55 protein-coding genes and 1 other RNA gene (1 of these 56 cut by a window edge) are annotated in these 55749 nt (G+C 67.4%); 25 read left to right on the forward strand and 31 right to left on the reverse strand.

Features of this window, described 5'->3' with window-relative positions; all coding sequences use genetic code 11:
* The first annotated feature begins 29 nt into the window (after positions 1–29).
* Complete coding sequence (locus HWX31_RS15975) at positions 30–728, forward strand: Bax inhibitor-1/YccA family protein (protein ID WP_174960173.1); 699 nt, start codon at positions 30–32, stop codon at positions 726–728.
* Positions 729–795: 67 nt separating this feature from the next.
* Here the strand turns inward: HWX31_RS15975 and rlmD are convergent, their stop codons facing one another.
* On the reverse strand, positions 796–2193 hold the full coding sequence (rlmD, locus tag HWX31_RS15980) for a 23S rRNA (uracil(1939)-C(5))-methyltransferase RlmD (protein ID WP_174960175.1): 1398 nt from the start codon (positions 2191–2193) through the stop codon (positions 796–798).
* A gap of 118 nt (positions 2194–2311) precedes the next feature.
* On the opposite strand from rlmD, the gene HWX31_RS15985 reads away from it, so the two are divergent.
* The gene (locus HWX31_RS15985) at positions 2312–3166 is read left to right on the forward strand and encodes an endonuclease/exonuclease/phosphatase family protein (RefSeq protein ID WP_174960177.1); all 855 of its coding nucleotides are present in this window, start codon (positions 2312–2314) and stop codon (positions 3164–3166) included.
* A gap of 9 nt (positions 3167–3175) precedes the next feature.
* On the opposite strand, the gene HWX31_RS15990 is transcribed toward HWX31_RS15985, so the two are convergent.
* The 10 genes from HWX31_RS15990 to ffs all read right to left on the reverse strand — a co-directional run bounded on the left by HWX31_RS15990 (position 3176) and on the right by ffs (position 12756).
* On the reverse strand, positions 3176–3952 hold the full coding sequence (locus tag HWX31_RS15990; RefSeq protein WP_174960179.1) for a 3'-5' exonuclease: 777 nt from the start codon (positions 3950–3952) through the stop codon (positions 3176–3178).
* Positions 3953–3954: 2 nt separating this feature from the next.
* Positions 3955–5043 (reverse strand): RNA polymerase sigma factor RpoS, encoded by a 1089-nt coding sequence (gene rpoS / locus HWX31_RS15995; RefSeq protein ID WP_174960181.1) that lies wholly within the window; start codon positions 5041–5043, stop codon positions 3955–3957.
* Between the two features lie 11 nt (positions 5044–5054).
* On the reverse strand, positions 5055–5945 hold the full coding sequence (locus HWX31_RS16000) for a peptidoglycan DD-metalloendopeptidase family protein (protein ID WP_175933940.1): 891 nt from the start codon (positions 5943–5945) through the stop codon (positions 5055–5057).
* A 5-nt stretch (positions 5946–5950) separates the two neighbouring features.
* Positions 5951–7003, reverse strand: coding sequence for a protein-L-isoaspartate(D-aspartate) O-methyltransferase (locus HWX31_RS16005; protein WP_174966174.1), 1053 nt, complete (start codon positions 7001–7003; stop codon positions 5951–5953).
* Positions 7000–7761: a 5'/3'-nucleotidase SurE gene (surE, locus tag HWX31_RS16010; RefSeq protein WP_059611480.1), complete on the reverse strand. Its 762-nt coding sequence runs from the start codon at positions 7759–7761 to the stop codon at positions 7000–7002. The genes HWX31_RS16005 and surE overlap by 4 nt, the downstream gene beginning before the upstream one ends.
* A 105-nt stretch (positions 7762–7866) precedes the next feature.
* Positions 7867–9072: a CaiB/BaiF CoA transferase family protein gene (locus tag HWX31_RS16015; RefSeq protein WP_174966173.1), complete on the reverse strand. Its 1206-nt coding sequence runs from the start codon at positions 9070–9072 to the stop codon at positions 7867–7869.
* 52 nt (positions 9073–9124) lie between these two features.
* Complete coding sequence (gene recR, locus HWX31_RS16020) at positions 9125–9721, reverse strand: recombination mediator RecR (protein WP_010092235.1); 597 nt, start codon at positions 9719–9721, stop codon at positions 9125–9127.
* A 31-nt stretch (positions 9722–9752) separates the two neighbouring features.
* Positions 9753–10079: a YbaB/EbfC family nucleoid-associated protein gene (locus tag HWX31_RS16025; protein WP_017332240.1), complete on the reverse strand. Its 327-nt coding sequence runs from the start codon at positions 10077–10079 to the stop codon at positions 9753–9755.
* A 93-nt stretch (positions 10080–10172) separates the two neighbouring features.
* Positions 10173–12524, reverse strand: coding sequence for a DNA polymerase III subunit gamma/tau (locus HWX31_RS16030; protein ID WP_175933941.1), 2352 nt, complete (start codon positions 12522–12524; stop codon positions 10173–10175).
* 133 nt (positions 12525–12657) lie between these two features.
* Positions 12658–12756, reverse strand: an RNA gene (gene ffs, locus HWX31_RS16035) — signal recognition particle sRNA small type.
* 390 nt (positions 12757–13146) lie between these two features.
* On the opposite strand from ffs, the gene trxA reads away from it, so the two are divergent.
* The 8 genes from trxA to HWX31_RS16075 all read left to right on the forward strand — a co-directional run bounded on the left by trxA (position 13147) and on the right by HWX31_RS16075 (position 21760).
* Positions 13147–13473, forward strand: a complete 327-nt coding sequence (gene trxA, locus HWX31_RS16040) for a thioredoxin TrxA (protein WP_006402348.1) — start codon at positions 13147–13149, stop codon at positions 13471–13473.
* A 196-nt stretch (positions 13474–13669) separates the two neighbouring features.
* Positions 13670–14932, forward strand: coding sequence for a transcription termination factor Rho (rho, locus tag HWX31_RS16045; RefSeq protein ID WP_006478662.1), 1263 nt, complete (start codon positions 13670–13672; stop codon positions 14930–14932).
* A gap of 132 nt (positions 14933–15064) precedes the next feature.
* Positions 15065–15565, forward strand: coding sequence for a MerR family transcriptional regulator (locus HWX31_RS16050; RefSeq protein ID WP_174965579.1), 501 nt, complete (start codon positions 15065–15067; stop codon positions 15563–15565).
* Positions 15562–17118, forward strand: a complete 1557-nt coding sequence (locus HWX31_RS16055; RefSeq protein ID WP_174965580.1) for an MFS transporter — start codon at positions 15562–15564, stop codon at positions 17116–17118. Before HWX31_RS16050 ends, HWX31_RS16055 begins: the two co-directional genes overlap by 4 nt.
* Before the next feature lie 37 nt (positions 17119–17155).
* Positions 17156–17989 (forward strand): M90 family metallopeptidase, encoded by an 834-nt coding sequence (locus HWX31_RS16060; protein WP_174965581.1) that lies wholly within the window; start codon positions 17156–17158, stop codon positions 17987–17989.
* A gap of 156 nt (positions 17990–18145) precedes the next feature.
* On the forward strand, positions 18146–18409 hold the full coding sequence (locus HWX31_RS16065; protein ID WP_010092226.1) for a type B 50S ribosomal protein L31: 264 nt from the start codon (positions 18146–18148) through the stop codon (positions 18407–18409).
* A 145-nt stretch (positions 18410–18554) separates the two neighbouring features.
* The gene (locus HWX31_RS16070) at positions 18555–20384 is read left to right on the forward strand and encodes an ArnT family glycosyltransferase (protein WP_415493132.1); all 1830 of its coding nucleotides are present in this window, start codon (positions 18555–18557) and stop codon (positions 20382–20384) included.
* Positions 20385–20386: 2 nt separating this feature from the next.
* The gene (locus tag HWX31_RS16075; protein ID WP_174965583.1) at positions 20387–21760 is read left to right on the forward strand and encodes an MATE family efflux transporter; all 1374 of its coding nucleotides are present in this window, start codon (positions 20387–20389) and stop codon (positions 21758–21760) included.
* A gap of 40 nt (positions 21761–21800) precedes the next feature.
* On the opposite strand, the gene HWX31_RS16080 is transcribed toward HWX31_RS16075, so the two are convergent.
* On the reverse strand, positions 21801–22199 hold the full coding sequence (locus tag HWX31_RS16080; RefSeq protein ID WP_059806806.1) for a carboxymuconolactone decarboxylase family protein: 399 nt from the start codon (positions 22197–22199) through the stop codon (positions 21801–21803).
* Positions 22183–22635, reverse strand: a complete 453-nt coding sequence (locus HWX31_RS16085; RefSeq protein ID WP_174965584.1) for a MerR family transcriptional regulator — start codon at positions 22633–22635, stop codon at positions 22183–22185. Before HWX31_RS16085 ends, HWX31_RS16080 begins: the two co-directional genes overlap by 17 nt.
* Positions 22636–22912: 277 nt before the next feature.
* Between HWX31_RS16085 and HWX31_RS16090 the strand changes: the two genes are divergently transcribed.
* Positions 22913–23530 carry a ComEA family DNA-binding protein gene (locus tag HWX31_RS16090; RefSeq protein ID WP_174965585.1) on the forward strand — a complete coding sequence of 206 codons (618 nt, stop codon included), beginning with the start codon at positions 22913–22915 and terminating at the stop codon, positions 23528–23530.
* An 86-nt stretch (positions 23531–23616) separates the two neighbouring features.
* Positions 23617–24048, forward strand: coding sequence for a YidB family protein (locus HWX31_RS16095; protein WP_174965586.1), 432 nt, complete (start codon positions 23617–23619; stop codon positions 24046–24048).
* A gap of 109 nt (positions 24049–24157) precedes the next feature.
* Here HWX31_RS16095 and clpB read toward each other — a convergent pair whose 3' ends face one another.
* Both clpB and HWX31_RS16105 read right to left on the reverse strand, forming a co-directional pair.
* A complete protein-coding gene (clpB, locus tag HWX31_RS16100; RefSeq protein ID WP_174965587.1) occupies positions 24158–26755 on the reverse strand; it encodes an ATP-dependent chaperone ClpB in 2598 nt (865 codons plus the stop codon).
* 144 nt (positions 26756–26899) lie between these two features.
* The gene (locus HWX31_RS16105; protein WP_174965588.1) at positions 26900–27397 is read right to left on the reverse strand and encodes an Rrf2 family transcriptional regulator; all 498 of its coding nucleotides are present in this window, start codon (positions 27395–27397) and stop codon (positions 26900–26902) included.
* A 180-nt stretch (positions 27398–27577) separates the two neighbouring features.
* Here HWX31_RS16105 and HWX31_RS16110 point away from each other — a divergent pair, with 180 nt between their 5' ends.
* Entirely contained in the window at positions 27578–28126 is a 549-nt protein-coding gene (locus HWX31_RS16110; protein ID WP_174965589.1) for a group III truncated hemoglobin, read from the forward strand.
* Between the two features lie 138 nt (positions 28127–28264).
* On the opposite strand, the gene moaE is transcribed toward HWX31_RS16110, so the two are convergent.
* From moaE to HWX31_RS16140, 6 genes are all read right to left on the reverse strand, one after another.
* On the reverse strand, positions 28265–28741 hold the full coding sequence (gene moaE / locus HWX31_RS16115) for a molybdopterin synthase catalytic subunit MoaE (RefSeq protein WP_174965590.1): 477 nt from the start codon (positions 28739–28741) through the stop codon (positions 28265–28267).
* Between the two features lie 9 nt (positions 28742–28750).
* Entirely contained in the window at positions 28751–29008 is a 258-nt protein-coding gene (gene moaD / locus HWX31_RS16120) for a molybdopterin converting factor subunit 1 (RefSeq protein ID WP_010092214.1), read from the reverse strand.
* A 19-nt stretch (positions 29009–29027) separates the two neighbouring features.
* Complete coding sequence (locus tag HWX31_RS16125; protein ID WP_174965591.1) at positions 29028–30275, reverse strand: molybdopterin molybdotransferase MoeA; 1248 nt, start codon at positions 30273–30275, stop codon at positions 29028–29030.
* Positions 30276–30558: 283 nt separating this feature from the next.
* Positions 30559–32010, reverse strand: a complete 1452-nt coding sequence (gene thrC / locus HWX31_RS16130; protein ID WP_174965592.1) for a threonine synthase — start codon at positions 32008–32010, stop codon at positions 30559–30561.
* Between the two features lie 14 nt (positions 32011–32024).
* Positions 32025–33353, reverse strand: a complete 1329-nt coding sequence (locus tag HWX31_RS16135) for a homoserine dehydrogenase (protein ID WP_174965593.1) — start codon at positions 33351–33353, stop codon at positions 32025–32027.
* 54 nt (positions 33354–33407) lie between these two features.
* Positions 33408–34646, reverse strand: a complete 1239-nt coding sequence (locus tag HWX31_RS16140; protein ID WP_174965594.1) for a pyridoxal phosphate-dependent aminotransferase — start codon at positions 34644–34646, stop codon at positions 33408–33410.
* Between the two features lie 371 nt (positions 34647–35017).
* Here HWX31_RS16140 and HWX31_RS16145 point away from each other — a divergent pair, with 371 nt between their 5' ends.
* The 11 genes from HWX31_RS16145 (at position 35018) to HWX31_RS16195 (ending at position 46855) form a co-directional block, all read left to right on the forward strand.
* Positions 35018–35392: an Mth938-like domain-containing protein gene (locus HWX31_RS16145; RefSeq protein WP_042584182.1), complete on the forward strand. Its 375-nt coding sequence runs from the start codon at positions 35018–35020 to the stop codon at positions 35390–35392.
* A 128-nt stretch (positions 35393–35520) separates the two neighbouring features.
* Positions 35521–37203: a glycosyltransferase family 39 protein gene (locus tag HWX31_RS16150; protein WP_174965595.1), complete on the forward strand. Its 1683-nt coding sequence runs from the start codon at positions 35521–35523 to the stop codon at positions 37201–37203.
* A 12-nt stretch (positions 37204–37215) separates the two neighbouring features.
* Positions 37216–37587 (forward strand): EamA family transporter, encoded by a 372-nt coding sequence (locus tag HWX31_RS16155; protein WP_059611520.1) that lies wholly within the window; start codon positions 37216–37218, stop codon positions 37585–37587.
* Positions 37588–37709: 122 nt separating this feature from the next.
* A complete protein-coding gene (locus HWX31_RS16160) occupies positions 37710–38861 on the forward strand; it encodes a DegT/DnrJ/EryC1/StrS family aminotransferase (RefSeq protein WP_174965596.1) in 1152 nt (383 codons plus the stop codon).
* Positions 38862–38867: 6 nt separating this feature from the next.
* On the forward strand, positions 38868–39905 hold the full coding sequence (locus tag HWX31_RS16165; RefSeq protein WP_174965597.1) for a glycosyltransferase: 1038 nt from the start codon (positions 38868–38870) through the stop codon (positions 39903–39905).
* A complete protein-coding gene (locus HWX31_RS16170; protein ID WP_174965598.1) occupies positions 39902–40849 on the forward strand; it encodes a formyltransferase in 948 nt (315 codons plus the stop codon). The genes HWX31_RS16165 and HWX31_RS16170 overlap by 4 nt, the downstream gene beginning before the upstream one ends.
* Positions 40846–41901, forward strand: coding sequence for a bifunctional UDP-4-keto-pentose/UDP-xylose synthase (locus HWX31_RS16175; protein ID WP_010092202.1), 1056 nt, complete (start codon positions 40846–40848; stop codon positions 41899–41901). Before HWX31_RS16170 ends, HWX31_RS16175 begins: the two co-directional genes overlap by 4 nt.
* 13 nt (positions 41902–41914) lie before the next feature.
* Entirely contained in the window at positions 41915–42811 is an 897-nt protein-coding gene (locus HWX31_RS16180) for a polysaccharide deacetylase family protein (RefSeq protein ID WP_059479058.1), read from the forward strand.
* Between the two features lie 139 nt (positions 42812–42950).
* Entirely contained in the window at positions 42951–43412 is a 462-nt protein-coding gene (locus HWX31_RS16185; protein ID WP_010092200.1) for a peroxiredoxin, read from the forward strand.
* Positions 43413–43746: 334 nt separating this feature from the next.
* On the forward strand, positions 43747–45555 hold the full coding sequence (locus HWX31_RS16190) for a PhoH family protein (RefSeq protein WP_174965599.1): 1809 nt from the start codon (positions 43747–43749) through the stop codon (positions 45553–45555).
* A 241-nt stretch (positions 45556–45796) separates the two neighbouring features.
* Positions 45797–46855 carry a C40 family peptidase gene (locus HWX31_RS16195; protein WP_174965600.1) on the forward strand — a complete coding sequence of 353 codons (1059 nt, stop codon included), beginning with the start codon at positions 45797–45799 and terminating at the stop codon, positions 46853–46855.
* A gap of 271 nt (positions 46856–47126) precedes the next feature.
* Here the strand turns inward: HWX31_RS16195 and HWX31_RS16200 are convergent, their stop codons facing one another.
* From HWX31_RS16200 to HWX31_RS16245, 10 genes are all read right to left on the reverse strand, one after another.
* Positions 47127–48137, reverse strand: coding sequence for an inorganic phosphate transporter (locus HWX31_RS16200; protein WP_029226519.1), 1011 nt, complete (start codon positions 48135–48137; stop codon positions 47127–47129).
* A gap of 10 nt (positions 48138–48147) precedes the next feature.
* Entirely contained in the window at positions 48148–48774 is a 627-nt protein-coding gene (locus tag HWX31_RS16205; protein WP_010092194.1) for a DUF47 domain-containing protein, read from the reverse strand.
* 139 nt (positions 48775–48913) lie between these two features.
* The gene (locus HWX31_RS16210; RefSeq protein ID WP_174965601.1) at positions 48914–50296 is read right to left on the reverse strand and encodes a replicative DNA helicase; all 1383 of its coding nucleotides are present in this window, start codon (positions 50294–50296) and stop codon (positions 48914–48916) included.
* Positions 50297–50437: 141 nt separating this feature from the next.
* A complete protein-coding gene (gene rplI / locus HWX31_RS16215) occupies positions 50438–50890 on the reverse strand; it encodes a 50S ribosomal protein L9 (RefSeq protein WP_059611533.1) in 453 nt (150 codons plus the stop codon).
* Between the two features lie 27 nt (positions 50891–50917).
* Complete coding sequence (gene rpsR / locus HWX31_RS16220) at positions 50918–51193, reverse strand: 30S ribosomal protein S18 (RefSeq protein ID WP_004193360.1); 276 nt, start codon at positions 51191–51193, stop codon at positions 50918–50920.
* 2 nt (positions 51194–51195) lie between these two features.
* Positions 51196–51495 carry a primosomal replication protein N gene (priB, locus tag HWX31_RS16225; protein ID WP_010092191.1) on the reverse strand — a complete coding sequence of 100 codons (300 nt, stop codon included), beginning with the start codon at positions 51493–51495 and terminating at the stop codon, positions 51196–51198.
* A gap of 39 nt (positions 51496–51534) precedes the next feature.
* Positions 51535–51909, reverse strand: a complete 375-nt coding sequence (rpsF, locus tag HWX31_RS16230) for a 30S ribosomal protein S6 (RefSeq protein ID WP_006755436.1) — start codon at positions 51907–51909, stop codon at positions 51535–51537.
* A 205-nt stretch (positions 51910–52114) separates the two neighbouring features.
* The gene (locus HWX31_RS16235) at positions 52115–52960 is read right to left on the reverse strand and encodes an anti-sigma factor family protein (RefSeq protein ID WP_175933942.1); all 846 of its coding nucleotides are present in this window, start codon (positions 52958–52960) and stop codon (positions 52115–52117) included.
* The gene (locus HWX31_RS16240; RefSeq protein ID WP_174966014.1) at positions 52950–53615 is read right to left on the reverse strand and encodes an RNA polymerase sigma factor; all 666 of its coding nucleotides are present in this window, start codon (positions 53613–53615) and stop codon (positions 52950–52952) included. The genes HWX31_RS16235 and HWX31_RS16240 overlap by 11 nt, the downstream gene beginning before the upstream one ends.
* A gap of 356 nt (positions 53616–53971) precedes the next feature.
* Entirely contained in the window at positions 53972–54883 is a 912-nt protein-coding gene (locus HWX31_RS16245; protein ID WP_010092188.1) for a LysR family transcriptional regulator, read from the reverse strand.
* 186 nt (positions 54884–55069) lie between these two features.
* Here HWX31_RS16245 and gcl point away from each other — a divergent pair, with 186 nt between their 5' ends.
* A protein-coding gene (gene gcl / locus HWX31_RS16250) for a glyoxylate carboligase (RefSeq protein ID WP_059618112.1) crosses the window boundary here: on the forward strand, positions 55070–55749 show its 5' end (the start). It continues 1096 nt past the right edge of the window; 680 of the gene's 1776 nt are visible here — the first part of the coding sequence; the start codon lies at positions 55070–55072; its stop codon lies beyond the right edge, outside the window.

Below are 55749 nucleotides of genomic sequence, written 5' to 3' on the forward strand. Positions count from 1 at the left end.
CGCCCACGCGTTCAATGTTAGGAGAAACCATGAACGACTATCCGTACAATTTCGGCCGCGGTGGCTCCGTCAGCACCGTCGAGGTTCGCAACCGCGTGCTGCGGAACACGTACTGGCTGCTCGCGCTGTCGATGGTGCCGACGGTGCTGGGGGCCTGGGTCGGCGTCGCGACCGGCTTCTCGCTGTTCGCGGCCACCAGCCCGACGATGAGCCTCCTCGCATTCTTCGCGATCGCGTTCGGCTTCATGTTCGCGATCGAACGCACGAAGAACAGCGCGGCCGGCGTGTTCGTGCTGCTCGGCTTCACGTTCTTCATGGGCCTGATGCTGTCGCGCCTGCTCAGCTTCATCCTCGGTTTCTCGAACGGCCCGTCGCTGATCATGCTGGCATTCGGCGGCACCGGCATCATCTTCGCGGCGATGGCGACGATCGCCACCGTCAGCAAGCGCGATTTCTCGGGCCTCGGCAAGTGGCTGTTCATGGGCGTCATCGTGATCCTGCTGGCGTCGGTCGCGAACATCTTCCTGCAACTGCCGGCGCTGATGCTGACCGTGTCGGTGCTCGCGATCGTGATCTTCTCCGCGTACATGCTGTTCGACGTCCAGCGCGTCGTGAACGGCGGCGAGACGAACTACATCAGCGCAACGCTCGCGATCTACCTCGACCTGTACAACGTGTTCACGAACCTGCTCGCGCTGCTCGGCATCTTCGGCGGCAACCGCAACTGACGTTCGCCGCACACCAGCAAAAAACCGGCCCGAGGGCCGGTTTTTTTACGTCCGCCTTCCGGCGCACTCAGTCGCGCTCGAACAGCGCGATCGATTCGACGTGCGACGTATGCGGGAACATGTTGACGACGCCCGCGCCCTTCAGCCGGTAGCCGGCCTCGTGCACGAGCAGGCCCGCGTCGCGCGCGAGCGTCGACGGGTTGCACGACACGTAGACGATCCGGCGCGGCAGCGGACCTTCGCCGCTCTGCGCGATGTCCGCGAGCGCCTTCGACACCGCGAGCGCGCCTTCGCGCGGCGGATCGATCAGGAACTTGTCGAACGCGCCCAGCGCGCGGATGTCGTCGGCGGTCACTTCGAACAGGTTGCGGCACGCGAACGTCGTATGGCCGTCGACGCCGTTCTCGCGCGCATTCGCGAGCGCGCGCGTCGTCAGCGTCTCGCTGCCCTCGATGCCCATCACCTCGCGCGCGAGGCGCGCGAGCGGCAGCGTGAAATTGCCGATCCCGCAGAACAGGTCGAGCACGCGATCGTCGCGCGACGGCGCGAGCAGGCGCAGCGCGCGGCCGACCAGCACGCGGTTGATCTGATGGTTGACCTGCGTGAAGTCGGTCGGCTTGAACGGCATGCGGATGCCGAACTCGGGCAGCGTATAGTCGAGCGGCACGTCGAGCGGATAGAACGGCGCCACCGTGTCCGGACCCTTCGGCTGCAGCCAGAACTGCACCTTGTGCTCGTCGGCGAACGCGCGCAGCAGCGCCTCGTCGGCCGCGTTGATCGGCTCCAGCACGCGCAGCACGAGCGCCGTGACCTGAGAGCCGACCGCGAGCTCGATCTGCGGCATGCGATCACGGATCGACAGCCCCTCGACCAGCCGGCGCAGCGGCACGAGCATCGCCGACACGTGCGGCGGCAGCACCTCGCAGCTCGTCATGTCGGCCACATAGCTGCTCTTCTTTTCGTGGAAGCCGACCAGCACGCCGCCCTTCTTCACGACGTTGCGCACGGTCAGGCGCGCGCGGTAGCGGTAGCCCCACGACGGACCGTGGATCGGCGCGAACATCGTCTCCGCGCGCAGCTTCGCGAGATGCAGCAGGTTGTCCTCGAGCACGCGCTGCTTGATCGCCACTTGCGCGCGCATGTCGAGATGCTGCATCGAGCAGCCGCCGCAGGTGCCGAAGAACTTGCATTTCGGTTCCGTGCGCATCACGCTCGGGCGCAGAATATCGACAACCAGCGCCTGCTCGTAGCTCGGCTTGCGGCGGTAGCTCGAATAGGTCACGCGCTCGCCGGGCAGCGCGCCCTCGACGAAGATGACCTTGCCGGGCTTGCCGTCCTCGGTCGTCATGCGGCCGACACCGCGCGCTTCCATGTCGAGCGATTCGATCTCGAGAACCGGGGCGCTATCGGGCGCGGCGGGCACGCTTTTCAATTTGCGCGCAGAAGTGGGGGCGGCTTCAGACACCAGCTTTTCCTGACAAACGTTGAAAGGCGAGATTGTAGACGAAGCACCGCCTCACCGGCTCTGCATGGGACCCAAGTAAGCGCTAAAGCGCAAACTCGGGTCGACAGGAGATTCGACCATGCGACTGATCGACTGGAACATTCAATGGGGTCGGGACGCGGATGGCGTCGTCGACCTCCCCCGCACCGTTGCCGCCGCCCGCGGGCTCGGCGATTTCGACGTGCTGTGCCTGCAGGAAGTCACGCGCGGGTTCGGCGCGCTGGCCGGCCATCCCGGGCCGGACCAGTTCGCGGAGCTCGCCGCGCTGCTGCCCGGATTCACGGTCGTCGAGGCCCTCGGCGCCGACCTGCCGCCCACCGCGCCCGGCGCGCCGCGCCGCCAGTTCGGCAACGCGATCGCCAGCCGCCTGCCGGTCGGGCGCGTGATGCGCCGGCTGCTGCCGTGGCCGGCCGACGATGCCGCGCCGTCGATGCCGCGCGTCGCGCTCGAGGTCGAGCTGGCGACCGCGTCGGGTCCGCTGCGTGTGACCACCACTCATCTCGAATATTATTCCGCCCGACAGCGGCGCGCACAGGTCGATGCGTTGCACGACCGGCATCGGGAAGCATGCGCGCACGCGGACCGCCCCGCGCGCGCCGAGCATGCGGACAGCCCGTTCAGCGCGACCGCTCAGCCGCGCGACGCGATCGTCTGCGGCGACTTCAACAGCGCATACGACAGCGACGCGTATCGGCGCTTTCTCGAACCGGTCAACGGCGCGCCGCGCTTCGTCGATGCGTGGGCGGCGCTGCACCCGGGCGTCGCGCCGCCGCCGACGGCCGGCGTCTACGACACCGTGCAATGGTCGGAGGGGCCGCTTGCGTGCGACTTCGTGTTCGTCACCGACACGCTGCTGCCGCGCGTCGCACGCTGCGAGATCGACGGCGACCTGCGCGCATCCGATCACCAGCCGATCGTACTCGAGCTGAATTGACGGCGTGCGCTACGCGTCGAAGGCGGCGAGGTACTCGGCCCAGTGCGGCGCAAGCTCCTGGGCGAGCGCGTTCTTGACGAGCACGATCTCGTTCGCGTACTCGTCCGGCGTCAGGCCGCCGCGCATCAGCTGGAACCGGCAGTAGAGCAGATAGGTATTGACCACGTCGGTTTCGCAGTAATTGCGAATCTCGTCGATCCGCCCTTCCCGGAACGCGGTCCAGACCTGGCTGCCGTCCATCCCGAGCTTGCCCGGGAAGCCGCACAGCTTCGCGAGCGCGTCGAGCGGCGCGTTCGCGCGCGCCTGATACATCGCGAGCAGGTCCATCAGGTCGGTGTGCCGCGAGTGATAACGCGAGATGTAGTTGTTCCACTTGAAATCGCGGTCGTCCTCGCCGAGATCCCAGTAGCGCGTCGCGGGAATGCCGTGCACGAGCGCGCGGTAATGGAGCACCGGCAGGTCGAAGCCGCCGCCGTTCCACGACACGAGCTGCGGCGTGTATTTCTCGATCACGCGGTAGAACGACTGGATCAGCGTCGCCTCGCCGTCCTGCGGCGTGCCGAGCGAGCGCACGCGAAAGCCGTTGGCGTCGCGGAACACGCACGAGATCGCCGCGACGCGCTGCAGATGGTGCGGCAGGAAATCGCTGCCTGTCTTCTCGCGACGGGCGGCAAACGCATGTTCGGCCACCGCGGCATCGTCGAGCGTCGCGGGCAGATCGTCGAGACGGCGAATGCCGTCGACATCGGGAATCGTCTCGATGTCAAAAACCAGAATCGGAGTCATCTTTACAGAACGGCGTCCTTGCGAACGCCATTGGAGGCGAAGAACCGCTTGAGGCGCACCAGCGCTTCCTGCTGGATCTGCCGCACGCGCTCGCGCGTGAGGCCCATTTCGTCGGCGAGCTCCTCGAGCGTCGCCGGTTCGATGTGGTTCAGGCCGAAGCGGCGCTCGATCACGTGCCGGTGCTTGTCGGACAGCCGCGACAGCCACGCGCGCGTGAGCGTCTCGAGCTCGCGGTGCTGCACTTCGGCGTCCGGCGACTGGCTCTGGTCGTCCGGCAGCAGATCGAGCAGGCTGCTTGCCGGATCGAGATCGAGCGGCGCGTCGAGCGACGCGGTGTGCTCGTTCAGCGCAAGGATGTCGGTGACTTCCTCGGCGGTCTTGCCGGTCAGGTAGGCGATGTCGTCGATGCTGGCTTCGCGGCGCTCGGCCGCCTCGCCCGTCGACATCGAGTTCTTTTCGAGGTGGCGCTTCGCGCGCAGCACCTGGTTGAGTTCGCGGATCACGTGCACCGGCAGGCGCACGGTGCGAGCCTGATTCATGATCGCCCGCTCGATGCTCTGCCGGATCCACCACGTCGCGTAGGTCGAGAAACGGAAGCCGCGCGTCGGGTCGAACTTCTCGATCGCGTGCATCAGGCCGAGATTGCCTTCCTCGATCAGGTCGAGCAACGGCACGCCGCGATTCAGGTAACCCTTCGCGATGCTGACGACGAGCCGCAGATTGCGCTCGATCATCACCTGCCGCGCCTCGAATTCGCCGGCCTTCGCGAGGCGCGAATAGCGCTGCTCTTCCTCGACGGTCAACAGCGGCTTGACGCTGATGCGGTTCAGGTAATGCTGAATCGTGTCGGCGGTCAGCTCCGCCTGCAGCATCGCCCGGAAATCGTCCAGCTCGGGCGACGCTTCCGCGCCGCCTTCGCGCTCGTCGTCGCTGCTTTCCGAGTCGGCTTCGCGCGCCTCGAACTCGCGCTCGTTGTCCGCGGCGTCGTCTTCGTCGTCCGTCGAAGCGCCTGTTCGCTCCACCGATGCTTGCGTGGCGCGACTGAGGTTCTCAGACTCGGCTTGCGGCTCGTGGCGCTTCGATTTCGGCATGGTCGTCTCGGTTATTGAGGCGGCAAATACTTCAGCGGATCGACAGGTTTACCCTGACGGCGAACCTCGAAATGCAGCATCACGCGGTCGGCATCGCTATTACCCATCTCGGCGATCTTCTGCCCCTTCGTCACCGCGTCCCCCTCTTTTACCATCAAAGCGCGATTGTGTGCATATGCCGTGAGGTAAGTTGCGTCGTGCTTGATGATAATGAGGTTGCCGTAGCCGCGCAGGCCGTTGCCCGCGTAGACGACGCGGCCGTCCGCCGCCGCCTTCACGGTCTCGCCGGACGCGCCGCCGATGTTGACGCCCTTGTTCTTCGCGTCGTCGAAATTGTTCAGCACCGGGCCGCGCGCGGGCCATGCGAACGTGACGGGGCCGCTCGGCGCCGCCGACGTGTCGCTCGACGCCGCCGCGGCAGCGGGCGGCGCAGCGGTGGCTGCCGACGCGCCGCGGGCCGGCGTGGCCGGGCCGCTGCTCAGCGGCGCGGTCGCGACGGCGCCGCCCGTGATGGGCGCGGCGCCCGGCGCAACGGCGGCGGTTGCCGCGCCGCCCGGCGGCGCGACGCGCAACAGTTGGTCAACTTCGATCTGATTCGGATTCGCCAGGTTGTTCCACGCGGCGATGTCGCGATAGTTCTGTCCGTTCTCCAATGCAATCCGGTACAGCGTATCGCCCGGCTTCACACGGTAGTAACCCGGAGGAGGCGGACCGAGCGGAACCGCCGGCTGCGCAGCGGCCGCCGTGCCGAGCGAGCCGGAGCGGTCGACGACGGGCGCGTTGTCGAGCCGCGTCGCACAGGCGGCCAGTAGCGTGGTGAACGCGGCCACACAGATCGCGCGCTCGGCGAGCGTGAGCGGTTCCTTGGAACGTTTGTTTTGCATCGCGCGCAACATACTCATCGGTTTCAAATTACTCCGGATTTTAAAGGGACAAAGAAAACGCGATCAAGCCGCGACTCCCGCCACTGTGCGGGCGCGACGCGCTCGACGAGCGTGAGCACCTGGGGCTGCCCGCTCTGCCCGCCGACCGGCGCGACGAGCCGCCCGCCGACCGCCAGCTGCTCGAGCAGCGCCTGCGGCACATCGAGCCCGGCCGCGGCGATCACGATCGCGTCGAACGGCGCCGCGGATGGCAGGCCCACGCGCCCGTCGCCATAGTGGAGACGGATGTTCGGCACGCGCAGCGGCCGCAGGTTCAGCTTCGCGCGCTCGTAGAGCGGCTTGATGCGTTCAATCGAATACACGTCGCGCGCCACATGGCTCAGCACCGCGGCCTGGTAGCCGCAGCCGGTGCCGATTTCCAGCACGCGCTCGAGGGTGCGGCCGGCCATTGCGAGTTCAATCATCCGCGCGACGACCGACGGCTTCGAGATCGTCTGCTGGTGGCCGATCGGCAACGCGGAATCCTCGTAGGCCTGCGTCGCGAGCCCGGGATCCACGAACAGGTGGCGCGGCACCGCGGCCATGGCCTCCAGCACGCGGGCGTCGGCGACGCCGTTTGCGCGTAGCCGTTCGACCATCCGTTCGCGCACGCGTTCCGACGTCAACGCATGCGCGCCGGCAAGCGCGGCATTCTGCATTTGCATCGCGGGCTTGGAGGCAACCTTCGGTGCGGCTGGTGTCGCGGCGGGCTTGCCGGCCGCCGGCCCGGGCGCGGGCGGCTTCGGCGCCGCCGGTTTGCGCGTGACCGCGACGGGCGTCACCAGCTTGGGTGCAATCGGTTTCGGCGCAGCAGCCGGCTTGGGCGCAGGCGCCTTGCCCGGCCTGGACGCGCCAGGCGGATCGGACGCCCGTGGCGTCGCCGCCGCGCCGCCTCGCGCGGACGCGCCGGAAGACAACCGCTGGCGCGTGCCGTCGCCCGTCGCATGGCGCTCGCCCGCCCGGCCCTCGGCCTTGCGCGGCGCCCGCTTGAGGTCTTCGAGCGCGAGCGGGAACCGCTTCGCGCGCTCGCCGCTCATGAAGCGCGCCCCCCGGCGCGCACCCAGTCGTGCGTCGCGGGCAGCATGTGCGTATGCGTGAGATCGAGCTGCAGCGGCGTGATCGACACGAAACCGTTTGCGACCGCATGGAAATCGGTGCCTTCGCTCGCATCCAGCGCCGCCCCCGCCGGCCCGATCCAGTAGATCGGCTCGCCGCGCGGGTTGGTCTGGCGGATCACCGGCTGCGACGGATGACGCTTGCCGAGGCGCGTGACCTTCCAGCCTTTCAGCTCGTCGTAAGGCAGGTTCGGGATGTTGACGTTCAGCAACGGCTGGCCCGGCAGCGGATGCGCGAGATAGTGCTGCACGATCTCGGCAGCGACGCGCGCGGCGTCGGCAAGATGCGCCCAGTCCTTGTCGACCAGCGAGAACGCGATCGCAGGCACGCCGAACATGATGCCTTCGGTCGCCGCCGCAACTGTCCCCGAATAGAGCGTGTCCTCGCCCATGTTCTGGCCGTTGTTGATCCCCGACACGACGAGGTCCGGCTTCGCATCGAGCATGCCGGTCAGCGCGATATGCACCGAATCGGTCGGCGTGCCGTTCACATAGAAGAAACCCGTACTCGCCGAGCGCTGGATCGACAGCGGTCGCGACAAGGTCAGGGAATTCGATGCGCCGCTGCAGTTCTGCTCGGGCGCCGTCACCGTGAGTTCGGCCAGCGGCTGCAGCGCGTCGTGAAGCGCCGCGAGACCGGGGGCGAGATAGCCGTCGTCGTTGCTGAGTAGGATTCGCATGCGGCGATTGTAACCGAGGAAAGATGGCGCGAGAGCGACAGTCCGGCCCGCGCAGACGCGTGCTCGCGCGGCATGCGCCGCCGCGTTGCGCGGCGGCCTTCCCGGTCAGATCGCGCCGGCTTCGCGCAGCGCCTCGATCGCCTGCGCGTCATAGCCGAGACCGCGCAGCACCTCGTCTGTATGCTCGCCGAGCTCGGGCCCGAGCCAGCGCGTTTCGCCCGGCGTGCCGGACAGTTTCGGCGTGACGTTCGGCAGCGGAATGTCGGTGCCGTCGGCGAGCTTGAAGCGCTGGATCATCTGCCGTGCAACGAACTGCGGGTCGGTGAACATGTCGGCGACGCTGTAGATCCGTCCGGCCGGCACGTCCGCCGCGTTGAGCACCGCGAGCGCTTCGTCGATCGTGCGCGGCGCGAGCCACGCGGCGATCGCGTCGTCGATCTCCCGGGTGCGCGGCACGCGCCCGTCATTGCGCGCGAGCGCCGGATCGTCGGCGAGGTCGTCGCGCTCGATCGCCTTCATCAGCCGCTTGAAGATCGGGTCGCTGTTGCCGCCGATCACGATGCTGCCGTCGCGGCACGCGTAGGTGTTCGACGGCACGATGCCCGGCAGCGACGCGCCGGTGCGCTCGCGCACCATCCCGTACACGCCGTATTCCGGCACGACGCTTTCCATCATGTTGAACACTGCTTCGTACAGCGCGACGTCGACCACCTGCCCCGCGCCGCCGTTCATGTTGCGATGATGCAGCGCCATCATCGCGCCGATCACGCCATGCAGCGCGGCGATCGAATCGCCGATCGAGATGCCGATGCGCGGCGGCGGCAAGTCGGGGTAGCCGGTGATGTGGCGCAGCCCGCCCATCGATTCGGCGATCGCGCCGAAGCCGGGCCGGTCGCGATACGGGCCGGTCTGCCCGTAGCCGGACAGGCGCACCATCACGAGGCCGGGGTTTTCGGCCGACAGCACGTCGTAGCCGAGCCCGAGCTTCTCGAGCAGGCCCGGGCGGAAATTCTCGATCACGATGTCCGCGTCGCGCGCGAGCTGACGCGCGATCGTCTTGCCTGCATCCGATTTCAGATTGAGCGTGACCGATTTCTTGTTGCGCGCCTGGACCGACCACCACAGCGACGTGCCGCCCGTCTCCGGATGCAGCTTGCGCCACTTGCGCAGCGGATCGCCGCCGTTCGGATCCTCGATCTTGATGACTTCCGCACCGAATTCGGCAAAGAGCCGCGACGCGAACGGCCCGGCGATCAGCGTACCGAATTCGAGCACTTTGACGCCCGCGAGCGGGCCCTGGCTGGTGCTCATGTGTCTCCCTGGCATGAGGAACGGCGCCGCCAGAACGGCGGCGGCCGTAGCGTTACATCGTGCGGCGGTCGAGCATCGCGCGCGCGATCGTGCCCGCGTCGACGTATTCCAGCTCCCCGCCGACCGGCACGCCGCGCGCGAGACGCGTCACCGCGAGCCCGCGCGCCTTCAGCGTCTGGCCGAGATAGTGGGCGGTGGCCTCGCCTTCGTTCGTGAAGTTGGTCGCGAGCACGACCTCCTTCACGATGCCGTCGGATGCGCGCCGCACCAGCCGGTCGAAATGGATTTCCTTCGGGCCGATGCCGTCGAGCGGGCTCAACCGCCCCATCAGCACGAAATACAGCCCGCGATAGGTCATCGTCTGTTCGAGCATGATCTGGTCGGCCGGCGTCTCGACGACGCACAGCAGCGTCGGATCACGCTCCGTATCGCTGCAGACCTCGCAGATCTGCGCCTCCGTGAACGTATTGCACTTCTCGCAGTGCTGCAGATGCTCGGTCGCGAACAGCAGCGAACGGCCGAGCCGCTCCGCCCCCTCCCGATCGTGCTGCATCAGGTGGTACGCCATGCGTTGCGCGGATTTCGGCCCGACTCCGGGCAGCACGCGCAGCGCTTCGACGAGGGCGGACAAGGCGGACGGCTGTTTCATACGTCGACGGGTGCCTGGACGGAAGCGCCGCTCAGAACGGCAGCTTGAAGCCCGGCGGCAGCGGCAGGCCGGCCGTCATGCCGCTCATCTTTTCCTGCGACGTCGCTTCGGCCTTGCGCACGGCATCGTTGACCGCGGCAGCCACGAGATCCTCGAGCATGTCCTTGTCGTCCGCGAGCAGGCTCGGGTCGATCGACACGCGGCGCACTTCGTTGCGGCAGGTCATCGTCACCTTGACGAGGCCCGCGCCCGACTGCCCTTCGACCTCGATCTGCGCAAGCTGCTCCTGCATCTTCTTCATGTTTTCCTGCATTTGCTGCGCTTGCTTCATCAGTCCGGCGATGTTGCCTTTCAACATGGGAATACTCCTTCTTGATCGTGTGAAAACCGGCACGCGGCGCGTGCCGGCAATGTGCTTGGGCGTGATTGTGCCTGTCGCTGCACGGCCCGTTCAATGCAGCGTCGGCGACGCGCCGTCCGCCGATGCGGCGGCATCCGCGAGCGGACGCACCGAGCCGTCGACGATGCGTGCGTCGAAGTCGCGCACGAGCTGCTGGACGAACGGATCCGCGTGAATCTCCTGCTCCGCTTCGCGCTGGCGCGCCGCGCGCGCGGCCGCGTCGAGCGCCGCCGCGGTGCGCCGCGCGGGCCCGACCTCGACGGCAACGTCGACCGGCTTGCCGAGCGCATCCGCGAGCGCGGCCTTCAGTTTCGCGACCTGCGCCGCATCCGCGTACTGCGGCACGGGCACCGACAGCTTGAGCGTCGTCGCGTCGACCGCCGTCAGCTCGCTGTTGAACGCGAGCTGGTATGCGACGCCCTTCAGCGGCAGCCGCGCGGCCAGCGCCGGCCACTCGCCGTCGAAACCGATCGGATCGAGCGCGATGGCGGGCGGCAGCGGGCGCGTATCGACCGGCGCGGACACGGCCGGCTTCGGCGCGACGCGCACGTCGTCCGGCCCGCTGTCGAACACCGGCACGAAGCCGTCGTCGGGCGGACCGCCGAACATCTCGTCCGCGCTGAGCGGCACGTACTCGTCCGGCGGAATGTCTTCCCAAGGCGGCGGAGCCTGACGCGTATCCGGCTGCGGCGCGCGAGCCGCGGCGCGCGGCGTCGGCACCTGCACCGCGGGACGCGGCGCAGCCGGTTTGGCGGCGGCCGGTGCGGTCGGCGCGGCCGATTTTGCCGCCGCCCCGGCGCGCGAGCGATCGGTCGACACGCGCATGCCGGCGTTGCGCAGCACATCGAGCGCCGCGGCGGCGCCACCTGCGCGTGCAGCCGATCGCGGGGCGGCTTCCGTCGACGCGGCGCGCGGCGCGGATTCGGCCGGCACGGCATCCGCCGCACCGGTACGGAATTCGGATTCCGCCGGCGACGCGGGCGGATCGTTCTTCACGGCTGCGGCGGGCGCTGCCGCGGGCGCATCGGCTGCCGCGACCGGCTGAGCCGCCGCGGTCGGGACGGGCGCCTCGGTTGTCGCGGGAACGGCCGGCGGCTCGCTTGCGCGTTCGCCGGGTTGCGCAGGCACATCGGCAGCCGGTCGCGCGACCGGCGCGGCCGACGCGGCAGACGCCGTGGGCGCCGCGGCTGCCGCCGGCTTGCGCGTCGCCTCGGCGGGCACTGCCGGCGCAGGCTTCGCGGCCGACACGGCCGCACGCGGCCCCGGCACGGCGCGCGGCGCCGAAGGCTGGCCGACCGGCGCACCGCCGGCAGCGCCGGCCGCCGGCTCGAACGCGAGCATCCGCAGCAGCGTCATCGTGAAGCCCGCGTACTCGTCGGGCGCGAGGCCCAGTTCCGCACGCCCGACCGTCGCGATCTGGTAGAACAGCTGCACCTGTTCGGGGCTGAGCGCCTGCGCGAACCGGCGCAGGTCGGCCGCTTCCGGCCACTCTTCGAGCACCGAGCCCGGTGCGAACTGCGCCCACGCGATCCGGTGCAGCAGGCTGGCGAGATCCTGCAAGGCGGTCGAGAACGACAGGCTGCGCAGCGACATTTCGTCGGCGATCGCGAGAATCTCGGTGCCGTCGCCGGCCGCGAGCGCGTCGAGCAGGCGCACCATGTAGGTCTGGTCGAGCGCGCCGAGCATCCCCGACACGGCCGTTTCCGTCACTTCGTTCGCCGAATAGGCGATCGCCTGGTCGGTCAGCGACAGCGCATCGCGCATGCTGCCCTGCGCCGCGCGCGCGAGCAGGCGCAGCGCCTGCGGCTCGAACGTGATCCGCTCTTCGCCGAGGATGCGCTCGAGATGCGACACGATGTGCCCGGCCGGCATCTGCTTGAGGTTGAACTGCAGGCAGCGCGACAGCACCGTGACGGGAATCTTCTGCGGGTCGGTCGTCGCGAGGATGAACTTGACGTGCGGCGGCGGCTCCTCGAGCGTCTTCAGCATCGCGTTGAACGCGTGGTTCGTCAGCATGTGCACTTCGTCGATCATGTAGACCTTGAAGCGCGCATCGACGGGCGCGTACACCGCGCGCTCGAGCAGCGCGGCCATTTCGTCGACGCCGCGGTTGCTCGCGGCATCCATTTCGACGTAGTCGACGAAGCGGCCTTCGTCGATCTCGCGGCACGCGCGGCACACGCCGCACGGCTGCGACGTCACGCCGGTTTCACAGTTGAGCGCCTTCGCGAAGATTCGCGACAGCGTCGTCTTGCCGACGCCGCGGGTGCCCGTAAACAGATAGGCGTGATGCAAACGCCCGCCGTCGAGCGCGTGCGTGAGCGCCCTGACGACGTGCTCCTGGCCGACGAGCGAAGCGAAATCCTTCGGACGCCACTTGCGTGCGAGAACTTGATAGGTCATCAGGAAATTGTATCAGCAACGCTGCGTCGCGCCGACACGCGAAACGGTACGGAACACGGATGCGAAAACGTGGAAAGCGCGTGAAAAGCGAGAGCGGAAATAAAAAACGCCCTGCGAACGGGGCGAGAAGGAAGGTGACGAGCCCGACCCTCGGCACTGGCGGAAAACGGCTGTGGCTGCTTCGTTCCCGACCTGACCAGGTTCACCGGCCCACCATGCGAGGAGGCCCGTCACGCAGCATTCTATCACCGCTTCGCGCCGAATGCGACCGTTATTCGAACGAACATGCGAAAGCAGGCACATGCAATTGCAGGCGCGCGCAGCAGGCGCGCACAGCACGCGCGTGCAACGGCCGCATGCGCCCTCTTGTATTTTGCACGCCGGCCTCCACCTGCGTGACGCAACGGTCTTCGGCGTACGTGCCCCTACTCGCGAAGCGGCTACTATCGCCGTCAACAGCGGATAGCAATTTAGGCTAATATGACGCCCGAATGACCCGCGAGCCGCGGTACGCAGCGCTTACGCCCTTCCTTTCCGGAGTGCGGAGCTACCTGCCGCAGCGGCCGGCGCGCCGAGAAGGCGCCATGCAGGCAGTCCCCGAACTGAAAGAGGTATTGACCAAATGAGCGAACAGATCAAACACATCAGCGACGCATCGTTCGAACAGGACGTCGTCAAATCCGACAAGCCGGTGCTCGTCGATTTCTGGGCCGAATGGTGCGGCCCGTGCAAGATGATTGCCCCGATCCTCGACGAAGTCGCGAAGGACTACGGCGACAAGCTGCAGATCGCGAAGATCAACGTCGACGACAACCAGGCGACGCCGGCGAAGTTCGGCGTGCGCGGCATCCCGACGCTGATCCTCTTCAAGAACGGCGCGGCCGCCGCGCAGAAGGTCGGCGCGCTGTCGAAGTCGCAGCTGACCGCGTTCCTGGACAGCCACCTGTAAATACACCGGCAGGTCCGCGGACGTGTTGTCAACCGGCAACACGTCCGCCGCCAAGCCGCCGATCGGCTGCTCAAGCGCGAATCGGCATATGCTAGAATTAAAAAACGTCTACAAGACGCATTTAAGTCTCTGAGCGATTCCGCTCGCCCTCCTCCCTTTTTCTTTCGTCGCTTCTCTTCCCTGGCGGGATTCCCGTATGCATTTATCCGAGCTCAAGTCTCTGCACGTGTCCGAATTGATCGAGATGGCCAACGGCCTGGAGATCGAAAACGCGAACCGCCTGCGCAAGCAGGAGCTGATGTTCGCCATTCTCAAAAAGCGCGCCAAGACGGGAGAGACGATCTTCGGCGACGGCACGCTCGAAGTGCTGCCGGACGGCTTCGGCTTCCTGCGCTCACCGGAAATGTCGTACCTCGCGAGCACCGACGACATCTACATCAGCCCGTCGCAGATCCGCCGCTTCAACCTGCACACCGGCGACACGATCGAAGGCGAAGTCCGCACGCCGAAGGACGGCGAGCGCTACTTCGCGCTGGTGAAGGTCGACAAAGTCAACGGGCAGCCGCCCGAGGCCTCGAAACACAAGATCATGTTCGAGAACCTCACGCCGCTGCACCCGAACAAGCCGCTGTCGCTCGAGCGCGAGATGCGCGGCGAAGAGAACGTCACGGGCCGAATCATCGACATGATCGCGCCGATCGGCAAGGGCCAGCGCGGCCTGCTCGTCGCGTCGCCGAAGTCGGGCAAGACCGTGATGCTCCAGCACATCGCGCACGCGATCAAGCAGAACCACCCGGACGTGATCCTGTTCGTGCTGCTGATCGACGAGCGCCCTGAAGAAGTGACCGAAATGCAGCGCTCCGTCGCGGGCGAAGTGATCGCGTCGACGTTCGACGAACCGGCCACGCGCCACGTTCAGGTCGCCGAAATGGTGATCGAGAAGGCCAAGCGCCTCGTCGAAATGAAGCACGACGTCGTGATCCTGCTCGACTCGATCACGCGTCTCGCACGCGCGTACAACACCGTGATCCCGGCGTCGGGCAAGGTGCTGACGGGTGGTGTCGATGCGAACGCGCTGCAGCGCCCGAAGCGCTTCTTCGGCGCGGCGCGCAACATCGAGGAAGGCGGCTCGCTGACGATCATCGGCACCGCGCTGATCGAAACCGGCAGCCGCATGGACGACGTGATCTACGAAGAGTTCAAGGGCACCGGCAACATGGAAGTGCACCTCGAGCGCCGCCTCGCGGAAAAGCGCGTCTACCCGTCGATCAACCTGAACAAGTCGGGCACGCGCCGCGAGGAAATGCTGATCAAGCCCGAGATCCTGCAGAAGATCTGGGTGCTGCGCAAATTCATCCACGACATGGACGAAGTCGAGGCAATGGAATTCCTGCTCGACAAGATCCGCCAGACGAAGAGCAACTCCGAGTTCTTCGACCTGATGCGCCGCGGCGGCTGATCGCCCCGGCAGCGGATACGACGGCCGCCCGCGCGCTGCGCCCGGCGGCCGTTTTTTCGTGCCAACCTGAACGTGAACGTACACGTTGATCTATAATCCATCTCGTCGCCCCGACCTACCGACCCCGCCCCGATGACGACCGGCACCCCCACCCTGCTGCTGACCGTGAGCGACGCCGCCGCGCGGCTCGGCGTCACGCCGCGCACGCTGAAGTACTACGAGGAGCGCGGGCTCGTCACGCCATCGCGCAGCGAAGGCCGCTATCGTCTCTACGACGAAGCCGACCTCGAGCGCTTCGCGCGAATCCTGCGCCTGCGCGCGCTCGGCTTCTCGCTGCAGGGCATCACCGAAATGCTCAAGCGTCCGCTGGAAGAAACGGACGACGGCCGGCGCCGCTACTCGGACGCGTCGCTGCGGGACATCCGCACCGGTCTCGCGGAACAGATCGGCACGCTGGACCGGCGCATCGCGGCGGTCCAGCGCGAGCTGAAGGAAGCGATGGCGCTGCGCAAGGAACTGCAGCGCGACATCGACTACGTCGAGCGGCGCCTTGCCGGCGAAAGCGCGGATGCGCTGATCGCGCAGCGGCGGGCCGAGACGAGCGAGCGCCGGTCGCGCAAGAGCCGCGCATGAACGCAACGCCGGGCCGCCCGCCACTGTGGAGCCGCGCGAGCCTGCGCGCCGACCTGTTCCCGTGGGCGCTCGCGCTCGTCACCGGCATCGACTATTTCGACAACGCGACGTTCTCGTTCTTCGCCAGCTACATCGCGGGCGGCATCAACGCGTCGCCGGACGAGCTCGTGTGGTCGTCGAGCGCTTACGCGGTCGCGGCCGTGCTCGGCATCCTCCAGCAGCAATGGTGGATCGACCGCCTCGGGCATCGCCGCTACGTCGCCGGCTGCATGCTGATGTTCTCGTTCGGTGCGATCGCGTCCGCGCTCGCCGATACGTCGCTGCAGCTCGCGTTCGCGCGCGGCTTCCAGGGCTATTTCATCGGGCCGATGATGGGCGCGTGCCGGATCCTGATCCAGATCAGCTTCACGCCGCAGGAACGGCCACCCGCGACGCGCGCGTTCCTGATCATGATCCTGCTCGGCAGTGCGCTCGCGCCGATCGCCGGCGGCCTGCTCGTCGCGCATTCGACGTGGCGCGCACTATTCGCGTGCACTGCGCCCGCAGGCGTCGCATTCGCGATCCTCGCGCTGCTGACGCTGCCCGACACCGGCAACCTGCCCGACGACGAACGCGGCACCGGGCATTTCTGGCCGTACGTCGTGTTCGCGCTCGCGCAGGGCGCGTTGCAGATCGTGATGCAGCAGGTGCGGTACCAGCTCTACAGCGGCTCGCCGATGCTGATCCTGCTGACGGTCGCGGGCCTCGGCGCGCTCGCGTGGTTCGCGCACCACCAGTGGCACCACCCGACGCCGCTCGTGCGCCTGCACGCGTTCCGCCAGCGGACCTTCCAGGTCGGGCTCCTGCTCTACATGTTCTATTACTACGAGTCGACCGGCTTCAGCTACCTGACCTCCCGCCTTCTCGAATCGGGGCTCGGCTATCCGGTCGAGAACGCCGGGCGCCTCGTCGGCACGATGTCGCTGATCTCCGCGACCGCGCTGTTCGCGTACCTGCGCTACGCGAAGCTGATCACGCACAAGAAATGGATCATCGTGCCGGGCTTCGCGGTCGCCGCGTTCGCCGCGCTGTGGATGACCCGCATGACGCCGCAGGTCGGCGAAGCGGCGCTGATCGTGCCGCTGCTTCTGCGCGGCCTGCTGCTGCTGTTCATCGTGCTGCCGGTCGCGAACCTGACGTTCCGGATCTTCGCGATCGACGAATACACGCACGGCTACCGGCTCAAGAACATCGTCCGCCAGCTGACGATCTCGTTCGCAACGGCGTCGGTGATCATCGTCGAGCAGCATCGGCAGGCCATGCACCAGACGCGGCTCGTCGAGCGCGCGAGCGTGTTCGATCCGCTGTTCCAGCAGACGGTCGACGCGCTGGCCCGCAGCTACGCGGCCGCCGGCCATGTGCCGAGCGACGCGCACGCGCTCGCGATCTCGTCGATCGCGCGGATGGTCGCGCAGCAGGCGTCGTTCCTGTCGTCGCTCGACGGGTTCTATTTCCTCGCCGGCGTCGCGATATGCGGCGGGATCTTCGCCGCATGGCAAAAAGACATCGATTGAGTTAAAAGACAGGCTTTGGGATTCCATTGCCGTTTCCATGCTTTCGAAACTCGCCCGCTGGCTCGACCATCGCCGCCGCGACCGCGCGCTGCGCAGTCATCCGATCCCCGACGCGCTGTGGCAGGACACCATCGCGCGGCTGCCGTTCCTCGACTACCTGCCGCCCGACGACCTCGGCCGGCTGCGCGAGCTGACGAGCCTGTTCCTCGCGCGCAAGTCGTTTTCGACCGCGCACGGCCTCGAGCTGACCGACGAGATGATCGTCGGCATCGCCGTGCAGGCCTGCGTGCCGGTGCTGAATCTCGATCTGTCGCTGTACGACGGCTGGGTCGGCGTCGTCGTGTATCCGGGTGAATTCGTGATCCGCAAGACCGTGCAGGACGAGGACGGCGTCGTCCACGAGGTCGAGCAGGACGCGAGCGGCGAAGCCTGGGAAGGCGGACCGGTGATCCTGTCGTGGGAAGACGCGCAGATGACCGACGGCCGCGACGCGTACAACGTGGTGATCCACGAGTTCGCGCACAAGATCGACATGATCAACGGCGCGGCCGACGGCTATCCGCCCCTCTTTCGCCGCTGGCATGCGCCGCATCTCGACGCGCAGGCGTGGGCCGACGTGTTCGAAAACGCGTACGACCAGTTCTGCGCGCGCGTCGATGCGGTGCCGGATCGCGCCTGGGCGCGCTTCGAGCGGGAGTCGCTGATCGATCCCTATGCGGCCGACCACCCGTCGGAATTCTTTGCCGTATGCAGCGAGGCGCTGTTCGTGCGGCCGCGCGCGTTCGAGGCCGAGTTCCCCGAGCTCTACCGGCTGCTCGCCCGCTATTACCGGCAGGATCCGGCCAAAACCGGCGCGCTCGACGCGCGCTGAAAATTAATCGTCAACCGTCTGATTTTCTGGCATAATCACCGTTTTTCGACCTTAGGCAAGTGGCTCGCGCCGGGCTTGACGCCAGCCGACACGCGCAATTCGCGCGGTTCGGAGCGGCAAGCGGCGGGTTGGCTACCGCTCTCACCAAGGAAAATCATGAAACCTGGCATTCACCCGGATTACCGCGAAGTCGTCTTCCAAGACATGTCGAACGGCTTCAAGTTCATCACGCGCTCGACGATCCAGACGCGTGAAACCATCGACTTCGAAGGCAAGACCTACCCGCTCGCCAAGATCGAAGTGTCGTCGGAATCGCACTCGTTCTACACGGGCCAGCAGAAGATCATGGACACGGCCGGCCGCGTCGAGAAGTTCAAGAACAAGTTCGGTTCGCGCGCCAGCGGCAAGGTCGCGAAGTAAGCTTCGCGCCGCATCCGGTGGCCACAACGCACCGGTACCGCACCAAAGGGCAGCCCAGGCTGCCCTTTTTCGTCTCTGCTCGCCCGAGCGCCGTCGGCCGGCGCCCGGGCGCAACCGCTGACGCGCAACGGCCGGCGCGTCTACAATGCCGGATGCTCAAAACCGGCGCGCCGCGCGGCATCGCGCGAGCCGCGCCCAGAACAATTCGTCCATCTGCATGAAGCCTGTCGTTCGTCTCACCGCCTCCGCCACGCGCGCGCTGCCGCGCTGGCTGCTGCTCACGCTCTGCCTCGTCTATGCGGCATTCGGCCTGTTCGGCCGCGACCCGTGGAAAAACGAGGACGCGGCGGGCTTCGGCGTCATGTGGACGATGGCCAAGGGCGGCTGGCACGACTGGCTGCTGCCGAATCTGGTCGGCAAGTTCATCACGACCGACGGACCGCTCGGCTACTGGCTCGGCGCGCTGTCGATCCGCTCGCTTGGGTCCTGGGTCGACGCGAGCAACGCGTCGCGGCTCGACACCGGCATCCTGTTCTGCGTCGCCTGCGCGTTCGTCTGGTACGCCGCGTATCTGCTCGGCCGGCGCGCCGAAGTCCAGCCGTTCAAGTACGCGTTCGGCGGCGAGCCCGAGCCGCGCGACTACGGCCGCACGCTCGCCGACGGCGCGCTGCTGATCCTGCTCGCCTGCTTCGGCCTCGCGGAACGCGGACACGAAACGACGCCGCAGCTCGCGCAGTTCGCGTGGATCGCGATGCTCGTCTACGGGCTCGTGCGCGGCATCGACAAGCCGCTGCAGGGCGCGCTGTGGTGGGGCGCGGCGATCGGCCTCGTGTGCCTGTCCGGCAACCCGGTGCTCGTCGGCGCGCTCGTCGTCGGCACCGCCGTGCTGTGGCTCGTCACGCCCGAGATGCGCAACCTGCACCTGCCCGCGATCGGCGTGCCCCTCGCCGCCGCGATCATCGCGCTGTGGGTGTTCGCCGCGCTCGCCGCGGCGCCGGACGACGCCGCGTGGTTCTTCGATCAATGGGTGCGCGGCAGCCTGATGCGCTTTTCCGGTCCGCCGACCGCCGTGCTGATGTACGCGGCGAAGAACCTGCCGATCTTCGCGTGGCCCGCATGGCCGCTCGCGATCTGGGCGTGGTGGAGCTGGGCCGGCCTGCGCCGGCGCACGCACATCGCGATCCCGCTGTCGGTCGTCGTGCCGCTCGTCGCGCTCGTGATCCTGCAGAGTCAGCAGTCGAACCGCATGTACATGCTGCTGCTGCCGCCGCTCGCGGTGCTCGCGACGTTCGCGCTGCCGACGCTGAAGCGCGGCGCGATCAACGCGATCGACTGGTTCGCGGTGCTGAGCTTCACGATCCTCGGCAGCTTCGTGTGGCTCGTCTGGCTGGCGTCGATGACCGGCTTCCCGCACCCGCTCGCGCGCAACCTCGCGCGGCTCCTGCCCGGCTACGAGCCGCACTTCAAGGTGCTGTCGTTCGTCTGCGCGGTCGCGGTGACGGTCTGCTGGTTCCTGCTCGCGAGGTGGCGCGTGTCGCGTCAGCCGAAGGTGCTGTGGCGCAGCGTCGTGCTGTCAGGCGCCGGCACCACGCTGATGTGGGTGCTGCTGATGACGCTGTGGCTGCCGATCGTCAACTACGGCCGGACCTATCGCGACGTCGCGCAGCAGATCGCCGCGCACCTGCCGTCCGATTACGAATGCATTGCGCCGGTGCGGCTCGGCGACGCGCAGATCGCGACGTTCGCCTATTTCGGCAACATGCACTTCGATTACTCCGGCGACTGCGACGTGATCCTGCGCCAGGACCGTGCCGATTTCGGCGAGCCGAGCTCGATGTCGCAGTACGTGTGGCGTCTCGTCTGGGAAGGCCGCCGCGTCGCCGACCGCGACGAGCGTTTCCGCCTGTACGAGCGCATCGAGCGGCCGAAGACGCCGGTCAAGCGCCGGCCGCCACGCCGCAAGGCGGACGATTGACGATGCTGGCCGATATCCGTCGGATCATCGGCCTCGCGTGGCCGGTGCTCGTCGGCCAGCTCGCGATCATTGCGTTCGGCGTGACCGACACCGCGATGGTCGGCCGCTTCTCCGCCACCGATCTCGCCGCGCTCGGGCTCGGCGCATCGATCTACCTGTCGGTCTTCATCGGCCTGACGGGCATCCTGTCCGCGCTGCAGCCGATCACCGGCCAGCTGTACGGCGCGCGGCGCTACGCCGAGATCGGCGAGGAAGTCCGCCAGGCGCTGTGGCTCGCCGCGCTGCTCGCGGTGCCCGGCTTCCTGCTGCTGCATTTCCCCGAACCGCTGCTGCGTCTCGCGCACGCACCCGCCGCGCTGCACGAGCGCACCGTCGCCTATCTGCGCCTCCTGTCGTTCGGGCTGCCGGCGAGCCTCGTGTTCCGGATCTACGGCGCGCTCACCAACGCGGCCGGCAAGCCGCGCCTCGCGATGATCCTGCAGATCGGCGCGCTCGCGCTCAAGTTTCCGCTGAACGTCTGGTTCATCTTCGGCGGGTTCGGCGTGCCGGCGCTCGGCGGCCCCGGGTGCGGGCTCGCGAGCACGGTGATCAACTGGGCGCTCGCGCTGGTCGGCTTCACACTGCTCGCGAAGCTCGACGTGTTCGCGCCGCTCGCGATCTTCTCGCGCTTCTGCTGGCCGGTCTGGGCGCGCCAGAAGGCGATCCTGAAGCTCGGCGTGCCGATGGGCCTGTCGTACCTGATCGAGGTCACGTCCTTCACCTGCATGGCGCTCTTCATCGCGCAGTTCGGCACGACGACGCTCGCCGGGCATCAAATCGCCGCCAACATCAGCGGCGTGCTGTACATGACGCCGCTGTCGATCGGCGTTGCCACGTCGACGCTCGTCGCCCGCGCGCTCGGCGCCGGGCAGCTCGACGAAGCCCGGCTGCTCGGCCGCCACGGCGTGACGCTCGCGTGCGGGATCGCTGCGCTGTATGGCCTGCTGGTGTTCGCGCTGCGCCCGCTGATCGTCGGCGGCTACACGCCGAACCCGGCAGTCGCCGCGGCCGCGATGCCGCTCGTCGCGATCGTCACCTGCTATCACTTCTTCGACGCGCTGCAGGTCACGTCCGCATTCGCACTGCGCGCGTACAAGGTCGCGGCCGTGCCGACCGTCATCTACGCGGTCGCGCTGTGGGGCGTCGGGCTCGGCGGCGGCTACCTGCTCGGCTTCGACGTCGGCGGCCACTCGCCCGCGTGGCTGACCGGCGCGCGCGGCTTCTGGTTCGCGAACACGATGAGCCTGATGCTGGCGGGCGCCGGGCTCGCGCTGTACCTGCGCCACGTGAGCCGCGCGCCGGCGCCCTCGCCCGAGCCCGCCTGCAAGCACGCATGACGGGCACGCGCCGCCCGCGTCATGCGGCCGCCCGTGCTGCCTATGCCGCCGCCTCGCCGTCGCGCTGCCGGAATACCTCGTGCGCGGCGAACAGCGCATTCAGCGCGGCCGGAAACCCCGCATAGACGGCCATCTGCATGAACACTTCGACGATCTCGTCGCGCGTGCAGCCGACGTTCAGCGCCGCCTCGATATGCACCTTGAGCTGCGGCTGCGCGTTGCCCAGCGCGGCGAGCGCGGCAATCGTCGCGATCTCGCGCGCCCTCAGGTCGAGCTGCGGCCGGCTGTAGATGTCGCCGAAGCCGAATTCGACCAGCAGCCGGCCGAAATCCGGTGCGATCGGCGCGAGCGCCGCGATCACGCGTTCGCCCACGTCGCCGTCGATTTCCTTCAGTTTGTTCCAGCCGCGCGTGTAGCGGTCGTCAGCGAGTCGTTCCATCGTGTGTGTCCTGTTCCGGTTGTGGGGATGTCGCCTGTCGCCCCGCGTCGCGCTCCGCCGTCTCGTAATAGGCGATTTTCTCGCCGATCACGTCGAGACTCGCCTGCAGCTCCGCGATATGCGCGCGCACCGCATCGCGATGTGCGACCAGCAGTTCGCGGCGTGCGCCGAGCGTCGGCTCGCCGCGTGCACGCAATGCGGCGAACTGCTGCATCTGCGTGATCGGCATGCCGGTCGCCTTCAGTCGCATCACGAAGCGCAGCCAGTCGAGGTCGGCCGGCGCGTACAGCCGGTGCCCGGCCGGCGTGCGCGCGATTGCGCGCAGCAGGCCCGCCTGCTCGTAGTAGCGCAGCGTGTGCGTCGACACGCCCATCAGTTCGGCAACCTGACCGATCGTCAGGGCGCGTGCGGCGGAAGTCTTCGATACGGGTGACATGACAGACAGGCTCAAGGTTAGGACTTAGAGTTCACTCTAAGTCAACACCTTGTCGACGGCCAGTGCGACGTGAGCGGCAATTCCGTCAAACATCGTCAAAACCGCGGTCCGACGGGGCTTGCGCCCTTTACAGCAGCGCAAGCGTTGAGCAAGATTCCGGCAGTCTGTCTTAAAAAGGGCACGCACTTGTCCTATGCTTAACGGCGACGCCGGGCCCCGTGCCGCCCGCCGTCCGTTGCAACAGCCATTCATCCGTTCGAACCAGGGAGCCTTTGCCATGCTGAAAAAGCTGCTGATGCTGTTCGTCGCGCTATCGCTGTCGCTGACCGCGGCCTTCGCCGCGGCGGTCGAAGTCAACACGGCCGACCAGGCCGCGCTCGAGTCCGTCAAGGGTCTCGGGCCCGTGAAGTCGAAGGCGATCATCGACGAACGCACCAAGAACGGCCCGTTCAAGGATGCTGACGATCTCGCGAACCGCGTGAAGGGCCTCGGCACGAAGTCGGTCGCGCATCTCGAGGAAAACGGCCTGACGATCGGCGGCTCGGCGACGCTGCCGAAAGGCGTGAAGGCGTCGAAGCCGGCCGCGACGGCGGGCACGACGGCGCCGGCGACGAAACCGGCCGCAACGCCGGCCACGACGGCTCAGGCCACGACGGGCGCCGCGACGACCGCCGCGGCCGCGTCGGCCGCGAGCGCGCCGGAAGCGGCGTCGAAGCCGGCCAAGACCAAGCGCGCGTCGAAGAAGGACAAGGCCGCCGCGGCCGCCGGCGCATCGGCGCCGGCCGCGGATGCAAGCGCGCCGGCCGACGCGTCGTCCGCGAAGGCAACGAAGGGTTCGAAGAAGAAAGGCAAGAAAGACAAGGCTGCCTCCGCCGCCGCGGCGTCGGGCGCCTGATGCGCGCCGCGTGCGCAGCAATGCGCGCGCGGCTTCGTTCCACGGGCGCCGCCGTCGCGGCGCCGTTTCATTGAAGGTGAAGAATCATGGGTCTACTCGACATCGTCGGCGGTCTGCTCGGCGGCCAGGCCGGCGGCAATTCGCAAAGCGCGCTGCTGTCGGCCGCGCTCGAATTCATCAACAACCAGCCGGGTGGCCTGAACGGCCTGATCGAGAAGTTCAAGGCCGGCGGCGCCGGCGACATCATCGGCTCGTGGGTCGGCACCGGCGAGAACCAGCCGATCTCGGCCGACACGCTGCAGAACGTGCTCGGCTCCGACGCCATCGGCGCGCTGGCGAGCAAGTTCGGCGTCGATCCGGCGCAGGCGTCGGGCCTCCTCGCGCAGGTGCTGCCGCACGTCGTCAACCATGCGACGCCGAACGGCGAAGTGCCGGCCGACGGCCAGGTCGACACGTCGAACGTGCTCGGCACGCTGACACAGCTCGCAGGCCTGTTCGGCGGCAACAAGCCAGCGTGAGCCTGAGCCGGCAGTTGCACGCCGGATGAAAAAACACCCCGCCTCGCGGCGGGGTGTTTGCTTTTGGCTGCCCGGCATTGCGCACCGGGCCCGGCACCAAGACGCGCGCTCAGTGAACGACGCGGTCGAACACGAACTTGCCTTCCCGGACGTCGACCGGAATCACGTCCTTCGGACCGAAACGGCCCGCGAGGATCAGCTTCGCGACCGGGTTCTCGATCTCCTGCTGGATCGCGCGCTTGAGCGGCCGCGCGCCGAACAGCGGATCGTAGCCGACCTTGCCGACCTGCTCGAGCGCCGCTTCCGACACGTCGAGCGCCATGTCGAGCTTCGCGAGCCGGTCGTGCAGGCGGGCGAGCTGGATCTTCGCGATCGACTGGATGTTGCTGCGGTCGAGCGCATGGAACACGACGACGTCGTCGATCCGGTTCAGGAACTCGGGGCGGAAATGCTGCTTCACCTCGAGCCACACCGCGTCCTTGATCTCTTCCTGCGGCGAACCCGTCATCGCCTGGATCACCTGCGAGCCGAGGTTCGACGTCATCACGATCACCGTGTTCTTGAAGTCGACCGTGCGGCCCTGCCCGTCCGTCATCCGGCCGTCGTCGAGCACCTGCAGCAGCACGTTGAACACGTCCGGATGCGCCTTCTCGATCTCGTCGAGCAGGATCACGCTGTACGGCTTGCGGCGCACGGCTTCCGTCAGGTAGCCGCCTTCCTCGTAGCCGACATAGCCCGGCGGCGCGCCGATCAGCCGGGCGACGCTGTGCTTCTCCATGAACTCGCTCATGTCGATGCGGATCAGGTGCTCTTCCGAGTCGAACAGGAACGCCGCGAGCGCCTTGCACAGCTCGGTCTTGCCGACACCCGTCGGGCCGAGGAACAGGAACGAGCCGTACGGACGGTTCGGATCGGCGAGACCCGCGCGCGAACGGCGGATCGCGTCGGCGACCGCGTCGATCGCCTCGTTCTGGCCGACCACGCGCTCGTGCAGCTTCTCCTCGATGTGCAGCAGCTTCTCGCGCTCGCCCTGCATCATCCGCGACACCGGAATGCCGGTGGCGCGCGACACGACTTCCGCGATTTCCTCCGCGCCGACCTGCGTGCGCAGCAGCCGCGGGCGCGTCGGGTTGTGCTGCTCCTGCTCTTCGGCCTGCGTGACCTGCTTCAGTTGCGCCTCGAGTTGCGGCAGCTTGCCGTACTGCAGCTCCGCGACCTTCTCGAGCTTGCCTTCGCGCTGCAGGCGCGCGATGTCGGCGCGCACCTTCTCGATCTCTTCCTTGAGCTGCGCGCTGCCCTGCACCGCGGCCTTCTCGGCGGTCCAGATCTCCTCGAGGTCCGAGTATTCGCGGCCGAGCCGTTCGATTTCTTCCTCGATCAGCTGCAGGCGCTTTTGCGACGCTTCGTCCTGCTCCTTCTTCACGGCCTCGCGCTCGATCTTCAGCTGGATCAGCCGGCGGTCGAGCTTGTCCATCTCTTCGGGCTTCGAATCGATTTCCATCTTGATCTTCGACGCGGCCTCGTCGATCAGGTCGATCGCCTTGTCCGGCAGGAAGCGGTCGGTGATGTAGCGATGCGACAGCTCGGCCGCGGCGACGATCGCCGGGTCGGTGATGTCGACGCCGTGGTGCAGCTCGTACTTCTCCTGCAGCCCGCGCAGGATCGCGATCGTCGCCTCGACGCTCGGCTCGTCGACCAGCACCTTCTGGAAGCGGCGCTCGAGCGCGGCGTCCTTCTCGATGTACTTGCGGTATTCGTCGAGCGTGGTCGCGCCGATGCAGTGCAGTTCGCCGCGCGACAGCGCCGGCTTCAGCATGTTGCCCGCGTCCATTGCGCCTTCGGCCTTGCCCGCGCCGACCATCGTATGGATTTCGTCGATGAAGACGATCGTCTGCCCTTCGTCCTTCGCGATGTCGTTGAGCACCGCCTTCAGGCGCTCCTCGAATTCGCCGCGATACTTCGCGCCGGCGAGCAGCGCCGCCATGTCGAGCGACAGCACGCGCTTGCCCTTCAGCGTCTCCGGCACCTCGCCGTTGACGATCCGCTGCGCGAGCCCTTCGACGATCGCGGTCTTGCCGACGCCCGGCTCGCCGATCAGCACCGGGTTGTTCTTGGTGCGACGCTGCAGGATCTGGATCGAGCGGCGGATTTCGTCGTCGCGGCCGATCACCGGATCGAGCTTGCCCGCGCGGGCGCGCTCGGTCAGGTCGACCGTGTATTTCTTCAGCGCCTCGCGCTGGCTTTCCGCGTCCTGGCTGTGCACCTGGGAGCCGCCGCGCACCGCGGCGATCGCGGCTTCGAGCGCCTTGCGCGTCAGGCCGTGCTGGCGTGCGAGCCGGCCGACCTCGCCCTTGTCGTCGGCGGCCGCGAGCAGGAACATCTCGCTCGCGATGAACGTGTCGTTGAGCTTCTGGGCTTCCTTGTCCGCCTGGTTCAGCAGGCCGATCAGCTCGCGGCCGAGCTGGATGTCGCCGCCCGTGCCCGTCACTTGCGGCAGGCGCGAGATCGCCTCGTTCAGCGCGCCTTGCAGCGCCTGCACGTGAACGCCCGCGCGCGACATCAGCGAGCGCGCCGAGCCGTCCTGCTGCGCGATCAGCGCGGCCAGCACGTGAACCGGTTCGATGTATTGATTGTCGCGGCCTGCCGCGAGGCTTTGCGCATCCGCCAGCGCTTCCTGGAATTTGGTGGTGAGCTTGTCGATTCTCATTTGGTAGAGACCTCCAATTTTCGATTAATACCCAAATGAGGATCGTTATGCGGCTTTCAAGCGGATTCCTGTTGATTCAGCGCAAAAGTGTTGACGGACGGGCGCAATCTGCGAACGGACGGCCCGCAGTGCGCGGCGCACGCGTCAGCTGGCGAGCGGCGACGGCTCGGCGGGCGCTGCCGCGTCCCGCACGAAGGCGATCGGCTTGATGCCGAGCAGCGCCGCGAGCGGCGACGCAGGCTGCGCGAGCTCGCCGAGCGTGTGCCGGTCGAGTTCCGCGAAGAACGCGTCGCGCGCCGCCGCCAGCACGCCCTTCAGGCGGCAGTGCGGCTCGATGACGCACGCGCGCGTCGATTCTCCGCCGGCAAAGCAGCCGACCAGCGCGAAATCGTTCTCGGTCTCGCGCACGACTTGGCCGACCGTCAGCCGCGTCGAGTGCGGGAACAGCCGCAGCCCGCCGTTGCGGCCGCGCACGGTATCGACCCAGCCAAGCTCGCCCAGGCGCTGCACGACCTTCATCAGATGGTTCTTCGAGATGCCGTAGGCGTCCGAAATCTCCTGGATCGTCGCGAGCCCGTCGCCGCGCACGGCAAGGTACAGCATGACTCTCAGCGAGTAGTCGGTGTAGTCGGTCAGTCTCATGGATGAAAGCGGTGTTTGATGATCATGCGCTGATTACGCGCGCGCCCCCGGTTGCCGGGACGGCCGGCGCGCAATAAGATGCGGGACATCAGCACGTTTATCGAGGGGTTGGCCGACGTTATTGTGCGTCAAAATCATGCCGGCGTCCCGCCCTTCGCCCGGCCCCTTTATCGTCACGTCATGACCGCCACGTCTACCCCGCCCGACGCCGCGCCGAACCGGCCCCGCGACGCGGAACCCACTGAAGACAACATTCGCGCGCTCGTCTACGCGTTCTACGACCGCGTGCGCGCCGATCCGCTGCTCGGGCCCGTGTTCGACGGCAAGCTGGCCGGCCGCTGGGACGAGCACCTGCCGAAGATGGTGACCTTCTGGTCGAGCCTCGTGCTCGGCACCAAGGGCTACCGCGGCAACGTGCAGCAGGCGCATCAGCCGCTCGACGGCCTCGAGCCCACGCATTTCAGCCGCTGGCTGGCGCTGTTCCTGAATACGGTCGAAGCACGCTACACGCCGCCCGCGGCGGTCCGCTTCATGGAGCCGGCGCTGCGGATCGCGCAAAGCCTGCAGTTGAGCCGCTTCGGCTGGGATTACCGGATTCCGCCCGAACAGCAGGCGCTGCTCGACGCGGTCGCACCGCGCCGTCGCGACGATCCGGATCACCTGCCGTCGCGCACGCGCGGCGAACCGTTCCCGGCGAAGATCATCGGGCGCGGTTCGTCAGAGGATTGAGCCGCGCGGAGCAGTCGCGCGAAGCAGCCGCGCGACGCTTTGACGCAGGCTCCGTCCCGCCGCGACGCAACGACGCGGCCCCTGCGTGGCCCGCGCACAACGCCGGCGGCGCCCCTTGGTCCGTACCCTTGGCCGCGCTCAGCGCGGTGCGTTGCCCGATTCGACGCCCCAGCGCGCGAGCGCGGCGTCGTCGGTGCTGCGGGCATCCACCCAGCGCTCGCCGTCGGGCGTCGTTTCCTTCTTCCAGAACGGCGCCTGGGTCTTCAGGTAGTCCATCACGAACTCGCACGACGCGAACGCGTCGCCGCGGTGCGCGGCGACCGTCGCGACCAGCACGATCTGGTCGAGCGGGTAAAGCTTGCCGACCCGGTGCACGATCGCGACGTCGATGCCCGGCCAGCGCCGGCACGCATCGGCGGCGATCTGCTCGAGCGCCTTCTCGGTCATCCCCGGATAGTGCTCGAGCTCCATCGCGGCAACCGAATCGCCGTCGTTCAGGTCGCGCACCGTGCCGACGAAGCAGGCGATCGCGCCAATCCGCGGATTGCGCGCGCGCAGCGCCGCCACCTCGGCATTCAGGTCGAAGTCGCCGGCCTGGACTCGCACCGTTGCCATCGCGCCTCCTCAGCCGCCCGTGACCGGCGGAAAGAACGCGACCTCGCAGCCGTCGGTGATCCGCGTGCCGGCGTCGGTCATTTCGTGATTGCAGGCCATGCGCAGCGCGCGGCCTTCCGCGAGCGTGTCGGCCCACGCGCCGCCGCGCATGCGCAGCCACGCGCGCACGTCGCCGACGGTCGTCACGCCGTCCGGCACGTCGGCCTGCTCGTCCGAAACGCCCAGCGCCTCGCGGACGCTCGCAAAAAATTTCAGTTGAATCTTCATGTCGAAAGGCTCTGCCCCGTCAGGACAGCAGTTCGGAAAACGGCAGGAAGCGGACGGTCTCGCCCGCGCTGATCGCATGGTGCGGCGGATTGTCGATCAGGCCGTCGCCCCACACCGTCGACGTCAGCACCGCCGAGCTCTGGTTCGGGAACAGGTCGAGGCCGCCCGCCGAATTGATGCGCGCGCGCAGGAACTCGTTGCGCCGGTCGGACTTGCCCTGCGTGAAGTCGGCGCGCAGCGACAGCGCCCTCGGCGCGACGTCGCGCACGCCGGACAGGCGCAGCAGGAACGGCCGGACGAACAGCAGGAACGTGACGAAGCTCGACACCGGATTGCCGGGCAGCCCGATGAAATGCGCGTCGGGCCGGCTGTCGCCGCGCCGGATCGCGCCGAACGCGAGCGGCTTGCCGGGCTTCATCGCGATCTGCCACAGCGCGAGCCGGCCTTCGGCTTCGACCGCGGGCTTCACGTGGTCCTCGTCGCCCACCGACACGCCGCCGCTCGTGAGGATCACGTCGTGGTCGCGCGCGGCCTCGCGCAGCGTATCGCGGGTCGCGGCGAGCGAATCGGGCACGATCCCGTAATCGGTCACGTGGCAGCCGAGCCGCTCCAGCAGCCCGCGCAGCGTGAAGCGGTTCGAGTTATAGATCGCACCCGGCTTGAGCGGCTCGCCGGGCATCGTCAGCTCGTCGCCGGTGAAAAACACCGCGACCTTGATCCGCCGCGCGACCGACAGCTGCGCGCAGCCGACCGACGCGGCGAGGCCCAGCGCCTGCGGCGTCAGCCGGGTGCCGGCGGGCAGGATCACCGCGCCGCACCGGATGTCGGAGCCTTGCGCGGTGATCCATTCGCCGGCCTTCGGCGTATGCAGGATTTCGACCGCGTCGCCGTCGGCTTCGGTCTGCTCCTGCATCACGACAGCGTCGGCGCCGGGCGGCACCGTCGCGCCGGTGAAGATGCGCGCCGCGGTGCCGGCCGCGAGGGGGGCTGCCGGATGGCCGGCGGGAATGCGCTGCGACACCGGCAGGCGTCGCTCGCCGTGCAAAAGGTCGGCAACGCGCACCGCATAGCCGTCCATCGCGCTGGTGTGCATCGGCGGCACGTCGAGCGGCGACTCGACGTCGGCGGCCAGCACGCGCCCGAGCGCGTCGAGGGTGGCGACGGATTCGGCGCCGGCCAGCGGCGTTGCGGCATCGAGCAGCGCGCCGAGCGCCTCGGCGGTCGACAGCATCGGCGCGCGCGGCGCCGCGGGATTCGGATTCGACATCGATTGAATCGGTGAGCGTGGAAAGCAATACGTCATTGTAGCGACGACGCCGCGCGGACGTGCGATATGGCGGGCATGCGGAGGCGGTTATCGGCGGCGAACGGGCACCGGCTTCGGCAACGGGCCGGCCCGGCCGCCAGGTGTACGGCATATCCCGCCTCGCGGCCGACCGGACGCCGCGCCGCCGGACAGAACACCAAACGGAAACGGCCGGGAAACCGATCCGTCACCGAATCGGCTTCCCGGCCGTCGGGCCGCGCCGGGCTCACCGCCCGGCGGCGGATCACGCTTCCGTATGCGCGGCGATGAAGGCCTTGACCTGCTGCGCGTCGGCCTGCACGACCTCGAAGCGCTGCGGCAGCGCCTCCAGCCCGTCGAACGCGGCCGGCCGCTCCGGCTCGCGGTCGAGCGCTTCGCGGATCGTCTCGCCGAACTTGATCGGCTGCGCGGTTTCCAGCACCACCATCGGCACGCCCGCCTCCAGATGCTCGCGCGCGACCTTGACGCCGTCGGCCGTATGGGTGTCGATCGTCGTGCCGTAGCGCGAGAACACGTCGCGGATCGTCGCGAGACGGTCCGCATGGCTGCTGCGGCCCGACACGAAACCGAACTGCGCGACGCGTGCGAAATCGCCGCTCGCGGCCAGATCGAAGCCGCCCTTCTCCTCGACGTCGCGGAACAGCTGCATCACGCGCGCCGGATCGCGGCCGAGCAGGTCGAACACGAAGCGCTCGAAGTTCGACGCCTTCGAGATGTCCATGCTCGGGCTGCTCGTGTGATACGTGTTTTCCGCGCTGCGCACGCGGTACGCGCCGGTGCGGAAGAACTCGTCGAGCACGTCGTTCTCGTTGGTCGCGACGACGAGCTTCGCGATCGGCAGCCCCATCATCCGCGCGATGTGGCCCGCGCAGACGTTGCCGAAGTTGCCCGACGGCACCGTGAACGACACGCGCTCGTCGTTGCTCTTCGTCGCGGCGAAATAGCCCTTGAAGTAGTAGACGACCTGCGCGACGACGCGCGCCCAGTTGATCGAGTTGACCGTGCCGATCTTGTGCTGCGCCTTGAACGCGTGATCGTTCGACACGGCCTTCACGATGTCCTGGCAGTCGTCGAACACGCCTTCGACCGCGAGGTTGAAGATGTTCGGGTCCTGCAGGCTGAACATCTGGGCCGTCTGGAACGCGCTCATTTTCTTGTGCGGCGACAGCATGAACACGCGCACGCCGGCCTTGCCGCGCATCGCGTACTCGGCCGCGCTGCCGGTATCGCCCGACGTCGCGCCGAGGATGTTCAGCGCCTGGCCGTGCTTCGCGAGCGTGTACTCGAACAGGTTGCCGAGCAGCTGCATCGCCATGTCCTTGAACGCGAGCGTCGGGCCGTTCGACAGCTCGAGCAGCGAGATCGGCGCGCCGCCTTCGGCGCCGAGCGTCCTGAGCGGCGTGATGTCGGCCGCGTTCTCGCCGTGACGCGTGTTGCGGTAGACGTCGGCCGTATACGTGCGGCGCGTGATCGCGCGCAGGTCGTCGGCCGGAATGTCGTCGCTGAACTTCGACAGGATCTCGAACGCGAGATCCGCGTACGGCAGCGAGCGCCAGCGGGCGAGCTCGTCGGCCGAGACCTGCGGATACTCGGCCGGCAGGTAGAGCCCGCCGTCCTTCGCGAGGCCGCCGAGCAGGATGTCGGAGAACGTGTGGCGCTCGCCGATGCCGGCGCCGCGCGTGGAGATGTAGTTCATGTCGCCCTCGACCCTCAGTTCAGCGCTTCCATGCGCAGCTTCGTCACCTTCGACACGACCGTCGCGAGATCCTCGATCCGCGCGATCGCCGCGTTGACGTTCTTTTCGACCGTCACGTGCGTGATCAGGATGATGTCGGTCTCGCCGTTCGCGTCGTCGACCTGCTCCGACTCCTTCTGCAGCAGCGCGTCGATCGAGATGCCCGAATCGGCGAGGATGCGCGTGATGTCCGCGAGCACGCCGGTCTGGTCGGCGACGCGCAGGCGCAGGTAGTAGCCGCTCGTCACTTCGTCGATCGGCAGGATCGGCGTGTTCGACAGGCTGTCCGGCTGGAACGCGAGATGCGGCACGCGATGCTCGGGGTCGGCCGTGTGCAGGCGCGTGACGTCGACGAGATCCGCGACGACCGCCGACGCGGTCGGCTCCGCGCCCGCGCCCTTGCCGTAGTACAGCGTCGTGCCGACCGCGTCGCCGTGCACGACGACCGCGTTCATCGCGCCCTCGACGTTCGCGAGCAGGCGCTTCTCGGGAATCAGCGTCGGGTGCACGCGCAGCTCGATGCCGTTTTCGGCGCGGCGCGTGATGCCGAGCAGCTTGATCCGGTAGCCGAGCTCTTCCGCGTAGCGGATGTCGGTCGCGTCGAGCTTGCTGATGCCTTCGACGTACGCGCGGTCGAACTGCACCGGCACGCCGAACGCGATCGCGCTCATGATCGTCGCCTTGTGCGCGGCGTCGACGCCTTCGATGTCGAAGGTCGGGTCGGCTTCCGCGTAGCCGAGCTCCTGCGCGGCCTTCAGCGCGGTCGCGAAGTCGAGGCCGCGGTCGCGCATTTCCGACAGGATGTAGTTGGTCGTGCCGTTGATGATGCCGGCGATGTACTGGATCCGGTTCGCGGTCAGGCCTTCGCGCAGCGCCTTGATGATCGGGATGCCGCCCGCGACGGCCGCCTCGAACGCGACCATCACGCCCTTCTCGCGCGCCGCCTCGAAGATCTCGGTGCCGTGCACCGCGAGGAGCGCCTTGTTCGCGGTCACGACGTGCTTGCCGTTCGCGATCGCGCGCAGCACGAGCTCGCGCGCGACGCCGGTGCCGCCGATCATCTCGGCGATGATCGCGATCGACGGATCGTCGACGACCGCGTTGAAGTCATCGGTGATCTGCGCGCTGCCGGCGTCGCCGGCAAGCGCGGCCTGGGCCTTGGCCGGGTTGCGCACCGCGATGCGGACCACCTCGATGCCGCGCCCCGCGCGTCGCTTGATTTCTTCCTGGTTGCGGCGCAGCACCTTGAAGGTGCCGCTGCCTACCGTGCCGAAGCCCAACAGGCCAACTTTGATCGGTTCCATGCTGCGTGTGATCGTGAGTAAAAGTTAAAAACGGATGGCGCGGTGTCGCCCGGCTCAGACCGAATGACGCTTGCGATAGCCGTCGAGGAAACGCGCGATCCGGTTGATCGAATCGGTCAGGTCGTCGAGATTCGGCAGGAACACGACGCGGAAGTGATCCGGCGTCGGCCAGTTGAAGCCGGTGCCCTGCACGAGCAGTACGCGCTCCTCGAGCAGCAGGTCGAGAATGAACTGCTGGTCGTTCTGGATCGGATAGAGCTTCGGGTCGAGCCGCGGGAACATGTAGAGCGCGGCCTGCGGCTTCACGCAGGTCACGCCCGGAATCGACGTGAGCATGTCGTACGCAAGCTCGCGCTGCTTGTAGAGACGCCCCGACGGCACGATCAGCTCGTTGATGCTCTGGTAGCCGCCGAGCGCCGTCTGGATCGCGAACTGCCCCGGCACGTTCGCGCACAACCGCATCGACGACAGGATGCCGAGCCCCTCGAGATAGTCCTTCGCGCGCCGGCGGTTGTCCCCGCCCAGGCCCGACACGGCCATCCAGCCCGCGCGGTAGCCGCACGAGCGGTAGCTCTTCGACAGGCTGTTGAACGTGACGGTGATCACGTCCTCCGACAGCGCGCCCATCGCCGTGTGCTCGCGGCCGTCGTAGACGATCTTGTCGTAGACCTCGTCGGCGAACACGATCAGCCCGTGCTGGCGCGCGATCGCGAGCAGTTCGAGCAGCAATTCGTCCGAATAAAGCGCGCCCGTCGGGTTGTTCGGGTTGATCACGACGATCGCCTTCGTATTCGGCGTGATCTTGCGGCGGATGTCGTCGAGATCGGGCATCCAGTCGTTCTGCTCGTCGCAGACGTAGTGGACCGGCGTGCCGCCCGACAGGCTGACCGCGGCCGTCCACAGCGGGTAGTCGGGCGCCGGCAGCAGCACCTCGTCGCCGTCGTTCAGCAGCGCCTGGGTCGCCATCACGATCAGCTCGGATGCGCCGTTGCCGATGTAGACGTCGTCGAGGCCGACCCCGACCACGCCCTTTTCCTGCGTGTAGTGCATCACCGCCTTGCGCGCCGAGAACACGCCCTTCGAGTCCGAATATCCCGACGACGTCGGCAGGTTGCGGATCATGTCCTGGATGATCTCGTCCGGCGCGTCGAAACCGAACGGCGCAAGGTTGCCGATGTTCAGCTTGATGATGCGGTGGCCTTCTTCCTCGAGGCGCTTCGCGTGCTCGAGCACCGGGCCACGGATGTCGTAGCAGACGTTGAGCAGCTTGTTCGATTTCTGGATCGGTTTCACGACGACACGGTTCCTGGATAATGCCTGGCGGCCTGGGGACGGGAATCGAAACTGGAGAGCGGCCGGTTTACGCGCGCTGTCTAGACTGGACGATTTTGCGGCGGCCGGGCGCGGCTTGTGGCGACGCACGACGCGGATGCCGCCCGGGGGCGGCCAAAAAGTTATAATTTAGCGGATTTTGGCCGACTTTCGCAATGCACAAAGCCGCGCCGGGCCCGCGCCGTCGGGCATCGCGCTCGAAATCGGCCTCCCGGGCCCGCGCGGCCCGTCCGGGAAGCCCCGCCTTGGCAGCCCCATTTAGGCGGCCCTACTTGGGCGGCCCCACCTAGGCGGCCCCATCGAACACCTATCGGAACTGCGGACATACTGATTTGAAACTGCACCAGGACGCGAGCGGCGCGCTCAACACCGTTACCGGCTATGGCCCCGATTATGTCGACGTCAATCTCGAGCGTCACGAACAAAGCGTCATCGTGCTGCCCGGCGGGCCGGTGCTCGCGTGGCCGGTGTCGTCGTTCGACGCGCTCGCGCCCGAGCATTTCGCGATGCTGCTCGAACCGGCGCCCGAGGTCGTGATCTTCGGCAGCGGCGCCCGCCTGCGCTTCCCGCATCCGCGCCTCGTCGCGGCGCTCACCGCGCGGCGCATCGGCGTCGAGACGATGGACTTCCAGGCCGCCTGCCGCACCTACAACATCCTGATGGCCGAAGGCCGCAAAGTCGCCGCCGCGCTCTTAATTGAACGTTAATCCCCGATGCGGTAAAACTCTCGCCGGCGTTCCGGGCCACGCCAGGCCGGGTCCGATCCCCGGTCCGGCGCATGCCCCGTCGTAAGCCGCCGGCGGCACATCACAACAACCAACAGGCTGAAACTTCCATGAACGATACGCCGTCGAGGCTACCGCTCAATCGCACCGCGCTCGCCCTCCTGATCCTCGCGCTCGCCGTCATCTGGTTCGCGCCGCTCGGCCTGCGCCACCTGATTCCCAGCGACGAAGGCCGCTACGCCGAGATGGCGCGCGAGATGTTCGTCACCGGCGACTGGATCACGCCGCGCTACAACGGCTACAAGTACTTCGAGAAGCCGCCGCTGCAGACCTGGCTCAACGCGCTCACGTTCGCGTGGTTCGGCGTCGGCGAGTGGCAGGCGCGCCTCTATACCGCGCTCGCGAGCTTCGCGGGCGTGCTGATCGTCGGCTTCACCGGCGCGCGCCTGTTCAACCCGCTGTCCGGCTTCCTCGCGGCCGTCGTGCTCGCGTGCTCGCCGTACTGGAACCTGATGGGCCATTTCAACGCGCTCGACATGGGCCTGGCGCTCTGGATGACCATCTCGCTCTGCGCGCTGCTGCTCGCGCAGCGCCCCGGGCTGCGGCCCGCCGCCGCGCGCGGCTGGATGTGGGCGTGCTGGGCGTCGATGGCGCTCGCGGTGCTGTCCAAGGGCCTCGTCGGCCTGATCCTGCCCGGCGCCGTGCTGGTGCTCTATACGCTGATCGCGCGCGACTGGGCGTTGTGGAAGCGCCTGTACCTCGTCAGCGGGCTCGTGGTCTTCTTCGCGATCGTCACGCCGTGGTTCGTGCTGGTCCAGCAGCGCAACCCGGAATTCTTCAATTTCTTCTTCATCGTCCAGCAGTTCCGCCGGTATCTGACCCCGGAACAGAATCGTCCCGGCCCCTTCTATTACTTCGTGCCGGTGCTGCTGATCGGCTTCCTGCCGTGGCTGTCGGTCGCGTGGCAGAGCCTGCGGCATGCGCTGCGCATGCCGCGCCAGCCGAACGGCTTCGCGCCGATGCTCGTGCTGATGATCTGGAGCGCGTTCATTTTCCTGTTCTTCAGCGCGTCGCATTCGAAGCTGATCTCGTACGTGCTGCCGGTCGCGCCGGCGCTCGCGCTCATGATCGGCGCGTACCTGCCGCTCGTGCCGGCCGAGCGCTTTCGCCGCCACCTGCTCGGCTACCTCGTGTTCCTGGTCGTCGCGGCGTTCGGCGTCATCTTCCTCGCCTACCAGGGCGATGCGCGCACGCCGAACGCGCAGTACCGCGCATTCCAGCTGTGGCTGTACGCGGGCCTCGCGGTCGCGGCCGCGCTGACGCTCGCCGCCGCGTGGCTCAACCGGCATGCGCGCGCCGGCGTCGCCGCCGCGATCACCGCGTTCGGCGCCGCGTGGCTCGCGTTCGGCACGATCGGCGGCACCGGCCACGACGAGTTCGGCCGCTACAGCTCGGGCGCGCTGCTCGCGCCCGCGGTGCGCGCCGAACTGGCGAAGCTGCCGGCCGACACGCCGTTCTACTCGGTCGAAATGCTTGACCACACGTTCCCGTTCTACGCCGGCCACACGACGATCATGGTCGCGCGCACGGACGAGCTCGCCTTCGGCATCTCGGTCGAGCCGGACAAGTGGATCCCGACCGTCGACGAGTGGATCGCCCGCTGGAACAACGAGCGCTACGCGCTCGCGATCATGCCGGTGAACCGCTACGACGATCTCGCCAAGACCGGCCTGCCGATGCGCGTGATCGCGCGCGACAACCGCCGCGTGATCGTCGAAAAGCCGCAATCGTAAGGACGCCGCCCCGTGAACCCGATCTCGCTCGTCTGCATCATCACCGGCGTCATGCTCAACGCCTGCGCGCAACTGCTGCTCAAGGCCGGCGTCAACGCCGTTGGACACTTCGAATTCACCCGTGCGAACATCGTGCCCGTCGGCCTGAAGATCGCGACCCAGTTGCCGATCATCGGCGGCCTCGGGTGCTACGTGCTCAGCGTGGTCGTGTGGATCGTCGGGCTGTCGCGGGTCGACGTGTCGATCGCGTACCCGATGCTGTCGCTCGGCTACGTCGTCAACGCGTTCGCCGCGTGGTACCTGTTCGGCGAGGTGCTGTCCGTCCAGCGGCTCGTCGGCATCGGCATCATCCTGGTCGGGGTGTTCGTGCTCGCGCGCAGCTGAGCCGCCCGGCCGTTAAGCGCCTGCCTACAAAAAATCACGGTACGAATCCGTCAACCGGTGTTTAATGCCGGTTTCGGGCAAGCGCCCGACCCTTTTCACACGCCATTACGAGTCATGCGTTCATGAGCCAGACTACCGTTCCGTTCCTGCCGTTCACGCGCCCGGAAATCGACGAGGAAACCATCCAGGGCGTCGTCGAGGTGCTGCGCTCGGGCTGGATCACCACCGGCCCGCAGAACCAGCGCTTCGAGGCCGCGCTGTCCGAGTACTTCGGCGGCCGCCCGGTGCGTGCGTTCAATTCGGGCACCTGCACGCTCGAGATCGGCCTGCGCATCGCCGGCGTCGGCCCCGGCGACGAAGTGATCACGTCGCCCGCTTCCTGGGTGTCGACCAGCAACGTGATTCTCGAAACCGGCGCGACGCCGGTGTTCGCCGACATCGACCCGGTCACCCGCAACATCGACCTCGACCTGCTCGAAAAGGCGATCACGCCGCGCACGAAGGCGATCATCCCGGTCTACCTGGCCGGCCTGCCGGTCGACATGGACCGCCTGTACGCGATCGCGCGCACGCACAACCTTCGCGTGATCGAGGACGCCGCGCAGGCGCTCGGCTCGACATGGAAAGGCAAGCGCATCGGCGCGATCGGCGACATCGTGTCGTTCAGCTTCCACGCGAACAAGAACCTGACGACGATCGAAGGCGGCGCGCTCGTGCTCAACAACGAGGACGAGGCGATCCTCGCGCAGAAGTACCGGCTGCAGGGCATCACGCGCACCGGCTTCGACGGGATGGACTGCGACGTGCTCGGCGGCAAGTACAACCTGACCGACGTCGCCGCACGCGTCGGTCTCGGCCAGCTGCCGCACCTCGAACGCTTCACCGCGCAGCGCCATGCGCTCGCCCGCGCGTACTTCGCCGCCTTCGAAGGCGGCCCGGCCGCGAAGCTCGGCCTCGGCCTGCCGCTCGCCGAATTCGAGCACGGCAACTGGCACATGTTCCTCGTCACGCTGCCGCTCGAGCGGCTGACGATCACCCGCGCCGAGTTCATGGCGCAGATGAAGGAGCGCGGCATCGGCACCGGGATCCACTACCCGGCCATCCATCTTTTCTCGCTGTACCGCGCGCGCGGCTTCAAGGAGGGCATGTTCCCCCACGCCGAACGGTACGGCGCGTCGACCGTCACGCTGCCCCTCTTCACGCAGATGACGGAGGACGACGTGCGTCGCGTCGTCGACGCCATCAACCAGATTTGCGAACAATACGGAAAGTAAGCCTACATGAGTCACCTTGAAGCACGCGCCGGGCATCCGGGCGCCGGACGTCCGGGCGCAGCCAACCCGGAAGTATCGGTCGTCATTCCCGTGTACAACGAGGAAGACGGCCTCGCCGCGCTCTTCGCGCGGCTGTATCCGGCGCTCGACGCGCTCGGCACGTCGTACGAAGTGATCCTGATCAACGACGGCAGCCGCGACCGCTCGGCCGCGATGCTCGCGGACCAGTTCCACGTGCGCCCCGACACGACGCGCGTCGTGCTGCTGAACGGCAACTACGGCCAGCACATGGCGATCCTCGCCGGCTTCGCGCAGTCGCGCGGCGATATCGTCGTCACGCTCGACGCCGACCTGCAGAACCCGCCCGAGGAAATCGGCAAGCTGATCGCGAAGATGCACGAGGGCTACGACTACGTCGGCTCGATCCGCCAGCAGCGCCAGGACAGCCTGTGGCGGCGCAAGGCATCACAGGTGATGAACCGGCTGCGCGAGCGCATCACGCGCATCAAGATGACCGACCAGGGCTGCATGCTGCGCGCGTACAGCCGCCGCATCATCGACACGATCAACGTGTGCGGCGAGGTCAACACGTTCATTCCGGCGCTCGCCTACACGTTCGCGCAGAAGCCGACCGAAGTCGAGGTCGCGCACGAGGAGCGCTTCGCGGGCGAATCGAAGTACTCGCTGTACAGCCTGATCCGCCTGAATTTCGACCTCGTGACCGGCTTCTCGGTCGTGCCGCTGCAATGGCTGTCGTTCATCGGCGTGATCCTGTCGCTCGGCTCCGCCGCGCTGTTCGTGCTGCTGCTCGTGCGGCGCTTCATCGTCGGCGCGGAAGTGCAAGGCGTGTTCACGCTGTTCGCGATCACGTTCTTCCTGCTCGGCGTGATCATCTTCGCGCTCGGCCTGCTCGGCGAGTACATCGGCCGCATCTACCAGCAGGTGCGCGCGCGGCCGCGCTACCTGATCCAGACCGTGCTCGAGCGGCACGGCAACGTGCAGGATGCGCCGGCCGACGAAGGCCGCCAGGAGGTCGCGCGATGAAGCCGCGCGCCGTCGTCTTCGCCTATCACAACGTCGGCGTGCGCTGCCTGCAGGTGCTGCTCGCGCGCGGCGTCGACGTCGCGCTGGTCGTCACGCACGAGGACAACCCGAACGAGAACATCTGGTTCGGCAGCGTCGCGTCGGTCGCGGCCGCGCACGGCATCCCGGTCGTCACGCCGGCCGATCCGGCGGACCCCGCGTTGCGCCGCGCGCTCGTCGATGCGCGGCCGGACTTCATCTTCTCGTTCTATTACCGGCACATGCTGCCCGTCGACCTGCTCGCCGTCGCGCCGCGCGGCGCGTACAACATGCACGGGTCGCTGCTGCCGAAATACCGGGGTCGGGTGCCGACCAACTGGGCGGTGCTCAACGGCGAGACGGAAACCGGCGCGACGCTGCACGAAATGGCCGCGAAGCCCGACGCGGGCGCGATCATCGGCCAGACCGCGGTGCCGATCCTGCCGGACGACACGGCCTCGCAGGTGTTCGACAAGGTCACGGTGGCCGCCGAGCAGACGCTCTGGCGCGTGCTCCCCGCGCTGCTCGCGGGCGAAGCGCCGCACCTGCCGAACGATCTCGCGGCCGGCAGCTACTTCGGCGGGCGCAAGCCCGAGGACGGCCGGATCGACTGGTCGAAGCCCGCCGCGCAAGTCTATAACCTGATCCGCGCGGTCGCGCCCCCGTATCCGGGCGCGTTCACCGACCTGAACGGCGCGCGCTTCGTGGTCGCGCGCGCGCGCGTCGCGGCGCCCGGCAGCCCGGCCGCCGCGGCGGCGGCGGATTTGCCGCCCGGCCTGCACGTAAGCGATAATGCGCTATTCGGCGTCTGCGGCGACAGCCGCGCCATATCCATTCTCGAGCTGTGGCAACAGCGCGACGGCAGCGAAACCGTCGTGACGCCCGCGGAATTCGCGCAGTTCATTCATTCTTCCCGTCATTCATGAAAGCAAAAAAAGTCCTGATCCTGGGTGTGAACGGCTTCATCGGCCATCACCTGTCGAAGCGCATTCTTGAAACCACCGATTGGGAAGTGTTCGGCATGGACATGCAGACCGATCGGCTCGGCGATCTCGTCAACCACGAGCGGATGCATTTCTTCGAGGGCGACATCACGATCAACAAGGAGTGGGTCGAGTATCACGTGAAGAAATGCGACGTGATCCTGCCGCTCGTCGCGATCGCGACGCCCGCCACCTACGTGCAGCAGCCGCTGCGCGTGTTCGAGCTCGACTTCGAGGCGAACCTGCCGATCGTGCGTTCGGCCGTGAAGTACGGCAAGCACCTCGTGTTCCCGTCGACCTCCGAGGTCTACGGGATGTGCGCGGACGAGCAGTTCGACCCGGACAACTCGGCCCTCACCTACGGCCCGATCAACAAGCCGCGCTGGATCTACGCGTGCTCGAAGCAGCTGATGGACCGCGTGATCTGGGGCTACGGGATGGAAGGCCTGAACTTCACGCTGTTCCGCCCGTTCAACTGGATCGGCCCGGGCCTCGACTCGATCTACACGCCGAAGGAAGGCAGCTCGCGCGTCGTCACGCAGTTCCTCGGCCACATCGTGCGCGGCGAGAACATCAGCCTCGTCGACGGCGGCTCGCAGAAGCGCGCGTTCACCGACATCGACGACGGCATCAGCGCGCTGATGAAGATCATCGAGAACCCGAACGGCGTCGCGTCGGGCAAGATCTACAACATCGGGAATCCGAAGAATAACTTCTCGGTCCGCGAACTCGCGCACAAGATGCTCGAGCTCGCCGCCGAGTTCCCCGAGTACGCCGATTCCGCGAAGAACGTGAATCTCGTCGAGACCACGTCGGGCGCGTACTACGGCAAGGGCTACCAGGACGTGCAGAACCGCGTGCCGAAGATCGACAACACGATGCAGGAGCTCGGCTGGGCGCCGCAATCGACGTTCGACGAAGCGCTGCGCAAGATCTTCGAGGCGTACCGCGGCCACGTCGCCGACGCGCGCGCGCTCGTCGAACAGCAAGGCTGAGCGGGACGCACGCTTGGCTCGCATCGTCCTCAAGATCGACGTCGACACGCTGCGCGGCACGCGCGAGGGCGTGCCGAACCTCGCGCGCATCTTCGACCGCTTCAGCGCGCGCGCGACCTTCCTCTTCAGCCTCGGGCCCGACCATACCGGCTGGGCGCTGCGGCGCGTGTTCCGCCCCGGGTTCCTGAAGAAGGTGTCGCGCACGTCGGTGGTCGAGCATTACGGCGTGAAGCAGCTGATGTACGGCGTGCTGCTGCCGGGCCCCGACATCGGCCGCCGCGCGATCGCCGACATGCGCGCGATCCACGAGGCCGGCTTCGAATGCGGGATCCATACGTGGGATCACGTGTACTGGCAGGACAACGTGCGCGCGCGCGACCGCGACTGGACCGCGCGTGAAATGCAGAAAAGCCACGCGCGCTTCGTCGAGATCTTCGGCGCGCCGCCCGTCACGCACGGCGCGGCGGGCTGGCAGATGAACGACGCGGCATTCGAGCAGATCGACGCGTGGGGCATGCGCTACGCGTCCGACGGCCGCGGCCATTCGCCGTACCTGCCGGTCGTCGGCGGCAGGACGCTCGCGCACGTGCAGATGCCGACGACGCTGCCGACGCTCGACGAAGTGCTCGGCATCGACGGCGTCGATACGCACAACGTCGCCGCGCATATCCTCAAGTTCACCGAAACCAATCCGCACGACCAGGTCTTCACGCTGCATGCGGAGCTGGAAGGCCAGAAGCTCGCGCCGGTGTTCGAGCAGCTGCTCGCCGGCTGGCGTGCGCAAGGCCATACGTTCGCGACGATGGGCGACTATCACGCGACGCTGGACCGCGACACGCTGCCATCGTACCCTGTCACGTGGGGCGAGATTCCGGGCCGGTCGGGCGAGCTGATCGTCCAGCCCGACTGATCCACGCGGGCAGGCGACGCCATGCGCCTGCCCGTCGACGCGGCCGCCGCCGCGCCCTTCCCTGTGCGGCGACGCGAGTCGCGCCGTCACCCACGCGCGCCGTCGCCAAGGCGCCCTCCCATAACAACAGGAGAAACACGTGTCCGTCGAAGTTGACCGTCAAGTTCCCGATTTCACCGCACCGGCCACCGGCGGCGATCTTTCGCTGTCCGACCTGCGGGGCAAGAAGCTCGTGCTGTATTTCTATCCGAAGGACAACACGCCCGGCTGCACGACCGAGGGGCTGCAGTTCCGCGATCTCTATCCGAAGTTCAAGAAGGCCGGCGCGGAAATCGTCGGCGTGTCGCGCGACAGCCTGCGCTCGCATGACAATTTCAAGGCAAAGCTCGAGCTGCCGTTCGCATTGATTTCCGATGCCGACGAAGCGTTGTGCACGCTGTTCGATGTCATCAAGATGAAGAAAATGTATGGCAAGGAAGTGCGCGGCATCGAGCGCTCGACGTTCCTGATCGACGCCGACGGCGTGCTTCGCCAGGCATGGCGCGGCATCAAGGTGCCGGGTCACGTGGACGACGTGCTGGGTGCTGTACAAGCGCTTTGAGGCGCGCTATATTGGGCCGCAATGAATGCCAGTCCGCCCCATATTTCTCGTAGCTGCGCCGGTGCTCGTAGCAATGCTTTCCGGCACCTGACGCGCATCACGACGGTATCAGCCGAGCCGCATGTCCCGGTCGACGGGGCAGCGGCTTTTTTTATGGTCTGCGCGCCGGCGCTCGGTCCGGCCCTTCACCCGTCAAGGAGTTGACCGACACTTAGGCGAACCGGCTAAACGAAATTCATGTGCGCCACCGCGCGCAAACCGCACGCGTGTTCGTCACGCAGCAGGATGCGATCAGCGGCGCACCCCAGCGACACGATTCCTCCCGAGGGACACCATGCCTTTGCCTACCCCCCCCAGCAAGCTCGGCAGCCTGCTGCCGCCCGACGAATACAAGGCGAAAGCGCGGCCGACGAAAGCTGCAAAGAAATCCGCCGAAGGGGACGTTTCCACGGCCGCTGACTACGGTCCGGCTAGCGTGGCCCAACCGATGACGCAAGCCGCCAACGCCGCCGCCGCACAACTTCGTGCGGTCGCGTCGGCACCTGAAGCCGCGAGCGCGCCCGCGCGCAGCCGCAAGACCAAGCAGACGGCCGCGCTGCTGCAGCCCGTGCCGGCGCCCGTCGAGCCCGCCGCGCCGGTCGCGCGCGCAGAGAAACCCGCCGCCGCCAAACCGGTCGCGGCGGTTGCAGCCGCCGCGAGCGAAGCCGGCGCGGCAACCAGGTCGCGCGGCCGCAAGGCCGCCGAGGCCGAGATGCAGAAGCTGTTCGTGCTCGACACGAACGTGCTGATGCACGATCCGAGCAGCCTCTTCCGCTTCGAGGAACACGACGTTTATCTGCCGATGATGACGCTCGAGGAACTCGACAATCACAAGAAGGGGATGTCGGAAGTCGCGCGCAACGCGCGCCAGGTGAGCCGCACGCTCGATGCGCTCGTCGCCGATGCGGGCCCGATCACGAACGGCATTCCGCTGTCGCGCCTCGGCAGCCGCGAGGCGCTCGGCCGCCTGTACTTCCAGACGACGCTCGCCAACATTCCGCCCGTCGAGGGCCTGCCGGAAGGCAAGGCCGACAACCAGATCCTCGGCGTCGTGCGCGCGCTGCAGCGCGACCGGCCGGACCGCCAGGTCGTGCTGGTGTCGAAAGACATCAACATGCGGATCAAGGCGCACGCGCTCGGCCTGCCCGCCGAAGACTACTTCAACGACCAGGTGCTCGAGGACAAGGATCTCCTCTACACCGGCGTACGCGAGCTGCCGCAGGACTTCTGGACCCGGCACGCGAAGGGCATGGAGAGCTGGCAGGACACGAAGACGGGCACCACGTACTACCGCGTGACCGGCCCGCTCGTCACGTCGATGCTGGTCAACGAGTTCGTCTATCTCGAGCCGCAGAACGGCGAGCCGACGTTCCATGCGCTCGTGCGCGAACTGAACGGCAAGACGGCGCTCCTGCAGACGCTGCGCGACTACAGCCACCACAAGAACAACGTGTGGGGGATCACCGCGCGCAACCGCGAGCAGAACTTCGCGCTGAACCTGCTGATGAATCCGGAGATCGACTTCGTCACGCTGCTCGGCCAGGCCGGCACCGGCAAGACGCTCGTCGCGCTCGCGGCGGGCCTCGCGCAGGTGCTCGACGACAAGCGCTACAACGAGATCATCGTGACGCGCGCGACCGTGCCGGTCGGCGAGGACATCGGCTTCCTGCCCGGCACCGAGGAAGAGAAGATGCAGCCGTGGATGGGCGCATTCGACGACAACCTCGAGGTGCTGCAGAAGACCGACGACGCAGCCGGCGAATGGGGCCGCGCGGCGACGCAGGAACTGATCCGCTCGCGCCTGAAGGTCAAGAGCATGAACTTCATGCGCGGCCGCACGTTCGTCGACAAGTACCTGATCATCGACGAGGCGCAGAACCTGACGCCGAAGCAGATGAAGACGCTCGTCACGCGCGCAGGCCCCGGCACGAAGATCGTCTGCCTCGGCAACATCGCGCAGATCGATACGCCGTACCTGACGGAAGGCAGCTCGGGCCTCACTTACGTCGTCGACCGCTTCAAGGGCTGGGGACACAGCGGCCACGTGACGCTCGCGCGCGGCGAACGCTCGCGGCTCGCCGACTACGCGTCCGACATCCTGTAACGCAGCCTGCCGGCCGATTCAGGCCGGTTCGCGAAAGCACAACGGCGCTCCCGAAACGGAGCGCCGTTTTTATTTTTGGGGTCGAAAGCATTGCGCGGCAGTGTCACGCAACAACCACTCGTTACGCGCGAAACTTCAAGTAAATTCTCAAGAACGGTTGCCTAAGCCCCGTCGGAGCGACTACCATCGGGCCTATCCGTTGTCATATGAATTGCGAGCGCGCCGCGCTCGCCCGCCTGTCATGCTTCGAATCTGGCTTCCCGTCGCCGTCGTCTCGCTGCTTGCGGCCTGTTCCAGCGTGCCGCCGCAGTCGGCTTCGCGCTCGTCGGGCATGAAGATCACGACGCCCCGCGCCTTCGCCCCGCCCGCCAATTTCCCGAAATTCGTCGACCACAGCGTCGGCCAGGAAGAAATCTCGATCCAGGCGATGAGCCTCGTCGGCGTCCCGTACCGCTGGGGCGGCAATACGCCGGACAGCGGCTTCGACTGCAGCGGGCTCGTGCGCTACGTGGTCGGCCGCGCGGCGGACGTGAACCTGCCGCGCACGACCGCCGACATGAGCGGCCGCGGCATGTCGATCGACCCCGAACAGGTCGCGCCGGGCGACCTGATCTTCTTCAACACGACCGGCCGGCCGCATTCGCACGTCGGCATCTATGTCGGCAAGCTGCGCTTCGTCAACGCGCCGTCGACCGGCGGCACCGTGCGGCTCGACTACTTGACGAACCCGTACTGGGCGAAGCGCTTCGACGGGATTCGCCGCGTCGCGCCACCAAAGTCGCAACCGACGCCGTTCGATGCGCCGACTTATGAAGCGCGGCGCGACGACGTGCCGCGCGCGCAGCCGGCGGCGCCCGCGCCTGTCGTAACGGCAGCAGCGCCGCGGCAGCCCGCTTTTGCGGCTGCGCAGCCGAGCGTGTCGCCGGCGCCGGCTCCGATTGCGCCTGTCGCAACAGCCGCGTCGGCGGCGCCTGCCGATGCGTACGAACCGCCGCCGCCGCGCATGGCCGTGGCCCAGCAACAGGCCTCGTCCGTGGGCGGCGCCGCCGCCCAGACGGCAAACGCGACGCCGGTCGGCACACCGGAAGTCGGCACGCCGATTCCGACGACGGCGCTAACGGCCGCCGAGGCCGCCGCATTCGATGCGGAACCGCCGCCCGCCGCCGCGCCCCGTCAAGCGCGCATCGCCGAGTCCGACGCCGTGCAGGTGCTGCGCGCGTCGACGCGATCCGCGCCCGTCAGCGCGCGCACCGGCACGGCCGATGATCCGATTGCACGATTCGCCAACGGAAATGACTGATTCGCGCGGCGTTGACGCCGCGCTGCGTTCTCATCACGGGCAAGCTCCGCCCGATTGCGCTCTGCACTTGTAGAGATGATCGGCACATCGAACGGCATACGGTCGCCGTAGCCCGAGCCCGGCTCGGCGCCCCGTCCTGCTTCCCCCCGCCGTACCCCTGATCCGCAGAGCCCTCATCCGCACTCTGCATTCCAACCCGCCCGACCAAATAAAAAGCGCCGCAGCCTGTCGGCATGCGGCGCTTTCGATGTGAAGCGTCGTTCGGGCGCGATCAGAAGATCCGATGGCCGAGCCACCAGCCGCCCGCCGCGAACAGCGCGGACGCCGGCAGCGTCAGCACCCACGCCCACACGATGTTGCCGGCGACACCCCAGCGCACGGCCGACAGCTTCTGCGTCGCGCCGACGCCGACGATCGCGCCGGTGATCGTATGGGTCGTCGACACCGGAATGCCGAGGAACGACGCGATGAACAGCGTCATTGCGCCGCCCGTCTCCGCGCAGAACCCGCCGACCGGCTTCAGCTTGGTGATCTTCTGGCCCATCGTGCGCACGATCCGCCAGCCGCCGAACAGCGTGCCGAGGCCCATCGACAGGTAGCACGCACCGATCACCCATGCCGGCGGTGCGTCGGAGCCCGCCGACGCGTAGCCGGTCGCGATCAGCAGCATCCAGATGATGCCGATCGTCTTCTGCGCATCGTTACCGCCGTGGCCGAGGCTGTACAGCCCTGCCGACAGCAGCTGCAGACGACGGAACCGCCGGTCGACCTTGCTCGGCGCGGTGCGGAAGTACAGCCACGACACGCCGAGCATGAACAGCGAACCGAGGATGAAGCCGAGCAGCGGCGAGATGAAGATGAACGCGATCGTCTTCATCAGGCCGTCGATGTTCAGCGATCCCCAGCCCGACTTCGCGAGCGCCGAGCCGACGAGGCCGCCGATCAGCGCGTGCGACGAGCTCGACGGGATCCCGTAGTACCAGGTGATCACGTTCCAGGCGATCGCGCCGACGAGCGCGCCGAACACGACATAGTGGTCGACGATCCCGGGATCGATCGTGCCTTTGCCGACGGTCTGCGCGACCTTCAGGTGGAAGATGAAATACGCAATGACGTTGAACGCGGCGGCAAACGCGACCGCCTGCTGAGGCTTCAGCACCCCGGTGGACACGACGGTGGCGATCGAGTTCGCCGCGTCGTGGAAGCCGTTCATGAAGTCGAATACGAGCGCGACGAGCACCAGCGCCGCGACCATCCATAGGGCAAGTTGTATCGAATGCATCGTGTTCCGCTCAGGCGTTTTCCAGCACGATGCCTTCGATGATGTTCGCGACGTCCTCGCATTTGTCGGTGATCTCTTCGAGCAGCTCGTAGATCGCCTTCAGCTTGATGAGGTTCTTCACGTCGTTTTCTTCGCGGAACAGCTTCGACATCGCCGCGCGCAGCACGCGGTCCGCCTCCGATTCCCAGCGGTCGATCTCCTCGCACGCCTTGAGGATCTGCGCGGACTGCTTCATGTCCGACAGCAGCGCGACGGCCTGCTGCACGTGCTGCGCCGACTGCGTGACGATATGCGCGAGCTGGCTCGCCTCGGACGTCACCGCCTGCACGTCGTACAGCGACACGGCGGTCGCGACGTCCTCCATCAGGTCGAGGATGTCGTCCATCGTCGTGATCAGCTTGTGGATCTCGTCGCGGTCGAGCGGCGTGATGAACGTCTTGTGGAGCAGATCGATCGCTTCGTGCGTCAGCTTGTCAGCGGCCTTCTCGGCCAGCTGCACATTCTGCTTGTGAATCTCGGCGTCGGCGAGATTGTCGATCAGCAGTTCGAGTTCGCGGCCACCGGAAACGATGTACTTCGCGTGCGCGTTGAAGATTTCGAAGAACTTGCCCTCGGTGGGCATGAATCGACCGAACATGGAATTCCTGAAAGATGGTCAAACGGCTGTCACAAAAATCGGCGACATTGTACCGTTTCCCGTCCGGCGCGCACATGAAGCGTGCGCGCGCACCGAGACGGGATACAACGTTTCGTGAAATAGGGGTTTACAACCGGCGTTACTCGCCGTAGAAGCTCTGTGCACCTGCAAAGTTGTCGAACTTCGTGTATTGCCCCAGGAACGTGAGTCGAACGGGCCCGATCGGGCCGTTACGCTGCTTGCCGATGATGATTTCGGCAGTGCCCTTGTCGGGGCTGTCCGGGTTGTAGACTTCGTCCCGGTAGATGAACAGGATCACGTCCGCGTCCTGTTCGATTGCACCCGATTCCCGCAGGTCCGACATCACCGGACGCTTGTTCGGACGCTGTTCGAGGCCGCGGTTGAGCTGCGACAGCGCGATCACCGGCACGTCCAGCTCCTTCGCGAGGCCCTTCAGCGAGCGGGAAATTTCCGAGATTTCGGTCGCGCGGTTCTCGCCCTGCGACGACCCCGACATCAGCTGCAGGTAGTCGACGATGATGAGGCCGAGCTTGCCGCACTGGCGCGCGAGCCGGCGCGCCCGCGAACGCAGCTCCATCGGGTTCAGGCCGCCCGTCTCGTCGATGAAGAGCTGCGCCTCGCTCATCTTCTGCACCGCGTGGGTCAGCTTCGGCCAATCCTCGTCGGTCAGCCGCCCGGTCCGCATCCGGTGCTGGTCGAGCCGACCGACCGAACCGAGCATACGCATCACGAGCTGCGTGCCCGGCATTTCCATCGAGAACACCGCGACCGGCAGCCCGTACTCGACCGCGACGTATTCGCCGATGTTCATCGAGAACGCCGTTTTACCCATCGACGGACGGCCGGCGACGATGATCAGCTCGCCGCCGTGCATCCCCGACGTCATCTTGTCGAGGTCGACGAAGCCCGTCGGCGTGCCGGTGACGTCGCTCGGGTTCGCGGTGTGATACAGCGTGTCGATGCGCTCGACGACCTGCGTGAGCAGCGGCCCGATCTCGAGGAAGCCCTGGTTGCCGCGCGCGCCCTCTTCGGCGATCGAGAACACCTTCGCTTCCGCCGCGTCGAGCAGCTGGCGGACTTCCTTGCCCTGCGGGTTGAACGCATCGGCGGAAATCTCGTCGGCCACCGATACGAGCCGGCGCAGCACCGCGCGGTCGCGCACGATTTCCGCATAGCGGCGGATGTTCGCGGCGCTCGGCGTATTCTGCGCAAGCGCGTTCAGGTACGCGAGCCCGCCGACGTCGTCCGCCTTGCCCGACGTGGTCAACGCTTCGTACACGGTCACCACGTCGGCCGGACGCGTCGAGGCAATCAGCCTGCCGATGTGCTCGAAGATGATCCGGTGGTCGTAGCGGTAGAAATCGCCCTGCGACAGATAGTCGGCGATCCGGTCCCACGCCGCATTGTCGAGCAACAGGCCGCCCAGCACCGACTGCTCGGCTTCGACCGAGTGCGGCGGGACTTTCAGCGATTCGATTTGAGGATCTTGCGGCGCGTTCATGGGTTGGGATTATCGCGAATTGGGCGCGGAGATGCCAGCGCGGTCGCCGGCTGCCGGGCAACAAAAAAGGCAGGACCCGGTTGCCCGGGCGCCTGCCCTTCATCCGGGCGGCGGGAGCCGCCCGGCGAGACTGCCTGTCGCTTACGCGTGGTCGCCGATCACGTTGACCGTGACGTCGACGACGACGTCCGTGTGCAGCGCGACCTGAACGCCGTGCTCGCCGATCATCTTCAGCGGGCCTTCCGGCATGCGAACCTGCGACTTCTCGACGTCGTAGCCTGCCTTCTTCAGCAGTTCAGCCACGTCACCGTTCGTGACCGAGCCGAACAGACGGCCGTCGACGCCCGACTTCTGCGTGATTTCGAACGATTGGCCTGCCAGCTTCTCGCCGACTGCCTGCGAAGCTGCCAGCTTTTCAGCGGCGACCTTCTCGAGCTCTGCGCGACGCACTTCGAATTCAGCGATCGCTTCCTTCGTTGCGCGGCGAGCCTTGCGGTTCGGGATCAGGAAGTTGCGAGCGTAACCGTCCTTGACCTTGACGATGTCGCCGAGGTTGCCCAGATTGGCGACTTTTTCCAACAGAATGATTTGCATTCGAATTCTCCTTATTGCGTCGCCTGATTACGCCTTGTGCTGATCGGTGTACGGCAGCAGCGCGAGGAAACGCGCGCGCTTGATTGCCGTGTCCAGCTGACGCTGATAGTGCGCCTTCGTACCCGTCAGGCGAGCCGGCGTGATCTTGCCGTTTTCGCCGATGAAGTCCTTCAGCGTTTCCGTGTCCTTGTAGTCGATCTGCTCGACGCCGGCCGCGGTGAAGCGGCAGAACTTCTTGCGCTTGAAGAGCGGGTTTTGTTGCTGACGACGCTTGTCGAATTTCTTACCAGTGGGGCGGGCCATGTTCAGTCCTTTCCAATGTCCTGCAATGCTGTGATGTGAAACACCAAGGTGCGCGCGTTGCGGCTTTTCTTCGCCAGGAAGCCCGTGAACAGCGTCTCGACGCCCATTTCACAGCCTTCCAGCCTGCCGCTCGCCTCGCCGGCCGCCACCGCCTCGATCGTCATCTCGACCTGACGGCGAATGCCTGCCTCGACGACTTCCGTGCGGTGCTGCAACGTGGCGCTTGCGATCGGAACGCCGGCGGGCGTGTACCGCACCGCTGCGCGCTCGACGACGCTCGCCGTCAATTGCAACCTGTTCACGTGAGTCGCGTGCTCCTTGATGGCTTAAAGGTTACGAGCTTAAGCCTGCGCTTCGGTCGGCTGAGCAGCAGCCGCCTTCTTGGCTTCTTCGCGCTGAACTTCCTTCATCATCGGCGACGGGCCGGTCTCGGCCTTCTTCATCTTGACGATGAGGTGACGCAGCACGGCGTCGTTGAACTTGAACGCGTGTTCGAGTTCGTCGAGCGTCGTCTGGTCGCACTCGATGTTCATGCAGACGTAGTGAGCCTTCGCGAGTTTCTCGATCATGTAGGCCAGCTGGCGACGGCCCCAGTCTTCGACACGGTGGATCTGGCCGCCGTGCGTCGTGATCGTGGTCTTGTAACGCTCGATCATCGCGGGCACTTGCTCGCTCTGATCGGGGTGCACGATGAATACGATTTCGTAATGACGCATTACACACTCCTTGTGGATTGAAGCCACCCGGGCGTCTGAACCGGTGTGGCAAGTGAGAAGCCGAAGATTCTAACCCGGATATGGGTCGCGTGCAAGGCGAACCGTTGATTCGCCGCGCGAATCGGCCGTGTTTTCAACGACTTGAGCCCGGTCGGCGGCGGCGCCCCCCGCAGATCGTGATGGGGCCGCATCGCGCGGCCCGCCGTCATTCGGTGCGCGGCGCGGCAAGGCGCGCGTTCAGCGCCGTCTTGAATGCCGCAAGCGCTGCCGGCTCGGCGTCCGTCACCGCCCACCACGTCATGCCGGCCGCGTCCCAGCGGTCGAGCGCATAGCCCTGCGACACGGTCGCATACGGCGCCGCCCCGCCCTCGCCGGCCGGCCGCACGTAGACGTCGATCACGTGCTGCCGGTAGCGGTAGACGAGCACCGCGACGCGCCGCTGCCCGACGTAGTCGAGCCGCCCGCCCGCGAGCGGGAAGCCGCTCGCGCCCAGGTCCTCGACCGGCGGCGCGTAGTCGAGCCGCCCGTTGAACCACGGCTTGACCGTGTGGCGGTCCGTCGAGATCACGTCGATGTCGCGCGCCGACAGGCCGGCCCGCACGTGGCTCGCGACAAGCTCGTCGACGGCGCGCTCCGTCGCCGCGCGGTGCGCGGACAGCGTCAGCCCCGCCGCCGCGGCCAGCGCGACCACGAGCGCAACACCCCAGCCGAGGCCCGGCAGCGCGACGGCGCCCGGACGCGGCCGAACCGTCGCCTGGCCGCGCGGCGCGCCCCGCAGGCCGAGCCGTTCCAGCCAGCCGGGCCCGCGCGCGGCCGCCCGGGGTTCGGCGTCCGCCGCCGGCAGCCCCGCGAGAATGCGCGCGCGCAGCGCATCCGGCGCGCGATGGTATTCCGCCTGCCGGACTGCCTGGCCGAGCGCGACGATCCGGTCGCGCTCGCGGCGGCACGCGTCGCAGGCGTCGACGTGCCGCTGGATCCGCATCGCATCGGGCGCCGGCAACTCGCGGTCGACGTCCGCGCCGAGCAGTTCGCGCGCTTCGTTACAGTCCATCGATGGCCTCCGATGCGGTTCCGGCCGCCGGCGCGCCGCCCGATGCGGCGCCGGCCTGCGGCGCTTCCTTGCGGGCCGCGCCGCGCGCACCGCCGAGCAGCGCGGCGAGGCGGCGGCGGCCGCGCGCGAGCCGCGACATCACGGTGCCCACCGGCACGTCCGCGATCGCCGCGATCTCGCGGTAGCTCAAATCCTCCATTTCGCGCAGCACGAGCACTTCCCGATATTCGGTCGGCAGTTTCGCGAGCGCGGCGTTCACGAGCCGGGCGTCTTCGCCGCGCAGCAGTTGGGCGAGCGGATCTTCCGCCTCCGGGTGCCAGTCGTCGACCGACTCCGATCCATCGAGCGTGTCGGGCACCGCCACTTCGTGCGCGTGCGTGCGCCGCCGCCATTCCGTGTACCAGGTATGGCGCACGATCGTCAGCAGCCACGGCCGCGCGTTGCCGCCGTGGCAGCCGTCGACGAAGCGCAGCGCCCGCACGCACGCCTCCTGGACGACGTCCTCGGCGTCGCTCGCGTTGCCGCTCAGCCAGCGCGCGAGGTTGTACGCGGCGTCCAGATGCGGCAGCACGAGCGTGCGAAAGCGTTCGCCGCGTGCCGCCGCGCCGCCGTCGTCCACCGCCCGTTCGTCGACCCTCCGGCCGGATTGCCCCACGTCGCCTCCTCGTTGATCCGCGCGGCCGCGGCCGCCTCCGTCCGGCGTGCGGCGCCCGGACAGACTGGCGATACGCACGCGGTCGAAGATATCTACCGCCCGTGAATCGAGTTTATTCCCGCCGAACGCGCCGGGAGACGAAAAATAATCCGGGAATGACGGCCATGCGAGGGCGGTATCACAGGCAAACGCCGTCGTCATCATCCGCACAGGTGCCGCCATGCCATACGCCCTCGCGTTCCCGAAGCACCCCGATTCGCGCGCGGCCGGCCGCACCCGCCGCGGCGAACTTCGCGCTCCCGCGCCGCCCGCCGCCGCGCCGGGTCGCACCCCGGCCGCCGCCGCGTCGCGCGCGCCTACGGCGTGCCGCTCCAGTAGCCGGCGCGCGCGTACGCGTCGCGCAGGTAGTCGATGAAATAGCGCACGCGTGCCGGCACGTAGCGCTGCTGCGGATAGACGGCGAGGATGTCGTAATCGGGCAGCGCATAGTCGTCGAGGACGGTCTCGAGCTCGCCCGTCTCGAGCTGCGCGGCGATCTCCCAGGTCGAGCGCCAGCCGAGCCCGAGCCCTTCCGACGCCCAGCGGTGCAGCAGTTCGCCGTCGTTGCAGTCGAGGTTGCCCGTCACGCGCATCGTGACGATCTTGCCGTTGCGCTGGAAGTACCAGCCGCGGTTCTGGCCGCCTTGCAGGTTGAACGCGAGGCAGTTGTGCTTCAGCAGGTCGTCGAGCGTCTTCGGGCGGCCGTGCCGGCGGAAATAGTCCGGCGTGCCGCAGACGACGCGCCGGTTCGACGCGAGCTTCACCGCGACGAAGTTCGGATCGACCGCGCCGCCGATCCGGATCGACAGGTCGTAGCCTTCGCGCACGAGGTCGACGACCCGGTCGGTCAGGTTGAACGACAGCTGCATGTCCGGCTTGTCGGCGAGAAAGCCCGGCGCGTGGGGCGCGACGTGCTTGCGGCCGAACGCGGCCGGCGCGGACACGATCAGGTGGCCGCTCACCGCGCGCCGCCCGGCGGCCAGCTCGTTCTCGGCCTGGTCCCATTCGGCGAGCAGCCCGCGGCAGCGCTCGAGGAACGCCGCGCCCTCCTCGCTGACGACGAGCCGCCGCGTCGAGCGGTACATCAGCTTCACGCCGAGACGCTTCTCGAGCGCGTCGATGCGCCGGCCGAGCACGACCGGCGACACGCCCTCCTCGAGCGCCGCGGCCGCGAGGCTGCCCGCGTCCGCGACCCGCACGAACGTCTCGATCTGCTTGAAGCGGTCCATCCCGTGTCTCCGGTCCCATGCAAAGCGCATGACGGTGACGGCCGGCCAACGCCCGACCTGCCGTCATTCGATACTTTTAGTTTCGAAAAAAGCGACTTCGGCTGATCTTATCAAACCTTTGATGCATCCCTAAAGTGTCTCCAACAGACCGATTCGCAAGACCCGCAAACATTCAAGGAGACATTCATGGCCAAGATGAGAGCCGTCGACGCCGCTGTGCTCGTGCTCGAGAAGGAAGGCATCCAGACCGCGTTCGGCGTGCCGGGCGCCGCGATCAACCCGTTCTATTCCGCGATGCGCAAGTCGGGCGGCATCAGCCACGTGCTGGCCCGCCACGTCGAGGGCGCGTCGCACATGGCCGAAGGCTATACGCGCGCGGCTCCTGGCAACATCGGCGTGTGCATCGGCACGTCGGGCCCCGCCGGCACCGACATGATCACGGGCCTCTACTCGGCGTCCGCCGACTCGATCCCGATCCTCGCGATCACCGGCCAGGCGCCGCGCGCGCGTCTCTACAAGGAGGACTTCCAGGCGGTCGACATCGAGTCGATCGCGAAGCCGGTCACCAAGTGGGCCGTCACCGTGCGCGAGCCGGCGCTCGTGCCGCGGGTGTTCCAGCAGGCATTCCACCTGATGCGCTCGGGCCGTCCGGGCCCGGTGCTGGTCGACCTGCCGATCGACGTGCAGCTCGCCGAGATCGAATTCGACATCGACACCTATGAGCCGCTGCCCGTCTACAAGCCCGCGGCGACCCGCGCGCAGGTCGAGAAGGCGCTCGCGATGCTCAACGACGCGGACAAGCCGCTGATCGTGTCGGGCGGCGGCGTGCTCAATGCGGCGGCCGAGGACCTGCTCGTCGCGTTCGC

The organism is Burkholderia ubonensis (genome assembly GCF_902833085.1).
Lineage (GTDB): Bacteria > Pseudomonadota > Gammaproteobacteria > Burkholderiales > Burkholderiaceae > Burkholderia > Burkholderia ubonensis.

What these genes read in the sequence shown, in the direction of transcription:
- HWX31_RS16015 (WP_174966173.1), bottom strand. Translation starts at nt 9,072, where the DNA reads ATGAGCACCAGCCAGGGCCCGCTCGCGGGCGTCAAAGTGCTCGAATTC.
- HWX31_RS16025 (WP_017332240.1), bottom strand. Translation starts at nt 10,079, where the DNA reads ATGTTGAAAGGCAACATCGCCGGACTGATGAAGCAAGCGCAGCAAATG.
- rplI (WP_059611533.1), bottom strand. Translation starts at nt 50,890, where the DNA reads ATGCAAATCATTCTGTTGGAAAAAGTCGCCAATCTGGGCAACCTCGGC.
- HWX31_RS16205 (WP_010092194.1), bottom strand. Translation starts at nt 48,774, where the DNA reads ATGTTCGGTCGATTCATGCCCACCGAGGGCAAGTTCTTCGAAATCTTC.
- HWX31_RS16135 (WP_174965593.1), bottom strand. Translation starts at nt 33,353, where the DNA reads ATGGAACCGATCAAAGTTGGCCTGTTGGGCTTCGGCACGGTAGGCAGC.
- moaE (WP_174965590.1), bottom strand. Translation starts at nt 28,741, where the DNA reads ATGGCAACGGTGCGAGTCCAGGCCGGCGACTTCGACCTGAATGCCGAG.
- rho (WP_006478662.1), top strand. Translation starts at nt 13,670, where the DNA reads ATGCATTTATCCGAGCTCAAGTCTCTGCACGTGTCCGAATTGATCGAG.
- HWX31_RS16165 (WP_174965597.1), top strand. Translation starts at nt 38,868, where the DNA reads ATGAGTCACCTTGAAGCACGCGCCGGGCATCCGGGCGCCGGACGTCCG.
- HWX31_RS16235 (WP_175933942.1), bottom strand. Translation starts at nt 52,960, where the DNA reads ATGGACTGTAACGAAGCGCGCGAACTGCTCGGCGCGGACGTCGACCGC.
- HWX31_RS16200 (WP_029226519.1), bottom strand. Translation starts at nt 48,137, where the DNA reads ATGCATTCGATACAACTTGCCCTATGGATGGTCGCGGCGCTGGTGCTC.
- HWX31_RS16245 (WP_010092188.1), bottom strand. Translation starts at nt 54,883, where the DNA reads ATGGACCGCTTCAAGCAGATCGAGACGTTCGTGCGGGTCGCGGACGCG.
- recR (WP_010092235.1), bottom strand. Translation starts at nt 9,721, where the DNA reads ATGAAACAGCCGTCCGCCTTGTCCGCCCTCGTCGAAGCGCTGCGCGTG.
- trxA (WP_006402348.1), top strand. Translation starts at nt 13,147, where the DNA reads ATGAGCGAACAGATCAAACACATCAGCGACGCATCGTTCGAACAGGAC.
- HWX31_RS15990 (WP_174960179.1), bottom strand. Translation starts at nt 3,952, where the DNA reads ATGACTCCGATTCTGGTTTTTGACATCGAGACGATTCCCGATGTCGAC.
- HWX31_RS16110 (WP_174965589.1), top strand. Translation starts at nt 27,578, where the DNA reads ATGACCGCCACGTCTACCCCGCCCGACGCCGCGCCGAACCGGCCCCGC.
- HWX31_RS16060 (WP_174965581.1), top strand. Translation starts at nt 17,156, where the DNA reads ATGCTTTCGAAACTCGCCCGCTGGCTCGACCATCGCCGCCGCGACCGC.
- HWX31_RS16195 (WP_174965600.1), top strand. Translation starts at nt 45,797, where the DNA reads ATGCTTCGAATCTGGCTTCCCGTCGCCGTCGTCTCGCTGCTTGCGGCC.
- HWX31_RS16030 (WP_175933941.1), bottom strand. Translation starts at nt 12,524, where the DNA reads ATGACCTATCAAGTTCTCGCACGCAAGTGGCGTCCGAAGGATTTCGCT.
- HWX31_RS16005 (WP_174966174.1), bottom strand. Translation starts at nt 7,003, where the DNA reads ATGAGCGGCGAGCGCGCGAAGCGGTTCCCGCTCGCGCTCGAAGACCTC.
- clpB (WP_174965587.1), bottom strand. Translation starts at nt 26,755, where the DNA reads ATGAGAATCGACAAGCTCACCACCAAATTCCAGGAAGCGCTGGCGGAT.
- HWX31_RS16170 (WP_174965598.1), top strand. Translation starts at nt 39,902, where the DNA reads ATGAAGCCGCGCGCCGTCGTCTTCGCCTATCACAACGTCGGCGTGCGC.
- HWX31_RS16160 (WP_174965596.1), top strand. Translation starts at nt 37,710, where the DNA reads ATGAGCCAGACTACCGTTCCGTTCCTGCCGTTCACGCGCCCGGAAATC.
- moaD (WP_010092214.1), bottom strand. Translation starts at nt 29,008, where the DNA reads ATGAAGATTCAACTGAAATTTTTTGCGAGCGTCCGCGAGGCGCTGGGC.
- surE (WP_059611480.1), bottom strand. Translation starts at nt 7,761, where the DNA reads ATGCGAATCCTACTCAGCAACGACGACGGCTATCTCGCCCCCGGTCTC.
- HWX31_RS16085 (WP_174965584.1), bottom strand. Translation starts at nt 22,635, where the DNA reads ATGTCACCCGTATCGAAGACTTCCGCCGCACGCGCCCTGACGATCGGT.
- HWX31_RS16080 (WP_059806806.1), bottom strand. Translation starts at nt 22,199, where the DNA reads ATGGAACGACTCGCTGACGACCGCTACACGCGCGGCTGGAACAAACTG.
- HWX31_RS16175 (WP_010092202.1), top strand. Translation starts at nt 40,846, where the DNA reads ATGAAAGCAAAAAAAGTCCTGATCCTGGGTGTGAACGGCTTCATCGGC.
- HWX31_RS16055 (WP_174965580.1), top strand. Translation starts at nt 15,562, where the DNA reads ATGAACGCAACGCCGGGCCGCCCGCCACTGTGGAGCCGCGCGAGCCTG.
- HWX31_RS16190 (WP_174965599.1), top strand. Translation starts at nt 43,747, where the DNA reads ATGCCTTTGCCTACCCCCCCCAGCAAGCTCGGCAGCCTGCTGCCGCCC.
- HWX31_RS15985 (WP_174960177.1), top strand. Translation starts at nt 2,312, where the DNA reads ATGCGACTGATCGACTGGAACATTCAATGGGGTCGGGACGCGGATGGC.
- thrC (WP_174965592.1), bottom strand. Translation starts at nt 32,010, where the DNA reads ATGAACTACATCTCCACGCGCGGCGCCGGCATCGGCGAGCGCCACACG.
- rpsF (WP_006755436.1), bottom strand. Translation starts at nt 51,909, where the DNA reads ATGCGTCATTACGAAATCGTATTCATCGTGCACCCCGATCAGAGCGAG.
- HWX31_RS15975 (WP_174960173.1), top strand. Translation starts at nt 30, where the DNA reads ATGAACGACTATCCGTACAATTTCGGCCGCGGTGGCTCCGTCAGCACC.
- HWX31_RS16125 (WP_174965591.1), bottom strand. Translation starts at nt 30,275, where the DNA reads ATGTCGAATCCGAATCCCGCGGCGCCGCGCGCGCCGATGCTGTCGACC.
- HWX31_RS16050 (WP_174965579.1), top strand. Translation starts at nt 15,065, where the DNA reads ATGACGACCGGCACCCCCACCCTGCTGCTGACCGTGAGCGACGCCGCC.
- rpoS (WP_174960181.1), bottom strand. Translation starts at nt 5,043, where the DNA reads ATGCCGAAATCGAAGCGCCACGAGCCGCAAGCCGAGTCTGAGAACCTC.
- HWX31_RS16000 (WP_175933940.1), bottom strand. Translation starts at nt 5,945, where the DNA reads ATGAGTATGTTGCGCGCGATGCAAAACAAACGTTCCAAGGAACCGCTC.
- HWX31_RS16210 (WP_174965601.1), bottom strand. Translation starts at nt 50,296, where the DNA reads ATGAACGCGCCGCAAGATCCTCAAATCGAATCGCTGAAAGTCCCGCCG.
- HWX31_RS16065 (WP_010092226.1), top strand. Translation starts at nt 18,146, where the DNA reads ATGAAACCTGGCATTCACCCGGATTACCGCGAAGTCGTCTTCCAAGAC.
- HWX31_RS16105 (WP_174965588.1), bottom strand. Translation starts at nt 27,397, where the DNA reads ATGAGACTGACCGACTACACCGACTACTCGCTGAGAGTCATGCTGTAC.
- HWX31_RS16150 (WP_174965595.1), top strand. Translation starts at nt 35,521, where the DNA reads ATGAACGATACGCCGTCGAGGCTACCGCTCAATCGCACCGCGCTCGCC.
- HWX31_RS16095 (WP_174965586.1), top strand. Translation starts at nt 23,617, where the DNA reads ATGGGTCTACTCGACATCGTCGGCGGTCTGCTCGGCGGCCAGGCCGGC.
- rpsR (WP_004193360.1), bottom strand. Translation starts at nt 51,193, where the DNA reads ATGGCCCGCCCCACTGGTAAGAAATTCGACAAGCGTCGTCAGCAACAA.
- HWX31_RS16075 (WP_174965583.1), top strand. Translation starts at nt 20,387, where the DNA reads ATGCTGGCCGATATCCGTCGGATCATCGGCCTCGCGTGGCCGGTGCTC.
- HWX31_RS16090 (WP_174965585.1), top strand. Translation starts at nt 22,913, where the DNA reads ATGCTGAAAAAGCTGCTGATGCTGTTCGTCGCGCTATCGCTGTCGCTG.
- HWX31_RS16070 (WP_415493132.1), top strand. Translation starts at nt 18,555, where the DNA reads ATGCCGGATGCTCAAAACCGGCGCGCCGCGCGGCATCGCGCGAGCCGC.